This is a genomic window from Bacillus nitratireducens (genome assembly GCF_036320425.1).
GTDB lineage: Bacteria > Bacillota > Bacilli > Bacillales > Bacillaceae_G > Bacillus_A > Bacillus_A nitratireducens.
In genome coordinates this window covers 115,343-173,013 of sequence record NZ_JAUMJO010000007.1, presented here as the reverse complement: position 1 = coordinate 173,013, position 57,671 = coordinate 115,343, and the positions used below count along the sequence as shown (strand labels likewise).

Genomic DNA, 57,671 nt, shown 5'->3' with positions numbered 1-57,671 from the left:
AGTTCTGGTATTGTAAATACTAAAGGCATCCTTTGTGCAAAGAACATAGATAGTAGTACTAATACAGGAGCAACAAACATCGCGATTTGTAATGTAGAACCTACTGCAATTTCTACTGCGATATTCACTTTATTTTTATACGCCATAATAATCGCAGATGCATGTTCTGCTGCATTACCAACAATTGCAACGATAATAACCCCGATAAATAACTCCGACCAGCCAAACGACTTTGCGACCGTTTCAAAAGTATGTACGAGAGCCTCTGACACATAAGCAACTGCAAGTGTTGCTATCGCTAAAATGAGTAACGCTTTACCTTTGGACCACTCTGGCTCTTCCTCATGCGCTACTTCATCACTTTTATGTTGATATACACCACGGTGCGTAACTAACTTAAATAACAATGCAGCAAGGTACATAATAATCATGATAATAGAAACACCAATACTTAATTGATACGTCTTTCCAGCATCCATCTTCATTGAAAAAATCTCTGGAATAACAAAGGCTACAACAACAGCAAATATTAATAAAGCTGAATTATGCCTTGCATCATAAACATTGAAGCTTTGCCTTTTATACTTAAGGCCACCTATAAAGAAAGATAACCCTCCTACCAGTAATAAGTTTCCAAGTACAGAACCAGTTAAGGAAGCTAAAACAACTTCTGTTAATCCTGCCTGAAGTGCAAAAATTGAAATGATAAGTTCAACAGCATTACCGAAAGTTGCATTCAATAAGCCACCTATCCGGGGCCCAGAAACGATTGCTAAACTTTCTGTTGCTCTCCCCATAAACCCCGCTAATGCGATAATCGTAATGCAATATACAGCAAACATAATTGTTTGAGGCCAATGCATTGTTTTTCCGAGTACAGAAAGTGGTACACCTATAAGCGCTACTATAAGAAATATTTTATTAAACATGCTTTCCATCCTTCCATCGTATGTATTTCTCCTCATCATTAATATTATTCTTCTCCTAACTTGTCTGATTTCATCACAATTACGTTTAAAAAATCGGGTTGAAGAAAACAGTATGAAAGATATTTAAATTGTTTTGTTTAGACGAAACAATTACAAATTATGAAAAGAGGTTAAAACCATGCACTTAAAAGAAAAAATCGCAACTATTATTCAAGGACAAAGAACAGGTGTGTTATCTACTGTACGTAATGAGAAGCCGCATAGCGCTTTTATGATGTTTTTCCATGAAGATTTTGTACTATACGTTGCAACAGATCGAAATTCAAAAAAAATAGCAGATATCGAAAAAAATCCAAATGTACATGTATTGCTCGGACGAGAGGGAAAGAAATTAGATGAAGATTACATTGAAGTTGAAGGTATGGCTTCCATCGAAGAAGATCAAACATTAAAAAACAAATTTTGGACTAATAGCTTAAAACGCTGGTTACTCGGTGCGGAAGATCCTAATTATGTACTAATTAAAATCAATCCTGACACAATTTATTACATCGATAGTGCCGGTACGACCGAGCCCGAGTTTTTACGACTTTAAAATGAAAACAAGCCCTTTAAGTGGGCTTGTTTTGTCGAAAAGTTCTTCTAAAAAAAATAATAAAATAGGTGGAACTTTCTAAAGATTCTGTTATATAATAGCAGTAACTTAAATAAACTGTATTAAAACAGATTGAGGGGAGAAATAAAATTGATGAAAAGAGAAGAACGAAAAAACATGATTGAGTTTATCGAAAAGAAAAAAGGGATTGAACGTGACGAATTATTATTTATGACTGATGATGAAGTAGAGCATATTTATAATGTAACGTACTTTTTATATGAGGAAATTGCAGAGTAGTATAATAATCCCCACCTTATTAAAAATATAAGGTGGGGATTATTTCGTTTTTATACATGAGAATGATTTTCATGTATAATAATGTAAGATTGGAGGAATTTTACTATGAGCTCATGGCTATTATTCGCACTATTATCAGCAATTGCTGCTGCCCTCGTATCTATTTTTGGAAAAATCGGCTTAGATGGAATCGATGCCAACGTTGCAACAACGATTCGTTCTATTATTATGGCATTATTTATGGTAGGGGTTATTATTATACAAGGTAAATTTCAAAATATCGGTGATGTCCTCCTAAATAAAAAAGCACTGCTATTTATCACATTAAGTGGAATCGCTGGTGCTTCGTCATGGCTATTTTATTTTCTTGCATTAAAAACAGGCAAAGTCTCACAAGTAGCACCTATCGATAAATTAAGTGTAGTATTTTCCATTATTCTCGCGATGATTATATTAGGTGAAAAGTTAAACTTTATGACTGGTATTGGTGTATTATTTATTACAGCTGGTGTATTATTTATTGCTTTCAGCTAAAAAACCGCTATTATTAGCGGTTTTTTCTTTTCCTTATATAAATCCACACAATCAATGCTACAATTGCCGAAACTAATAAAATCCATATTCCATAATGATGTAAACTATATTCAACAAAGCGCCACTTCTCTCCCAGTTTCCAACCTAAGCCAATAAAAACACTTATCCAAATGAGCGCACCACCGTAGGCATACAAACAAAATCGCCACAATGTTAAATTTGAAACTCCAGCAAAATATGCTGTTAAATGACGTACTCCTGGTATAAAGTATCCAATCATTAAAAGAAATGGACCGTATTTTTCAAATAAAATATGTGTTTTTTCAATATGGTGTTCCTTAATTCTAATTTTCGGGCCATATTTTTTTAAAACAGGGAGCCCAAGTTTTAATCCTAATATGTAACTTAATGTAATTCCAAGCATTGCACCTGCCATTCCACTTAAAAAAGCAGCTGTTCCTGACATAACTCCTTTTGAAATGTTATAGCCTATAAAAGTCAATAAAAACTCATCCGGTATAGGTAACCCAACAATCCCGCCAGCTAAAGCTATAATAATTCCAAAATACCCATAATGTGCGATTAACTCGCCAATATGTTGCTCCATTCGGAAGACACATCCTATGCACGATCGTTATTCCATATTGTGCCCGTTCTATCTTCAAGCCAAACATGGTATACATATTCACTATACATTGTTTTTATAATGAACTCTACTTCTATTCCGTTCCTTTAACAGAGATTGAATCCGTAGTTTTTTTGTCCCTCCCCACCGATTATTAACCTGTACCAATCGGGATTTTACGGGCAGCTGGGTTGCCACTTAACTTCCTTGCATTCGCTAATTTTTGGAGTAGGAGTCTTCCTGCCTATAAATAGCCAGATTAAAAAATAAAAATTCATAGGCTTATTTTTTTGTTACAATAAAGGAAAGTTACTTTTTGCAACGGTTTAACTCTCAGGAAAAATGATATATCTAGCAAAAACATAGTTTGGTCTATATAATGCAACTTCTACCTATTTGAGTAACATGCACCCTTTTACATACACCATCATTTTTCTAAATTATACAGGGGGAACGAACATGACCATTGAAAAACAATTTATCCAAAAGATTTACTATAAAACATTTTTAACAGAAGACTCTTCCATCCCGGTAACGGAAGTACTCGGTGAAGCATATATAAATGAATCAAAAAATGAATTCTCCAATATATCTAATATTCGCTTCGCACAAGGTGAAGTTTATTTTCAAACTAAAGACTTTGAAGCCGCTATATTCAAATGGGAGAAAGTAAATAATGAACTTGCTCTCTGGGCCATGAAGAATATTGCAGATGCTTATTTCGAATTAGATTTCTTACCAAAAGCAGAAGAAATTTATAAATCTATCCAAACAGAAGATACAACTCTTACGATGGAAGTTTCCCTACAACTTCTTTCTCTTTATATCGAGCAAAATCGTTTAGGTCTAGCATTTAAGACGATTAGTGACGCTGTTGCGTTTCAACCGGACTATCCAAATATTACTGCAATCGCTCGATCGTTCTATGAAAAACAAGAAGATTGGAATAATGCTATTGAACTAGCGGTTCAAGAAGGAATTCGAACAAAATCATTACACTGGTTTGATACTTTAATCAATTATGTAAACAGAGGCTTTACTAACAAAATAAAACCTGAGTATTTCTATGAATCTTTAAAAGCCTTATATGCTATCGATCAAGTTCAATTTAAAGAGCTTGTTATTTCACTTTGGAACAGCTATGAAAATGAATCATTCCATCTACCTTGGATTCAAACAATAAATCACTTATTCTTACATATTGAAGTAGATGCTAATGACGATTGGAATGAAATTTCTACTCGCTATCAAGAGACTTACTTCGAATTGATTACTGGACAACATTTCATGCACGAATTACAAGGACTTGTACCAGATTTATTAACAAATTGGTTTAGTTTAACGAAAACGGAAGATTCTTTACTTGTCTCCGCAGCAGTATTAGCATGGAATGAAGTTTCACCGACAACTCTAGAATCATTACTTGTAAAAAGCGCAGGTGCCTTACTTTCAAATACATCAGCTCATTCAAATGTTGATATGGCAGACGTATCAGCATTATTTGAAACGATTGCTGTATGGGCTGAGAAGAATGATGTAGATTTAGGTCATCAATTCACACTACTTGTTCGTGAGTTATACGATTTAAACGTTGCACAACTTCTAGTAGCAGGAGCTAGCGATTATGATAAATCAGCCTTTATTAACTCTATACTAGGCGAAAATATATTAAATGAGACTATAACAACTGCAATTACATTTAAAGATGATAGTCAAACTGCAATAACTGAGCTTACAGAGCTAGATATACGAAATATACCAAACTTTGACGAGCTTCATAACATACTAGCGGTACCTTCTCAGTTAGAACTAGAAAACAAATGTATTGAAGTTAAATTACCAAGTAGATTTTTACGAAAAAATAAGTTTTCATTCCTTGTCACACCTACTATGCATGGACAACTTGACAAAAACAGCTCTCATTTCGAATACTTACAGGCAGCAGATAGTCTCATCTATGTACTAAATTCAGCTTCACCATTACATAATGACGAGCTCGATACATTACTATATATTCGTGAGCAAGTACCAAATTTACAGATTCAATTCATCTTACAAACAATTGATGCAAATACTAGTGAAAACATCACGAACAACATTAAGAAGAAAATACTCGTACATTTCCCAGAAGCACAATTTTTCCCTTACTCTCCTTCCCAAGAGAGTAGTGAACAGCTAGGTAATGTAACTGACTCTATTCTTTCTAACCTTACTCAGCGTAACGTGGAAAAAGAACGCATTGAAAAATTATTATGGTTTATCCAAAAAACAATTGCATTCCTTTTAAATGAACGTGTGGAATTAGAAAATACGTTAGTGAAATCAGTCCGCTGGAATAAGCATATTTTAGTAAAACTTGATGGTTTTATTAATAATCTTACTGCTATCCAAAAAGATAAAATTCGTTCTATTACAGAATCTTATCTTTTAACAAAAGAAGAGATTACGCAGGATATACATTCTCAAATCCCTGAATTGTTGCAGAGTTGCTCTGATCTTGTTCAAGAAGATAGTGATTTCAAATTAGTCCATGAAGAACTAAATGTAGCAATGAATGAAAGAATTCAAAAGCATGTACAGCAAGTGCTTCTTCCTAAGTTTACTGGGTCTATTCAAGAATGGATTGAAACTGCTCATAATGAATTCATCCAAGCTCAGGCTTATTTAGATGAAATGGGCGATACTTTTAATAAACTCTATGAGGAAGAGCGTATTAAACTTCCGTGCGATTTCAAATTACTAGATGACTGGGATAGAGATGTTGCAAGAATGACGAACAGAATTACAGTGGCTAACATCAATATTTTATTACGCTTTACACCAACACAATTTTTCTTGAAAAGTGCAGGGAAATTATTCGGTAATATGCAAAAAAACCAGTCTATGCTATCAAATAAATATAAACAATATATTGAAACAGAAGATTATACAGAAGTTGCTCAGATGATTTCCAAACAATTCTTCCTTCAATTTGAAGTGTTTGAAGGTGCGCTAGAACGTGATATCATGATGTTCTTTAAAGAACCTCTTAGCATATTGAAACAAACTGTAGAAGCGGCTCAACTTGAAATACAAGAAGATGAGCAAACATTAACAAAGCTAAGAACCAACCCAGAAACTTATCATGATCCTTTAACACTATTTAAATTGCAATTATTACAAAAAAAATTCATGTTAAATATTGAAACTATCGCTTCACAAGAAACAATAAAGTGAAACTTTAATCAGTGGGGGTTTTTGTTCATCCCCACTGATTATTAGCCTTCACCAATCGGGCGTTTACGGGCAGTTGATCTCCCACCTAGCTTCTTTGCTCCACCTGAATTTTGAGGTGGGAGTTTTACTGCCCGTTAATGCGGGATAAATACAACACCAACTGTTTAAATAAGAAAAACCAAGCAACTAATTCGCTTGGTTTTTCTTATTTTTAATTTACAATTTTCACATGTTCAAATGGGTAATATATCGCCATAAGCTTTCCTAATACTTCTGTTCTATCAATGAGTCCTAAGCCGTTCCTACTATCCCTACTAACTAAACGATTATCTCCCATCACAAAAATTTTATTTTTAGGAATTGTAATCGGTCCAAAGTCTTCTGTTAAATTGATAAGTAATTTTTCTGCCTGTTTTTTATTATTATTTAAATACTCTTCGTTTTTCACTTGATGATTAACATATAATTGATCATTCTTCATTTCAATTACATCTCCTGGCAATCCAATAACTCTCTTCACGTAGAAATTATCTGTCTTCACGACAATAATATCCTCTCTCTCATAACTTTCAAATCTCTTGGCAAGTTTATTAATGATTACTTTATCTCCATCTTGTAACGTCGGCCTCATCGATGCTCCTTTTACAGTCGTAGGAAAAAACAAAAAGATTTTTGCCAAAAACACTAATAAACATGCTATTGCAATTATTTCAAAGAACTCACGCAAACGTTTTTTCTTTTGCATCATTCCACCATCTCATCATCTTTTTATTTTTATTATAAATACTCCGACTGATTAATTTCCACAAAATTCTGAATTATAAAATTGTAATATTACAAATATAAAAATAATAATCCTCATACATTTACTATTCTTATATATTACTAGATAGGCATTTCTCTATGGAATTCCTGCTTACTAAATATAATACGCTGCATAAATAAAACAAACAAATATAGTAGCATAGCAATAAAAAAAGATACTCTCAAAATAGCCTATCTACTATTTTTGAGAGTATCTTTTTATAATCCTACATATACAATACACATCTGCGCTGCGACATATGTAAACCAAATCCAAAGTGGTTCATACTTCAGTTTGCGCCCCCCGATATCTGTAACACCGATAATAAAATCAGAAATCACGAACAATAAACCACCAAGTGCTGGCACCCACCATATTCCTGTATTCTCGTAATATAAGGCGAATGCAAAACAAGCCATTCCTCCGACCCACAAGCCGTAAATTAGAGCCCCTATCGTAAACAATTTATCCTGTTTTTCATTCCGGATAAAAAAGAACCATCCTATAATTAGAAAGAGTCCGTATACGAGTAAACCAATCCAAAAACCATTCCATGAAATACCTGTTTGTAAAAATGCTTTCACATAGAAACAATGTGCAAGAGCGAAAGTAACCATTCCTCCAATTAATCGATGACCAATTGGAATCAATCCTGCCATAAATAAATCTCCTATAGTTGATAAAGTCATACCAAGTGCAACCCATGTACTATATTCTACCGACGGATCTTGTAACCATATCCAAATTGCACTACCAGTTAAAGAAAAACTCAGAATAAGACGAACCGCTAACGGCAACGGCATATTATTTCTCGTTTTTTTCGTCTGTCCTATCGCATAAATTGCTCCCGTTAAAAAAAGAATAATTTGTCCGACTAACACAATGTAAAGTACATTCATAATATGTTCTCCTCAATAAATGCTTTTTCTATCTTTTTTTCGTTACATATGGCACGTTTTCCTTTTTCTATGTAAAAAAAGAAGAACATTGCTGTTCTTCCATTTTAATCGTTTTTCTGTTCTCTATGCTACCTGTTTTTCTTGCTCAATTTTCTGTTTAGCCGGAGCGCGATTTACTACAATAATTCCCACTGCAACACATGCTAAACCAAATAGTACAAAGGAATGAATTGCTTCCCCTAAAATTAGACTGGATAGTAAAACACCAAACACTGGTATAAAGAACATATACATCGAAACTTTTCCTACTTTGTTATACTTCATAATTGTATTCCATATACAAAATCCCGCTGCCGATAAGAACGATAAATATATAAGCATAAGTATTGCATGTAGGCTAAATGTAAATGGTATTACTCCAACTTGAAATGCACCTATACATAGTAATCCAATTGATCCAAAAATCATTTGGTATGCTGTCATGTACCCAACATCTAATGTTTTACTTCCTTCTTTTGCTAGTATATTTCCATACGAATACATCATTGCTGCCCCAAGAAGTAATAAGCTACCTATTCCAAAGTGGAATGATAAGCTTCCATCACTCGGTACATTCACCAAAATCACACCACAAAAACCGATAGATACTCCAATTATTTTTCTCATATTGAGAGCATCATCTTTATATAAAAAGTGCGCGAGTAAAATTTGAAAGAATGATGATGTTCCTGAAATAATCGCTCCTTCAATTCCTGAACTGTAACTCATTCCAATATAAAAACATATATATTGAAGAAAAGTTTGGAACAAACCAATTTGAACTAACTGCTTCCCTGTTCCTTTTTTGAATTGCATATCTTTTCCTAACGCTTTAAAAAATAATAAGAGCATTGCACCAGATAAGAAAAAGCGATAACCCGCAAATAATATTTGTTCTCCGACTTCTTGTGGCTGAATTCCAAGTTCAACATAGCTTAATTTAATAAAGGGAAATGCGCTTCCCCATAAAAAGGTTGCTACTATTGCAGCAATAAACACGCCAATCGGATTGGTAAAAAATTTCTCTGTCTTCAACTTGATGTCTTCCTTTCCGATCTTTTTATGAACAATATTCATATATACCAAAGGAAATGCAAAAACACAAGTTTTCAGTTTATCCCGCTATTCGCCAGGCAGTAAAACTTCCACCTCCAAATTCGGCTGGGGCAAAGAAGTTAGGTGGGAGCCCTGCTGCCCGTAAAAGCCCGATTGGTAGGGGCTAATAATCAGTGGGTGATGAACAAAACCCCCACTAATTAAAGTTTTACTTTATACTAAAACAAAAACATATCATCTAAGAAAAACATATGCTATACTATAGAATAATTACAACATAATAACTATTAAAATCAGATTCAACAGAAATGCTGCTATCCATTATGGATGGCAGCTTTCGTCGTTTTATAGGGGTTTCGATTTTGATTCTTTTTCTCAATAAGAATTCGAAAGGAGCGAGTAGTAATGAACGCAGAAGTAAAAACATTACAAGCACAAAAAGATATTTCTCATCCCTCTTTATGGGATACATTAAAGAAACATTATGAACTTATATTTGCAATCGCATCTGGTATTTTCATTTTAGCTGGCTGGTTATTCACAAAAAACGAGGCAATAAGCGCAGGTATTACTTTCTATATCCTTGCCTATGTAATTGGAGGATTTGCAAAAGCAAAAGAAGGTATTGAAGACACAATTGAAGAGAAAGAGCTAAATGTTGAAATGCTCATGATTTTTGCAGCTATCGGTGCCGCAGTTATCGGTTACTGGGCAGAAGGTGCTATTTTAATCTTCATCTTTGCATTAAGCGGAGCAATGGAATCTTATACATTAAGTAAAAGCCAAAAAGAAATTTCAGCGCTTCTTGATCTACAACCGGAAGAAGCATTACGTATTTCAAACGGAACTGAGGAACGTATTCCTGTTGGACAATTACAAATTAACGATATTATTTTAATTAAGCCAGGTGAGCGTGTTCCTGCTGATGGCACAATTCATAATGGTGAAACAAATATTGATGAAGCAGCTATTACAGGAGAACCTATTCCGAATGAGAAAAAATTCGGTGATGAAGTATTTGCCGGCACTGTAAATTTACGTGGTGCTATCGAAGTTAAAATTACGAAGCCAAGCGATCAAACATTATTCCAAAAGATTATTCGCCTCGTTCAAAGTGCACAAAGCGAAAAATCACCATCACAACTATTCATCGAAAGGTTTGAAGGAACATACGTAAAAGGTGTACTACTCGTTGTTACGCTTATGATGTTCGTTCCTCATTTCTTACTTGATTGGAGTTGGAATGAAACGTTTTATCGCGCTATGATCTTACTTGTAGTCGCTTCTCCTTGTGCGCTAGTTGCAGCCATTACACCAGCAACTTTATCAGCAATTTCAAACGGAGCGAGAAATGGTATTCTCTTTAAAGGTGGTATTCATTTAGAACGTCTAGCTTCAGTAAAGGCGATTGCCTTTGATAAAACAGGAACATTAACACAAGGAAAACCTACTGTAACAGATGTATATGTTCGAGAAGGCATAGCAGAAAGTGAAGTACTTTCTATTACAGCAGCGATTGAAAGTCACTCTACACATCCTTTAGCAGAAGCGATTGTTAAATATGCAAAACATGCTTACGACATTACGATAAAAAAACCAGAAAACGTTGAAGATGTAACTGGTTTTGGATTAAAAGGAATATTAGAAAACAACGCTTATAAAATTGGTAAAGCTGATTTTATCGGAGAAGAAACAAAAACATTTCATAATGGCATTTCTGCCTCACTTGAAAAAGAGGGAAAAACTGTCGTTTATATAAGTGATGAGGATGGTATTCTTGGACTAATCGCTTTAAAAGATACCCTTCGTCAAGAAACAATAGCTGCTATTCATGATTTACAAAGCATTGGTGTAGAAGCAATCATGATTACTGGTGATAATGAAGAAACAGCAAAAGCAATTGCCCATGAAAGTAATATAAAAGAATATTACGCATCATGTTTACCAGAAACGAAAGTTGAAACGATAAAGCAGTTAAAAGAAAAGTACGGCATAGTCGCCATGGTTGGAGATGGTATAAACGATGCACCTGCACTCGCTACTGCTAGTATTGGTGTTGCAATGGGTGAAGGAACAGACGTGGCATTAGAGACTGCAGACGTTGTTCTCATGAAGAACGAATTATCTCGTCTCTCTCAAGCCATCCGTTTATCAAAACGAATGAACCGTATTGTGAAGCAAAATGTAATCTTTTCGCTAGCTGTAATTGCAATGCTGATTTGTTCTAACTTCTTGCAATTTTTGGCTCTTCCATTCGGTGTTATTGGACATGAAGGAAGTACGATTCTTGTCATTTTAAATGGTTTGCGATTATTAAAAGGAAACAAATAAAACGGGTCCCTCATAAAGGACCCGCTTTTTTTAATGGTAGCTATTGTGACCGTTCGCACTGCTGCTCGTTTTATGCTTTGGATGCGAACTGCTCTTTTGTTTATTGTTACTTTTATTATTGTGGTTCTTTTTATTGTTACTCATGAAATATCCCCCCTGTTCCCTTTTATTATGGAACAAGAGCTCATTTTTCATTACGGGAATTATTGTCACCCGTTCTATAATGATGGAGTAAACCATTAATTTCACCGCCAAGTAAAATTACCCACCCAGTTAAGTAAAACCATAACATTAAAATAATGATACCACCGAGACCACCATATGTATTAGCGTAATTTGCAAATTTATCTACATAATAGGCAAATGAGTACGATACCACAATCCATCCTACAGTAGCAAATAAAGCCCCCGATATGACTTCTCTTCGCTTTAATTTCCGATCAGGAGCAAACGTATATAAAAAGCTAAATAAAGCGAACAAAACGAAGAAACTCGCTACTAAACGCGTAATACTCCAAACGTAAGAAAAACTATCCGATAAACCAATTGCTTTAAACACAGCTGCCCCAATCACTTGTCCAAATACCGGAACGATTAGTGCAAACACAATCATAAAAATTATTGCTAACGTAAACACGATAGATAAAGCTCTTGTTTTAATAAAGGAACGGGTTTCTGTTACATCATAAGCACGGTTAAAAGCATTCATAACCGCATTCACCCCGTTTGAAGCAAACCATAGCATCGATAGTAAACCAAATGATAATAAACCACCATTTTGCTCGTTTACAACTTTATCTACGTTTACTTCAATTAAATTCATCGCATCTTCTGGTACGTACGGTTCTAATAAATTGAGCACACTTTCTGTTTGAAGGTCAATAAAGCCAAGAAGCGTAATTAAGAAAACAAGCCCAGGGAAAATCGCAAGCAAGAAGAAATAAGCGAGCTGTGCTGCCAAGCCCGCTACATCATCGCGCATCGTCCGGTCATATAAATCTTTTCCGAACGAAAAAGTACGATGTCTTCTTACTTTTTCTATAAATTTTCTCATATATTTTTAAACGCTTTTCTTCTCTTCTTTATTTTGCTTTAGCTCAATGTATGCTTCAGTTTTTTTTTCCTCTGCATTTGAGTCTTTCATAAATAATTCACGCGCTTCTTTCATACCACCATCTTCAGCTACCACTGGCTCTTCTTCCGCTTTAAGCTCATCTACTTTCGGAGATACAGCTTGAATTTCGATCGTTTCTGGTTTTTCTACTGGCTCAACTTTTTTCTTACTAAAAATTTCTTTCGTTTCTTTTAACGTCTCTACAACAGACGGCGTTAATTTTTTAATTTCTGCTACTTTCGCTTTCACTACATTAAAATCAGCAAGTTCGCGTCCTTTATCTGTAACAGTTTGCACTTTTTCTTTTATCTTCGCATTTTCACCGATTTCAATCATCTTTGTTTTTGCTTTTCCCGCTGTATTTTTTACTTTTTCACGGTTTTCTTTCTTTAACATAGATACAGCTACACCTGCAGCTACACCAATCGCAATGTTTCGAGCAATATTATTTTTCTTTGCCATATTCCTTCACCCTTTCATTTCTTATGTTAGAAAGTATTACTTTCTAAGCTTCCTCATATTCCTTGTTCATTTCGAATGAAAGCTAATAGCTTTGCACACCCTTCTGTTACAAGGTCATACACTTCTTGGAAGTTCCCTGTAAAGTAAGGGTCAGGAACGTCTGTCCAGCCACCGTCTGGAACAAAATCGGACAGCATACCAATATAGCCTCCAGTTTTACCTAAACTTTTTAAATCTGCTATATTCTTGTTGTCCATGGCAATAATATAATCAAACTTTGTTAAGTCTTCTTTTTCTACTTTCCTTGCTTTAATTCCTTCAAAAGCGACTTCATTTTCTTTTAAAATTTTTTGTGTTCCTTTATGTGGTGGATGACCAATATGCCAATCTCCAGTTCCTGCAGAATCAATGACAATTTTCTCTTCGAGTCCCTCTTTTACGACAAGATCTCGAAAAATCGCTTCTGCCATTGGAGAACGGCAAATGTTCCCAAGACAAACAAACAATACTTGGACCATATTTTTGTTTCTTCCCTTCTTGGTGCATTTCTTAATATATACTTATAGTATAAACAACCAATTATTAATTATAAAGGAAATCCCTACTAATTTAATAGGATTGAAAAGTTTCATTAACGAAAATGATAAAAAATGTTAAGATAGCCTTATGTTATTTTAAAGGGGGACACTTCGGTGGATTTATCCGTAAAATCAGAAGAAAACGTTGAATATATGGTAGAAGCTATTAAAGAAAAACTACGCATGGTTAATGCTGGAGCAATGAGAGCAGCTAGCTTTAACGAAGAAATGTACGAAGACTTACGTGATATTTATGAGCATGTTATGAAACGTGAAACATTTAGCATTAGTGAAATGCAAGCTATTACAGAAGAGTTAGGTACATTAATTAAAAAATAACAAAGAGCCTCCTAAATAGAGGCTCTTTTTAATTTCAACAAATTCATGACAACTCTACGCTTTTCCTCATCACATTTTAAAATACTGTACAATGAAAGTAGAACCTCACCTTAGATTTTTTCTCCATACATACTACTCACAAATAATAGCAACACTACCATTGCTAACTGTTTTTACTGGAGGTGCTTACTTATGAGCAATTGGTACAGTAAGACGAAAAATCAAACATTAATCGACCTAGAAACAAATGAACAACACGGTTTAACAGATGAAATCGTAAATGAACGTTTAAAGCAATATGGTTCTAATGAATTAGCTACAAAACAAAAACGTACTTTATGGCAACGCATTTTCACCCAAATTAACGACGTCCTCGTATATGTCCTTATTATTGCTGCCCTTATTTCCGCCTTTGTAGGTGAATGGGCCGATGCAAGTATTATCGCGCTCGTTGTGATTTTAAATGCAGTTATCGGTGTCATTCAAGAATCAAAGGCCGAGCAAGCTTTAGAAGCACTAAAGAAAATGGCGACACCTAAAGCTATCGTAAAACGAGACGGCGAACTTAAAGAAATCCCATCTGAACACGTCGTTCCAGGTGATATCGTTATGCTTGATGCCGGACGATATATCCCATGTGATTTACGGCTTATCGAGACTGCTAATTTAAAGGTTGAAGAATCTGCTCTAACTGGTGAATCTGTCCCTGTTGATAAAGATGCAATCTACCACCCTTCTATGCAAAGTGATGAACAAGTGCCATTAGGCGATCAAAAAAACATGGCCTTTATGTCGACGCTAGTAACATACGGACGCGGAGTTGGTGTCGCTGTTGAAACTGGAATGAACTCACAGATTGGTAAAATCGCTACCCTTTTACATGAAGCAGACGATGATATGACACCACTTCAAAAAAGCTTAGCACAAGTAGGAAAATATTTAGGTTTTGTCGCTGTAGCTATTTGTGCTACTATGTTTCTCATCGGTTTTTTACAAGGACGAGATACATTAGAAATGTTCATGACTGCGATTAGTTTAGCTGTTGCAGCCATTCCAGAAGGTTTGCCAGCTATCGTTTCCATCGTTCTTGCAATTGGTGTTCAGCGTATGATTAAACAAAATGTTATCATTCATAAACTACCAGCTGTTGAAGCCCTCGGTTCTGTCACAATTATTTGTTCAGATAAAACGGGTACATTAACTCAAAATAAAATGACTGTTACTCACTTTTATAGTGATAACACATACGATCACTTAGAAAATTTAAATGTAAATAATGATGCGCAACGTCTATTGTTAGAAAATATGGTGCTATGTAATGATGCGTCTTACAATAATGACTCACAAACCGGAGACCCTACTGAAATTGCGCTTCTCGTTGCTGGAAACACTTTTAACATGCAAAAGGATCATTTAGAAAAGATACATGAACGCGTTAACGAACTACCTTTCGATTCTGATCGTAAAATGATGTCAACTGTACACACGTACGATGAAAAATACTATAGTATGACGAAAGGTGCTATCGATAAACTTTTACCTCACTGCACCCATATCTTTATAAATAACAAAATCGAGGTCCTAACAGATTCTGATAAAAATCAAATATTAGATGCTGCCCAGTCAATGTCTCAAGAAGCTTTAAGAGTACTTTCATTCGCATTTAAACAATACAATTCAAGCTATGTGGATATAAATCATCTCGAAGAAAATCTCATCTTTATCGGTCTTGTCGGTATGATTGATCCACCACGTACAGAAGTAAAAGATTCCATTACAGAATGTAAAAAAGCCGGTATTCGCACAGTTATGATTACTGGTGACCATAAAGATACCGCCTTTGCAATTGCCAAAGAACTTGGTATTGCCAAAGAAATATCTGAAATTATGATTGGAACTGAATTAGATAACATCCCAGATACAGAACTAGCAAATAAAATTAATCACTTAAATGTATTCGCCAGAGTCTCTCCAGAGCATAAAGTAAAGATCGTAAAAGCATTACGCGCTAAAGGAAATATTGTTTCCATGACTGGAGACGGTGTAAATGATGCTCCATCTTTAAAACAAGCAGATGTTGGAGTAGCAATGGGCATTACCGGAACAGATGTCGCAAAAGGCGCAGCAGATGTCGTTTTAACAGACGATAACTTCTCATCTATCGTTAAAGCCGTTGAAGAAGGTAGAAATATTTATCGTAATATAAAAAAATCGATTCTCTTCCTACTCTCTTGTAACTTCGGAGAAATTATCGCTTTATTTTTAGCTATTTTACTTGGCTGGGCAACACCACTACGACCTATTCACATTTTGTGGGTAAATTTAATTACAGATACACTGCCTGCACTGTCACTCGGTGTTGATCCTGAAGATCCAGATGTGATGAAGGAAAAACCACGACATGCGAAAGAAAGCTTATTTAGCGGTAGCCTTCCTTTTCTTATTTTCAATGGGGTTGTAATTGGACTTCTCACTTTAACAGCCTTTATCGTTGGGGCAAAGCTCTATACAGGAGATACAAATTTATTTCCTCTCTTCCCAGAGCAAATTGATGAAGACGCTCTATTACATGCTCAAACGATGGCATTTGTCGTTCTTAGTTTTTCTCAACTCGTTCATTCATTTAACTTACGTTCAAGAACGAAATCGATTTTTTCAATTGGGATATTTACAAATAAATATTTAGTCTTCTCACTTCTTATCGGTGTTCTTATGCAAGTTTGTATTATCTCCATCCCTCCTCTTGCCAATATATTTGGTGTGCATGCATTAACATTACGCGATTGGGGATTTGTTCTCTTATTAAGTATCATTCCGCTTGTTGTGAATGAAATCATTAAATTAGTTAAGAGAAACTAAAAGGCAATGAGGAATATTCCTCATTGCCTTTTCATTTAGCCTTGTAATTCTTTTTTGATGTTCTCTGTTAATGTAGCCATACGCTTACGGCTTTCTTCACGCTCACGTTTATTTTGTTCTTCAATTTGTTGTGTTTCTTGCATACCTCTTGAAATAATGTTCCAAGTCTCCTCAAGTGTTTCCATCTTAATACTAGAAGAACCTGATAACCTCGCTACTTCCACACTTTGAGTCGCGATATTTTGTGCATTTTTCTTAAGCAATTCATTCGTACGACGATCAAGTTCAGCCATAGAATCTGCAACCAGCTTTTGACGTTTTGCATTTACCGCTTGAATAATACCATTTTTAAAGATAGGAATCGTTGTAATAAATGCTGTATTGATTTTACCGATTAATTTGTTGTTACCACGTTGAACCATACGAATTTGTGGCGCTGTTAATAGAGCAACCATACGTGCTTTTTCTAAGTCATCAATACGTTGTTCTAAAATTTCAACAGAGTTTTTAAGCGATTCTAATTCAATACCTGCTAACTGATCATTATTACGTACGCGCTCTTCGTACATCGGAACTAACTCTGTATTTAAACGCTCTAATAACATTTCCCCTGCTACTACGTATTTTTCTAAATCTAAATAATACTTTAAGTTTTGCTCATACAGGCCATCTAATGTACCAATTGATTTTTTCATTTCATCTTGATACTTCGTAATTTCTACGTATACTTTATCCATTTCGCGACCCATTGTCTGATACTTACTAAAGATTTGTTCAATCATTTTATCTGCTTTTTTGAACATGCGTGAGAAGAAGCCACTTTTCTCTTCCGCAAAATCTTTGCTATCAAATCTGTCCATAATTTTACCAAGCTGTTTTAATAATTCACCAGAGTCTTCTATTTTTGATAAAGACATTGTATGTAAAATTTGATCAGCGAAACGTGAAATTTCCATAGATGGTTCTTTTCCAAGCTCGATTAATTCTAATTGATCTTTAATATCTACCGCATTATAAATACGTTGCACTTCCGCATCTTGTCTAAGTTGTAAACGAACATCTTGTGCCGTTTGCTCATTCAATTCTGTTTTCGAATCTAGTACGACTGGGTTATTCATATGGTATTCTCCCTTTCCTTATAAAAATGGACGAAATAGTCCTTTTATTGTTTGTGATAAATTTTTATAGGCTGATGAACCATGAAACTCAAGATCGAAATTAACTTCTTCAAGCCAATGTGAATCAAATGCTCCTACTTCAATATACGGTTCAATATCGTTTCTCCCCGTTGGATTGAAGTGGAATACATCTACTCCAATTTGATTTAAAAACAATAATAAAACAGCATCAGAACGGCTTAATTCTCCGCTCTTCTCATTATTAAATATAACAATTTTCGGTACTTCTTGCGAATAATCAAATTTCTCAAGTTGCTCTAAAATATTCGGTGGGATTTGAGAAAGCTGTGCGAAAACATACAGTGCTACATCTTGTTTCGTCTCTTTCGCAATTGGTTTACACATTTCACTTTCGCACGTATGAATGATTGCCTCTGCAATACCATGTTGTAAACCTTCTGGTAAACGTTTATGCGGCCACCAATGACTATTCATAATTAAATCCGGATGTAACTTCCCTCCGCGGTCCAATGCATCTCGATAATGATATTGGAAATTCGCTTTTTGTTCTTTCGTAAACGGAAATGTATTAATTAATAAACTGTTATCAAATGATGTAACAGCCTTTAATCGTTGAAAATATTCTTTATCATTCTTTGACACACCTGATATTTTTGCAAATAAAGAAGGGATATAAATATGCTTATTTTCAACAAAGAAGGTTGGGCGTACAAATGCCTTTTCTTTCGTAATTAAAAAGAGTTCATCGTATGTTGTTTTTAATGTACGTGCTACAGGTGTATATGAACGGAATTGCCATGGCTTGTACAGCAGTGAATTATCGTGGTGAAGTACTTGCTCGATTTCTTTTGAAGCTTGATAAGCTACCGTTGCGACGCGTTCACGACGCCGATCAGGAAATGGTTCCAATGAAATACGGCCTGAATGAGATACGACAAAGGTCTTTCCTTCCTCATCTATACTCTCAAATCCATCTTTTCCTTCTGGGTGATAATAAAGCACATCGCAGCCGAGCATAATAAGAAAGTATAAGAAATATATACGACTCTCTGTCGCATCACCGTACCAAACGATACGCGGCATTTGTTTCTTATAATTAATCGTAGAGAACCACTTCGCTACGTAATTTTCACTTAATTTAATCATGTCAATTAAGAAACGACGGAACCCTTCTGTTTTTAAAGATTGATTATGTTGTTTTTCATACAATTTTAATACCGAAATAAACGTCGTATGTATATAATGCTGTAAATCAGGATTGTCTACTTGCGGTAATAGTTGTTTTCCAGACAAATGGGCTACAAGTCTATTTACTGTAAGTCCATTCGGTGCTTCTTGATGTAATGCAAAAACTTCTTGAATATGGCGCAGTTTTTCGGGATCAATCACCTTATTTAAATTTTGTTCATGCAAAACCTCGATCCCTTTTGCTTCACTATAATCAAATAACTCATTAAAATATTCATCTACATCATTGGGAACACCAAGAATACGAGTTGCTATATAACTAAATTTCATCTCATTCTCTGTCAGTTCATATTGTGGGCGTTTTTCTAAAAGCGCTTCAAATTGCTTTAAATCTGATTCTTCTTTTAATGCACATGGTTGAAGTGTAAAACGTGAGAACACAACAGTTCACCTCCAAAAACATTTACGTTTTTTATAAAGTCTCTCTTCTATTATAAACTATTTTTAATTATAAAAAATGGGCGCTCGTATAACGAGCAAACCCATTTCAATTATTTATGTTCATTTTTAGTAGCTGCAACTTCTTCTTTAGCTTGTCCAGAATTCTTCATGTAGTGAAGTATAAATGTTGCTCCAAACGCTACAACTAAAATAATAAAGAACAGCGTATGGCTTACTTCAATATGAATGACAGACAGTAGCATTTTTGCTGCAATAATTAAGATTAAAATATATGCTGTCGTTTCCAGTTCTGGAATACGTTCTAACAATTTTAAGAATACGCCAGCGATACCACGCATCATTAAAATACCGAGCATTCCGCCTAATAGTAAAATCCAAACTTCATTCGATACACCAAATGCAGCAAGTACGCTATCTACAGAGAATGCGATATCCATTAATTCAACCATCGCAACTGTCCCCCAGAAGACACCAAACATTCTGAAGAGAATACTATTTTGGTTCATACCATGAGCTTCCTCTTCTTCTGCATTACCTTTTCGCTTATCAATGAAGTATTTAATTGAAAGCCAAGCTAAGTAAAGTGCACCTAACACTTTTACCCATGCTAATTTAATTAAGAACATTCCGATTCCAATTGCAATAAAACGGAATACATAAGCTCCAATAAGGCCATAGAATAATGCTTTTTTACGCTTTTCTTCTGGAAGGTGTTTTACCATTACCGCTAATACAAGTGCGTTATCAGCAGATAATAACCCTTCAAGTACAACAAGTGTACCGATTAATCCCCAAGATACTGGATCCTGCAACACTTTAATCCACATGTCCAAGTCAAAAAACTGAGCATACGTATCAAGGATTCCTTGCAAAATACTCATCTTACCTTTATCCCCTATTCTTTGCTAGATTTATAGAAAGGTCAAAAAAAGGAAACGAATGTCGTTTCCCTTCTTATGCATCCAAGCCATACGCTCTTACAAGCGCACCTAAGCCACCTTGGAAACCGCTTCCTACTGCATTAAACTTCCACTGTCCATTATGACGGTATAATTCACAAAAGACAACTGCTGTTTCAATGGAGAAATCTTCCCCTAAATCAAAACGAAGAACTTCTTCGTTTGTTTCTTCATTTGCTAAACGAACGAATGCATTTGCAACCTGTCCAAAGTTTTGATTACGGCCTTCACCATCATAAATTGTAACTGTAATAGCAATTTTATGAACATCTGCTGGAACCTTTTTCAAATCTACAACAAGTTGCTCATCATCACCGTCACCTGCACCTGTACGGTTATCTCCTGTATGTAAAACTGACTCACAAGGAGACTGTAAATTATTATAGAAAATAAAATCAGTTTCCTTCGTACATTTCCCGTTCGCATCTAATAAAAAGGCAGATGCATCTAAATCGAAATCAGATCCACCATCATAAGATTTAATATCCCATCCAAGACCAATTACTGCTCTTGATAAACCTGGGCTTGTTTTAGCTAAATCAATTTTCTGTCCTTTTTGTAATTGAATAACCATGCATATTCACCTCTATATTTTAATATCAAGAAATATATCCATCAGTAAATATACATTTCACTGATGGATATATAAATCTATTACTCTACATCTAAACCAAAGTTATTACATAGAGAACCTAATCCACCTTGGAATCCACTTCCGATTGCATTGAATTTCCACTCACCTGCGTGACGGTATAATTCACTTACTACTACTGCAGTTTCAATAGAGAAATCTTCTCCTAAATCGTAACGAATTAATTCTGCATTCTTTTCTTCATCCATAATGCGTACGAAAGAGTTAGAAACTTGTCCGAAGTTTTGGCTACGGCCTTCTCCATCATAAATTGTGATTGTGAAGCAAATACGTTCGATATGTGCAGGAACATTTTTTAAGTCTATTTTAATTGTTTCATCGTCGCCTTCACCTTCACCTGTACGGTTATCTCCTAAATGCTCTACAGCACCATTCGCACCTTTGGGATTATTATAGAAAACGAAATCCTCTGCTCCTGAAACTTTACCGTTAGCACCTACTAAGAAAATACTAACATCTAAATCGAAATCGCTTTGTCCGTCATAACGATTCGTGTCCCAACCAAGTCCTACAAGAACTTTCGAAAGACCTGGATTTGTTTTTGTTAAGTCTACCTTTTGTCCTTTTTTCAATGAAATTGATGCCATATACAATTCCTCCTTGGTTTATTTTATTGGTAACGTGATACAATCTCACTTAAGTTTTTATCTTGTGTTCCTTCTCCAACTGCTGAAAACTTCCATTCGTTTCCGTCTCGATACATTTCCCCTGCAATTAAAGTCATTTTGCCAGCGTAATTATCTGACAAGTTATAACGCGCTAATTCTTCACCTGTTTGTGGGTTTTGAATACGAATATATGCATTGCGAATCATCCCAAAATCTTGACGACGATTTACACAGTCATAGATATTTACAACGAATACTAAACGATTAATACGGCTCGGAACTTTATGTAATTCTACGAAAATTGTTTCGTCATCACCAGCACCTTCACCTGTTAAATTATCTCCTGAATGAATGATACTACCACAAGTAGAAAGTTTGTTGCCAAAATAAACTAGATCATTTTTGTTTAAAAAGCGATCTCCTTCTAACATAACAACAGATGCATCACAATCTACATTCGGTTTACTTCCAAATAAAGAAGACAGAAAACCACCTGATTGCCCAATTGGATCCCAGCCCAAGCCAACCTGCAGTTTTGCTACTCTCGGTTGTCCTTTCGTTAAATCGATCTTTTGTCCTTTTTCTAAAATAATAGGCATGAAGTTTCTTCCTTTCTACAAAGCATTTTCCGAATCGGAAAATATTGTATTCTTCTCTTATATTGTAGCATTATTTATCTAGTGAGAAAAAGGATAAATTCTTAATTATATGAAAACATCCATATAATTTACTTATGATGATGTAAGAAGTGGTAAATAGAACCAATCATTCCTGCACAATTGCCGCTTTGCGCAAGTTTAATCTCACAATTACTATAAATCTCTTGATTTAAGTATGTTCCTATCTCTTCCTTCACTTCATCTAAGAAATCATCTCCTCTTTCAGTAATTCCCCCACCAATTATAATCATTTTCGGATTAAAAATATAAGCAAGGTTACTAATTCCAATCGCCAAATGTTTAAAGAAAATCTTCACGGCTTGAGTAACACCACTATCACCCTTATCATATAATTCAAAAATTGTTTTACCATCCCACTCTTCTTCACCTTTATATCTTCGTACAAGATGAATTAATCCCGAAATTGAGGCAACCTCCTCAAAAGTTTTCCCTTCTATTAACATATTTCCCCATTCTCCAGCACCAAACGAATGTCCACGGTATAACTCCCCATTTATAACAATTGCTCCACCAATCCCCGTTCCAAGTGTGAGCATAATAAAATCACTTTCTCCCCTCCCAATCCCCTTCCATTTCTCGCCAAAGGCTGCACAATTAACATCATTTTCAATAGATACAGGAACTTTTAATATTTCTTGTAATCTCTCAACAATAGGAATATCAGCATAATGCGGAATATGCTCCATACCTCCCGTTATAACTCCTTTATTAATATCAACAATTCCCGCTGTACTAATACCAATTCCGGAAATAGTATGTTCAGTCATTATTTTTTTTGATACATATATAAGCTTTTGAACAATTTGTTCCCCGCCCAAGTGAATTTCTGTTGGGACCTTTTTATGCATTAGTACTACCCCTATTTCTGAAACAATTCCATATTTAATTTGCGTACCACCAATATCAAATGCAATATATTCTTTCATCCGTTGCCACTTCCTCTACTGTTATGAGTGTAAATTCTCCATCAATCTACTATTTGTAGGGAATTTACATTAACTCTTTTCTCCCTTTAGAAATACACCACCTTTTTCTATATATAGTTTTTTTTGCATAAAACTCTTTTTCCTATGAAATATTACAAAGGGATGTGTTTTAGATGGAATAATAATTTTTTCTTCAGGAGGAAAACAATGACAAAAATATTCATTTTAGCATCTACACTTTCTTTATCCTTTTTTAGCGGCTTAAATATTGGTAATGCTGCAACGGAAAACTTCCACCCAATAACAAACGCTATTGTACAAAATAACGATAATTTAGCAGAAGGTAATTCAAAAGATAATAATAAACCTCCAGGAAACAATGGTTCTCAGGACGATAGTGGTTCTGACGGCAACGGTTCTGGCGGCAGTGGTTCTGGTGGCAACGGTTCTGACGGCAACGGTTCTGGTGGCAACGGTTCTGGCGGCAGTGGTTCTGGTGGCAACGGTTCTGGCGGCAGTGGTTCTGACGGCAGTGGTTCTGGTGGCAACGGTTCTGGCGGCAATGGTTCTGGCGGCAGTGGTTCTGACGGCAATGGTTCTGGTGGCAGTGGTTCTGGCGGCAGTGGTTCTGACGGCAATGGTTCTGGTGGCAATGGTTCTGGTGGCAACGGTTCTGGCGGTAACGGCTCTGGCGGCAATGGTTCTGGTGGCAACGGTTCTGATGACAGTGGTTCTGGTGGCAACGGTTCTGGCGGTAACGGCTCTGGCGGCAATGGTTCTGGTGGCAACGGTTCTGATGGCAGTGGTTCTGGCGGTAACGGTTCTGGTGGCAACGGTTCTGGTGGTAACGGTTCTGGTGGCAACGGTTCTGGTGGTAACGGTTCTGGCGGCAGTGGTTCTGATGGCAGTGGCTCTGGTGGTAATGGTTCTGGTGGCAGTGGCTCTGGTGGTAACGGTTCTGGTGGCAGCGGTTCTGGTGGTAATGGTTCTGGTGGCAGCGGTTCTGGTGGTAATGGTTCTGGTGGCAATGGTTCTGGTGGCAGCGGTTCTGGTGGTAATGGTTCTGGCGGCAATGGTTCTGGTGGCAACGGTTCTGGTGGCAGTGGTTCTCAGGGCGGTAACCGTGTTAAAGGCGATAGCAGTTCTCAGGGTGGCAACGGCTCTCAAGGCGGTAACCGTATTAAAGGCGATAGCAGTTCTCAGGGTGGCAACGGCTCTCAAGGCGGTAACCGTATTAAAGGCGATAGCAGTTCTCAGGGCGGCAACGGTTCTCAAGGTGGAAATGTAAAAGATAATGCGAAAAAACAAGGCGATAAGTTACCTAATACTGCAACACATTATCCTGCATCAATTTTAATGGGGATTTCGACATTCCTAATTGGTGTGTTACTATTTATTCGTCGTAAAAACGCAAAATAAAAAACAACATCCTTCCATCTAAAAAATACATGATACAAACAATAAAACGAAAAAGGACTTTGAGTTGCATTTTATCATGCAATCCAAAGTCCTTTTTATCATCTATAAGAAAGAGTATTAATACGCTTTTCCCCAATACACCATTTGCTTCGCCTTTTTACTACAGCAAATACATTCGTCAGCTAAGTGCTCTTGCTCAAAAGGCATACAGCGTGAAGATACACCAACTTCTTCTTTTAGCTTCTCTTCACAAGCTAATTCTCCGCACCACATTGCCTTAATAAACCCTTGCTTTTCATCCGCCACTTTTTTCATCTCTTCAAAATTCGTCGCACTATACGTATTCTCATCGCGAAATACCTTTGCTTTATTAAATAAAGAATGATGAATCTCCTCAAGTAATGATCGGATGCGCTCTTCTAATTGATCCATTGATATAAACTCTTTTTCTTTCGTATCTCGCCTTACAAGTACAACTTGATTCTTTTCAATATCCTTTGGACCAACTTCTAATCTAATTGGAACACCCTTCATTTCATACTCATTAAATTTCCAGCCAGGTGTTTTATTACTAGCATCTATTTTTACTCGCGCAACCTTTTGAATACGCCCTTGTAACTCTGTTGCTTTTTCTAAAACGCCTTCTTTATGCTGAGCAATAGGGACAATAACAACTTGCACTGGTGCAACTTTCGGCGGCATTACAAGTCCATTATTATCGCTATGAACCATAATAAGTCCACCTATCATTCTTGTTGATACACCCCAAGATGTTTGGTGTACATATTGCCATTTACCATTACGATCTAAAAACTTAATATCAAATGCTTCTGAGAAGTTCGTTCCAAAGTTATGAGATGTTCCTGTTTGAAGCGCTTTTCCATCATGCATTAAACTTTCAATCGTATAAGTTGCCTTCGCTCCTGCAAACTTTTCTTTTTCTGTTTTTTGCCCTTTAATTACTGGTATCGCTAAGTAATCTTCACAAAAAGAAGCATATAGATTTAAAATATTTAATGTTTCAGCTTGTGATTCTTCTGCCGTTTCATGAATCGTATGACCTTCTTGCCATAAAAATTCAGTTGTACGAAGGAATGGTCTCGTTGTCTTTTCCCAACGAACTACTGAACACCACTGATTATATAGCTTTGGCAAATCATTATATGATTGCACAATCTTTGAAAAATGCTCACAGAATAAAGTTTCAGATGTAGGGCGTATACAAAGTCTTTCCGCTAACTTTTCATCTCCCCCATGCGTAACCCATGCTACTTCAGGAGCAAACCCTTCCACATGATCTTTCTCTTTTTGCAATAAACTCTCCGGAATAAACATTGGCATATACACATTTTCATGACCAGATTCTTTTAACTTTTCATCCATCACTTTCTGCATATTTTCCCATAAGGCATAACCGTACGGACGTAGAATCATACATCCTTTTACACTTGAATAGTCCACGAGTTCCGCTTTTTTTACAATATCGGTATACCACTGCGCAAAGTCCTCTTCCATCTTTGTAATGGCTTGCACTTGTTCTTTTGCCATAGTCAGTCTTCCTCCTTTAGAAAATACAAAAAAGCCCGCGTCCCTAAATAGGGACCGAGCTTTGCCGGCGTTACCACCCTGATTCATACACAAAAATTGTATATGCTCTCTTCTTGATAACGGGAAATTCCCGCTGCATATGCAGAACTCAAAGGCAGGTTCCATATTGCCTTTTTAAGAATCTTTCAGCCTGGCGGATTCTCTCTCTGCTAAAAAGGTTGAATATGTACTAGTCCTTTTTCATCGTTATAACAAAATAAATTTGTTGATTATCATAATACAAATCCTTTTTTAAAACAATAGCTAATTTTCTCATTATTATATATTCTTTTCATTTTTTGCAGTTTTATACGTAGCTTTTTCGAGAGATTTTTACAAGTTGATGTGCAATCATACCGATAAGTGTACCTAGTAGAACGAAGAAACCAATAAATCCATATCCCATTCCTTCCCATCCACCAATAACCATCATTGTAGCGGGAAAGGATGCTAAGCAAAGAAGTATTAAACTAAGTGCAAATATAATATCGAACTGTTTGTCTGGAAACCGTTTCTTTAGTACATAAGAAATAGCAAATACGAGGATAATCGTGATTCCGCCAATGATGTAAAAGATACCAAATCCATCTAGCCAATCCATAGTATTCCCTCCTTCCATTCATTCCCTTATACTTAATTATATGTTTAATTTTTCTGAAAATAAACAATAAATTTTCGCTCAAAAATATATTTTTATTACTAGGTATTAATAGTAATATATAAGAATAGGTTTTATATAATCAGGAGGGAAACTTTATGGATAAAGCATTAACAAACCACGTCATTATTTTATCTTTCGATTGCTTATCAGCTTTAGATTTTCCTATATTACAAAAACTACCTAACTTCCAATGTTTAATAAAAAATGGCGCTGTTGTGGAAAAAGTGGAGCCAATTTATCCTTCTGTAACGTATCCAAGCCACTCAACAATCGTAACCGGTAATTATCCTAATAAGCATGGCGTTGTCAGCAATACATTATTTCAACCAGGACGTGAGTCACCAGATTGGCATTGGTATCGAAAGTCCATTAAAGGAACAACTTTATATGATGAGGCACGCAAAGCAAATTTAACGACAGCAGCCCTTCTATGGCCTGTTACTGGAAGAGCAAATATTGATTACAATTTACCAGAAATTTTTCCAAATAGACCGTGGCAAAATCAAATTTTAGTTTCATTATTTAGCGGTAGTCCGCTATATCAATTAGATTTAAATCGTCGTTTCGGCCATATACGAAATGGACTGTCACAGCCTGAACTTGATGATTTCGTCCTCGCTTCTACTGTACATACAATCCATACGAAAAAGCCAAATGTTATATTCGTACATTTTACTGATTTAGACACTCAAAGACACTATCATGGCTTTGAGTCTAAAGAAACAATGACTGCAATCCACAGACACGACGAACGCCTTGGAAAAATTATTGATGCATTAAAAGAAAGCGGGATATACGAAGAAAGTACAATTATTGCACTTGGCGATCATAGCGCTTTAAGTGAAAACAAAGCCGTTCAATTAAATGTACTATTTCATGAAAAAGGGCTTATATCTATAAATTCAAAAGGAAAATTAGTAGATTGGAAGGCCTATTGCCAAAGTTGCGACGGGTCTGCCTATGTATATGTGAGAGACAAAAACGATACGGATACAATTCGAGAAGTACAACTACTCCTTGAAGACCTGCTTCAAAATAAACAAAACGGAATTGAATTTATACTTCATGATGAAGATGCGAAGGAATGCGGTGCAGACGGTAATTGTTTATTTATGTTAGAAGCACAAGAAGGGTATTATTTCACTGAAAACTATACAGGAGATTTTATAAAAGAAATTACTGCAAAAGATGTTACGCCTAGTAAAAAATATACATTTGGAACCCATGGTTACTCACCAACAAAACCTAACTATGAAACAATTTTTATGGCTGCTGGGAAAGGTATTCAAAGCGGCGTTACAATTCCGTATATGAGACTGATTGATGAAGGTCCGACTATCGCTAGGTTACTCGGTTTGCACTTAGGTGAAACAGACGGCGCAATTGTAGAGGATTTACTTCAATTGTAAAGAACTGTGTATATATGTAAAAGTTATGTAAAAATCATCACTGTTTCTCTTTTTATAATTTTTATTTTTGTACACTGTTAGTAGAACAAATTTAAGGGGGAACATTATATGAAAAAAATGTCCAGACAAGAAAAAAGCTGGATATTATACGATTGGGCGAACTCGGTATATTCGCTCGTCATTACAACTGCATTATTTCCAATTTACTTTAAAGCAGCTGCAAAAGAAGCTGGACTATCTGGTGCAACTTCAACAGCCTATTGGGGATATGCAAACTCGTTCGCTACACTTTTAATTTCTATACTCGCTCCCATTCTCGGCACAGTTGCTGATTATAAGGGATTTAAAAAACGATTTTTCACATTCTTCTTTGGACTCGGTATCGTATTTACAAGTATGCTAGCAATTGTTCCAACATCTCAGTGGTACTTATTACTAGGATGCTATATGCTCGCATTAGTCGGCTTTGCTGGAGCAAATATTTTTTATGATGCATTTTTAGTAGATGTTACCTCTGGAGATAGAATGGACCGAATTTCTACGCGAGGTTTTGCATTAGGTTACATTGGGAGCACAATTCCTTTTATCGGTTGTATTGCTCTTATCATTCTTGCTCAAAAAGGAACTATCCCCTTATCAGTCGGAATTGCTAGTCAAATTTCCTTTGCAATAACAGCTCTTTGGTGGGGACTATTTACGATACCAATGCTAAAAAATGTAGAGCAAACACACTATATTGAACGTCATCCAAGACCAATTGCAATGAGTTTCAAGCGCCTTGCTAATACTTTTAAAAATATTAAAGAATATAAAACTGTATTTATGTTCCTAATAGCTTACTTTTTCTACATTGATGGGGTCGATACAATTATCACTATGTCTACCGCTTACGGAACAGATCTCGGTATTAGTGCAACTAACCTATTAATCATCTTATTTGTAACACAAATTGTCGCTTGTCCATTCGCTTTATTATATGGAAAACTATCGGAAACATTTACCGGTAAAAAAATGCTATATGTCGGTATTATTATTTATATCATTATCTGCACATATGCTTATTTCTTAAAAACGACACTTGATTTCTGGATTTTAGCAATGTTAGTTGCCACTTCTCAAGGCGGTATTCAAGCACTTAGCCGTTCATATTTCGCAAAACTAGTACCGAAAGAATCTGCAAATGAATTCTTTGGATTTTATAATATCTTTGGTAAATTCGCAGCAATTATGGGTCCGGTATTAGTAGGTGTCACAACACAATTAACAGGAAAAACAAACGCTGGTGTACTTAGTATTATTGTTCTGTTTATTATCGGTGGATTCCTATTAACTAGAGTTCCTGAAAATGATACATCTATTACACCACCTACCCCTAAAACTAAAACGATATAAGAAAAAGATCCTCTTCATATGAGAAGGGGATCTTTTCTTTACTTTTATCGATAACGCCCCACAATTAAAGACGCTACATCTTATACAAAAATAGTTTATCAACAGTTGTTCCTAATACTTCCGCTAAACGGAATGCTAGCGCTAAACTTGGATCATATTTATTATTCTCAATTGCATTTATCGTCTGTCTTGAAACTTTACACTTATCAGCTAATGCACCTTGTGAAATATTATTTTCAGTGCGTAATTCATAAATTTGATTTTTCACATCTTTTCTCCTAACATGTAAAATCGTTTTTACAACATTAGTATATAATCGGTACATTTCATTGTCAAAAGACTACCACAAGAAAAGGGAGCCATTCTGCTCCCTTACAATGGTTATTTCGAGGCTAACGAATTTGTTAGTTCCTCTTTATTAGCGACATCATCTTTATTTATTTGCATGCGTAGAATTGGGCCTATTGCCAATAAAATAAGTGACGTCGCTATACAAAATACAATAACTAGTGAAGTCATTTCCTTCAATCCTCCAGCTAGCGATGTTCCGATTAACATAGCACCCATAAATAATGGTAAAATTGTTCCATTTACTCTTCCAATCATGTTTTCTGGTACAAGTTGAATCATAAGCGTACCGACAACGATATTAACACAAGCTAAACAAATACCTGTTCCAAATCTCATGAAACTAGTAATCCAAAACGATGTAGATAGCCCTTCTACTAAAAATGACATCGCTAATATGCTCATACCGAATACAAACATCTTTTTCGGATTCACTTTTGAAGCGAAAACTACAGCAACAATACCACCGATCAACATACCGATTCCATCAGCTGCGGCTAAATATTGAACTGCTTCTTTTTCCATTCCAAGCCGTTCTATTACAAGAAACACCTCTAATGGATTCGTTAGTCCAACAGCTAAGCCCATAATGGTGAAAGTGATCGTAATCATACGTAAATTTTTCGTATGAAGAACGTATTTCCAACCCTCTTTTATATCATTTTTTAATGAATCCCTCGTCACTTGCTCTTGTTCAACCCATTTTGGTAAAAATGAAAGAGCGATAGCAGATAACAAAAATAAAATGATTAAGCTATATAGTGACGTAAATAAACCAAGTTGTGTATACACAAGCGATCCTACCACCGGTCCAAAAATCATAAATAATGACTGTAATGTTTGGTTAAATGCAATCGCATTTGCTACCTGTTCTTCCTTTACATAGCGCTTAAATATACGCGAAGATGATGGCTGAGAAAACTGACCTACAATCGCGGAAATGAGTGTTGCAAAAAATATAGCCTGCCAATAATCCAGCTTTAACAACAAGACAATTCCTATAATAGACAGTACACTTAACACATCCCCAGCAACCATTGTTCTTTTCGGATTCCAGCGATCAGCTAGCGCACCACCGATAAACGAGAAAATAAAGATAGGTGCATATTCCATAACTGATAATAAAGAAACAGAAACCGGATCATTATTCGTTCGCTCCATTATGAAATATAAAAGAGCCATATTTCTGATCCAAATTGCAAATTGTTGTAAAATATCAGATGCCATAACGAGCATAAATGCTCGGTTTTTAAATAAAGCGTTCATTTTCATTCCTCCTTTATAAACCGACCGTTCGGTCTAATTTATTCTGTAAGAAAAGCAGCTGACTTATTATTCAGCTGCCATTCCTTTTAACAATACATCTATTGCCTTCTTATAAATACGTTTCAGCTCTTTATGATCTAACTCGTAGTAAAGTACTCCAAGCCCTGATAATAATCCATTCACAATATACATAAGGTCGCGCGTATTATCTTCACGAAACTCTCCAGACCGTACGCCTGCTTCAATTAGTTCCTCAAACATAACATATGATTCTCTAGTTAAAGCTAACAGTTCATCCAGAATCTCTTTACTTACAACTTGGCTCATAGAGAATTCCTCTATTGCATTTGAAATTGGTTGCTGTATGTCCTCTACATAATATTCCGCGAGACCATATAGTTTTTCAGTACTAGTACTATACAACTTCTCTTTTTCATTCCATTTTTCAAGCCAATCATACGTATGCTGTTTTACTACAAATAAAAATAATTCTTCTTTACTTTTAAAGTGATAATAAATGCTTCCTTTACTTCGCTCTGTAATTTCACAAATCTCTTCCATAGATGTGGCTGCATAGCCCTTCTGTGAAAACAGACTTTCTGCTTTATATGCAATTTCTTTCTTTATCTCTTCTGCGCTTCTTCTCATATTCACACCTCTTTAAACCGACCGTTCAGTCTAATAATAACAAATAAAAAACCTCTATCGCAAGAGGCTATATTCCTTATTTAAGAAAACGTACGTTCAAACCATGTTCGAATCATATGTATTATTCCAATTTTAAATCCTAATTTAACAAGAAATACGCCTCCCGCAGCTAATAAAAATAACACTACTTTCCCCTTATTTTTCACTTTCGGCTCCCTTTTCATTTCCATTCCCCTTAGTATGTTAAAAGTATTTAAACAAACGTTTGTTTAACTGTTTTTATGCATATGTAAGCCAACTAATCAAACGTTTGTTTAAAAAGAAATACGCCCCCTATAGGGCGTATTCTCATCAATCACCGCTACCTCCACCACCGCAGCTACCTCCTCCACTATCTCCGCCAAAAGACCCTCCACAATCATGTGAACCTCCATCGTGCGAGCTATCATTATCAGATCCAGCAAAGAAAAATAATGGTGATGAGCTGTTAGATGAATTATGAATGTTATTTTGTTTCGTAAGATTTACCTTCTTTTTGTTTGATCGAACTGCTGTTACGATTGTTCCAACTACAACAAATAATAGTATGATAATAATAAATTCCATATAAAAGCCTCCCTTAATCCTCGAATAATTGAATGGTTCTCTCTAGATTTTCAAGTGAAATGAAGCGCGATTCACGAAGGATCTCTTTTCCATTATAAAATAATAAAACTGTTGGCCCTGTAAATACTGCATACCGCCCCGCAATCTCTTGCATGTCTTGTAGTAATATTTCTACTTTCTCTACGTAATCATAATTCTCTAATACATAGTTTACTTTTCGTAGCATAACATCACAAACGCCACAATTTTCCGTTTTAATAAATAGAAGTACCAATTGTTGTTTCTCAATATATATTGCTAATTCTTCTATCGTTTCAAATTTATTCATCTTATCCCTCTTAACGTAATTTACGAAATACTTTATCCTGATACATACGAAATGCTGAACTATCTTTAATCTTTCTCTTTTCCATTACCTGCTGAAAACGTAGTGTTTTTGCTGTTAACTCTTCTTGTAATTTTTTTCTCTCTGCTTCATCATAACAACAAGCGATTAAATCCTCTATTTTCAATATATCTTTTTGCAATTCCATTTCTGGTGGAATCATGCCTGCATTTTTCAAGATTTTATAACTCATTCTTAATTCTGGAGGTACCATTGAAAGATCTTCTAATTGTAGTGGTTTTCCTTGTCCCGGAATATTATCAAGATCACCATTCCGTATCGCTTGACGAATTTTTTCCTCAGCAATGTTCAAAAACACATCCACACTATCCCCTCCCTTACATATTTTTACTATTATTTTACATGAAATTTCATCATCCTGCTACGTCATTCAAAATTGACTCCATAAATTCACCAAAAGTTCTTTCAAAAGATATATAGAATTAATAATGTATAAAAAGACGGTAATATTCCTTCTTATAAAGTGAAACTTTAATCAGTGGGGGGTTCATCCCCCCCACTGATTATTAGCCCTCACCAATCGGGCGTTTACTGCCCACAAATAGCGGGATAAATGGATGAAGACAGCACAGAAACCCCAGCTAAACCTTTAATTTTGCAAAAAAATCGAAAGTTTTAATTATAATAACCTATTATAATTATATTCAGTTTATAACATGAAATTTGTGTGAAGTTCATCTGAATTTTACATGAATTCCCTTTAAGTTCTATTGTCTTCCCATACTACTCACATTATCCTTTACATATAGGAATTATTTTCATTCCATTTCAAACCATCTATATATACAAAGAAAAATAGTAGCCTATTAGGGAAAGGCATTAGCTCATAAAAGCTAATGCCTTTTCTTTATGATTATTGTTAAACGTTCCATTCTTCGATATTCCATATTTTCGTTATCCACGCTTCGTAGAAAGATGGCTCATGTGAAACAATTAAAACCGTACCTTTATATTGTTTTAACGCTTCCTGTAAAGCCCTCTTAGTCTCTGTATCCAAATGGTTAGTTGGTTCATCTAAAATTAAAACATTGCTTTTAGTTACAATAAGTTCGCATAATCGTACTTTTGTTTGTTCTCCTCCACTTAATAATTGAATAGGTTTTAATACATGTTCTTCTTTTAATCCGCACTTTGCTAATACTTGTCGGATTTCTTTTCTTGTCATGTCTGGCCTTCCTGCCCATACTCTCTCTAGTGCAGTTATTTCTGTGGAAAATTCCTCTTGTGCAAAATAAGCGGGTTTTACTTGTTCCCCAATAGAAACTGAACCGCCTAACGGTTTTATTTGTCCTAGTAATGTTTTTAGCATTGTTGTTTTTCCAATCCCATTATGACCAATAATCGCAATCTTTTCCCCTTTTTTCACTTGAAGATCCAATTCTGGAAACAACGGTTCACCATAACCAATTTTCAGTTTCTCTACCTGTAATATACGACTCACTGGCTCAGTATAAACATTAAAGTCAAAACGAGCGCGAGGTACATCGTTAACCTTTTCAACCTTTTGCATTTTCTCTAATACTTTTTCACGACTTTTTGCTTGTTTCGCTTTACGGATTTTATTTTTTTGAATAAAGCTCTCTAAATGTGCAATTTCCTTTTGCTGTTTCGTATATGCTGCTTGTAATTGTTTCTTTTGCAGTTCATAATTACGCACAAAACTATTATAATCACCTACATAGCGCTTAATTGTGCGCTCATCTAGATGATAAATAACTTTCGTAATATTGTTCAAAAATACTTCATCGTGCGAAATGATAATATAAGCTTTTTCATACATTTGTAAATATGATTGCAACCATTCTATATGAGCTGTGTCTAAATAGTTAGTTGGCTCATCTAATAATAAAACATCAGCTTTTTCTAAAAGGAGTTTACCAAGTAATAACTTTGTCCGTTGACCACCGCTTAACGTTGAAACATCCTTTTCCATTCCTACTTCAAACAAACCTAAGCCAGTTGCTACTTCTTCAATTTCTGTATGAATTTGATAAAAATTAGAATTCTCCAATATAGTTTGTAACTCTCCATACCTTACTAACAATTTCCCTACTTCTCCTGCTCCAACCATCTCTTCTGTAAGTTTTAACATTTCACGTTCAAACTCATACAGATTAGAAAACGCACTTTGCAAGTATTCTTCAATTGTTATACCTTCTTGCAAATCTATATGTTGTTGTAAAAAGCCAATCTTAACATGGGGAAACCATTCAATTTTCCCATCATCATGTATAAGTTCTCCTGTTAACAAGCGTAATAATGTTGATTTTCCAATTCCATTTTTCCCTACTAGCCCAACATGTTCACCCTTTAATAATCGAAAGCACGTATTATATAAAATGGTTTTCTCACCATATGAATGACTTACATTTTCTACTGTTAATATACTCATTTTTTCTCTCTCCTTTTCTTATGATCCATAAGCTAAATAGAGAGAACAACAGTATAAAGCCTTATTTAGTTATACATATAAAAAATGGGTAAGGTGAATACACCTTACCCATTACATATTATCGTAAGAAAGGATTAAGGTTCTTTACCTGCTGTCTTCAATTTAGCTTATTTGTTAAAAATGGGCAGACTTCTCCCATATCAAGCTAAAACCATTTGAAGAACAGTTGATAAAGTCATTTTATCCTTTCACTCCTTTAACATTTGTTATATTAAGAGTATAAACTACTCTGTTATATTCTATTCTCTATTTTTTCTTTTGTTCCTTCTCCGTTTTCTCATTTTCTGCGTAAATTTCTTTATACATCTTTTCTAATGCATATGGATTTGTAAAAATGAGCGTTAACGATTTCCACATATAAATTCTTCTTTGTAATTCTATCCCATACTCTTTACTAACCATATTTTTCACTTCTGAAATATGCTCTTCGTTTTGAAATTGTTGTACAGATTTCAATTCCTTCGTCTTAAAATCCGTTAAAAAGCCTATTACAGTTCGTCCATGTTCCTGTGATCTTTCTTCTAAATCAAACTGAATTGAATGCACAAAACCTAAAACGTGAAAGATTTGAGCATGTAATCCGACAGCAGCACGCTGTTCCATTAAGTTGTAGCACTCTCGCTTTAATACTTCTACCATTTCTAAAGAATTTCTATTAACTGTCATTTTGCCGACAAACATAATTTTTACAATATGAGCGACTGCCCCCATACTTTTTAATACACTCTCTAAAATTTCTACTGCGTCTTCTACATATCCATTTGAAATTATAGAATGAATAAATTCATCTAATACCGCTTGAAACTTTTTAACTAAATGTAAATCACGTAATTCTGGAACATCTTCTCTCAATTGATCTCGACCTTGAACCCACTTTAAAATTTTTGTCATTTCTTCTTCTTTTAATTCATGATGTTCCATACCATATTTCATTAATAATATATGATTTTTTAATAAAGCTTTTCCTTCTTCAAGATTATCTGCAGTTAATGAATCCACTATTTTCTCGATAGATGTCATCTTTCTCCCCCTATATAAAAAAGCCTCTTAACAGTAATTATACCAAAAACTGTTAAAAGGCTTTTTCTATTTTTTCATGTAAGGAGCTAATACTCTTAAAATTTCTTCCTTATCCTTCTTTAACTCAAGTGATGTTAACATATCCATCGTTCGTGGCCTAAGTAATTTCACTTGTACCTCTCCAACAATTGATGCTGGTCTTTGAGATAAAATAAATATGCGATCAGAAAGTAAAATTGCCTCATCTAAGTCATGTGTAACCATAACAATTGTCTGCTTTTCTTGATGCCAAGAATTTAAAAGCCAACTGTGTACTTCCATTTTTGTAAATGCATCTAATTTTCCAAAAGGCTCATCCAGCAGCATAATTGGCTTTTCACATAAATATGTGCGAAGGAAACTAATTCTTTGACGCATGCCACCTGATAACTCATCTGGATAATGATCCGCATATTCATCTAGCTCAAACTGCTTTAATGCTTCCATTCCTTCTGCTAGCCTTTGCTTTTTAGGCTTCCCTTCGATTTCCAATGGAAGTACTATATTTTGCAAAGCCGATCGCCACGGTAGTAATAAATCTTGTTGCGGCATATAACTTACAACATCTTGTTTTTTCACATGTTCCTCGTTATAAAATACCTCTCCACTCGTTGGCTCTTCAACACTCGCGATCATATTTAACAAAGTGCTTTTTCCACAACCACTTGGACCTACAAAAGAGACGAATTCCCCCTCCTGTATAGAAGCACTAATCTTTGCTAATACATTCTTTCCATCGAAAGCTTTTACAATATCTTTTATTTGTAATCCACTCATTTTTCACTTGGAAGGAATTCATTTGTAAAGGCATCTTTTACATCGATTTTCTTTTTAATAACTTTGTTGTCATATAAGAAATTCATGTAATTCGTCCAAACTTCTTCCTTCTGTACTCCCCACGCTTTTGCATCATCTTGATACTTTGTACTTAACCACTTTTGACTTTCTTGCACTAATTCTTTATTCACATCTGGAACAGCTTTAATTAAAATATCCGCAGCTTCTTTCGGTTCTTTAATTGCAAAATCATAACCTTCTGTCGTTGCAGTCATAAACTTTTTCACAAAGTCTTTATCTTGCTTTGTATGTTTTTCACTTGTAATAATAACAGGACTATAGAAATCAAGCGCTGGATCTAAGTCTTTCACCATAATCGTATTTAACTCTTTTCCTTGACGCTTCGCTTCAATTCCATCCCATCCGTAATAAATCCATTCGAAATCTGCATCACGACCGATCGATTTGAAGAAGTCTGTTTGTCCAAGAATAATTTTTTCGACTTTATTAAAATCAGCTTGATGTTTCTCCATAATCGTTTTTAACGTCGCTTCTTCTGCCGGTCCTCCCCAGCCGCCATAACGTTTACCTTCAAAATCCTTCGGTAACGTCATATTATCTTTTTTTAGCGATGCAAAAGCAGAGGTATTATGCTGAATAATTGCACCAACAGAAACAACTGGGATTCCTTCAACACGAGCTAATGTTACATTTTCTTGTGCACTTATCGCAAAGTCTGCTTTCCCAGAAGCAATCATCTGCTCTGCCGTCACATTATCACCAGGCTGGATAATTTCTACATCAAGCCCTTGCTTTTTGTAATAATCTTTCGTTTGCGCTACATATAAGCCAGTATGATTCGTATTTGGAAACCAATCTAAAACGACTTTTACTTTTTTATCTTTACTTGAACTTTCTTCTTTCTTCGCCGGATTACATCCTGCAACACCAACTGCTAATAATGCAGCTAATATAATTTTTAAACCTTTTTTCATTTTCTGCCGCCCTTTCTGTATATCCATGGTGCTGTTATTCTTGCCATAAATTCAACAATAAAGTACAGGCATAATGTCACCATGACGATAATCGCTGCAACACCAAATACTCGAGCCGTTAAAAAGGATTTTGTTGCTCTTGTAAGCATAACCCCTAATCCTTCACTGGCACCAAGCCATTCCCCAATAATCGCTCCCATCACACTATATGTAACAGCTATTTTTAAACCTGAGAAAAAGTACGGGAGCACTGCTGGAAATTTTACTTTCTGATAAATTTGCCACTTTGTCGCCTTCATCGTTTGTAACAACTTCAGCATATTTTTATCTACCGTTTGGAAACCTTCTAAAATGCTAAGCGCAATTGGGAAGAAACAAACAAGAATAACAACCATTACTTTTGGCAACATTCCATACCCAAACCAAATAATAAATAATGGAGCGAGCACAACGATGGGAATTGTTTGCGAAATAACAAGCAACGGATTCATTAAAATCCGAAATAAAGGGATAACATCCATAATGATAGCAATACTTGTCCCAAGTATAATTGCAAAAAACAACCCAATTATTACTTCCTGTAACGTTTGCACTGTATTCGGTAATAGTAAATCTTTCATTCCAATTAACTCTTGCACAATTGCAGACGGCTTCGGTAAAATCCACGGCTCAATTTTAAATAATGAAACAGATCCTTCCCATATAGCAATGAGAAGGATAAGCCAAATTGTTGTAATTATTTTAGATCGCTTCTGGTTTTGCATATTCATCACGGTACTTCCAAACTTTTTCGTCAATCGTTACGCCCGTACTTGGACGATAGTGAATTTTAATAGAAGTGATTACTTCTTCTGCTCCAGCATCGACGCAAGCTTGTTGCGCGCGTTTAATGACGTTAAGAAGTACATCTAATTCTCCTTCCAGCGTTGTTTCCATTGCTCCTACTTCATAACGAACTCCCGACTGTTGTACAACTTCAATTGCTTTATCAACAACGGAATACACATCTTTGTTCTTCGCTTGTGGTACTACTGAAAATGAAATTGTAACTTGTTGTGACATAATAAAATCCCCCTTACAAAATATGTTTTCAAAAAAAGAAAAGGCTTTCCTATCATGTAGGAAAGCCTTGTATACAAGTTATTCTATAATAACTTATGCTACATCACTTTAAAGTAACTCCCTACGCTGGCATTATCCAGATCAGGTTGAGGGTCGATGTATACTTACATCCTCTCAGCCAATTGGCTCCCCGGTTCTTAATTCGTTTTCATTGTAGCATGATTCATTTTATTGAACAAATAAAAGCACGTATAATCATTTCATTTAACTTTTGAATTCCCCTATTAACTCTTGTAACTCCTGTGAAAGCCAGCTTAAAGAACTGGCTAATTCAGCAATATCTTGTACAGACATTTCCTGTTCTTTCATACTTTCTTCAATATTATTACTACTATTTGCATACGTATTTGCAATAAGTGATAGTTCATTTACAACACGAACAATATTTTGGCTATTTTGCAATATATCACTTGAATTGCTAGAAACAACTCTAACTTGATTTGTAACAGATTGTGCTGATTTTGAAATTTTTTCAAAGAAAGCACCACTACTTTGAAAAAGTTTAATTCCGGATTCTACTTCTTTTGAAGCTTTTTGTATTGAAACAACAGCTTCTTCCGTTTCAACTTGCGTTTCCCCTATTAATTTAGCTATGTCTTTTGCTGATGCTTCCGTTTTCTCTGCTAATTTACGAACTTCATCGGCAACAACTGCAAATCCTCGCCCAGCTGCCCCAGCACGTGATGCTTCAATGGAAGCATTTAAAGCTAGTAAGTTCGTTTGATTTGAAATACCTGTAATTACAGTTACAATGTCACTTATTTCTTTTGACCTTGTTTCTAACGAGTAAATGATAGAAGATAAATCTTGTACTGCATTTTGGATTAAACTCATTTGATTAATGATTTGTTCAATAACACCATTTTCTTTTATTGAATGATGCTTCGTACCTTCAGACTCTTTCGCCATTTGTTTTGCAGTATTAGTTATCTCTTCCATCCTATCTTCCATTTCATATACAATACCTAAATACTTTGGTACTGAAGTTTCTTGTGATTGAACGCCAGCCCTTAACTCAACTATAGAACTTACGATTCCTTGGACTGCCATGCTATTCTCTTTCGTACTCACTGACAATTCTTGCGAAGATAAGGAAACCTGTTCTGCTGTCTGCTTCACTTTATCTATAATTCCTTTAAACTTCTCAATGGTATTATTAAAATACGCATTAATAATACCAATATCATCTGGTCTTTCCTCTAATTTAATACTTAAATCACCTTCACCGACTCTGCGCAATCCTTCACGCAAATCCCGTAATGGAGCAAGTGCGTTACGCACAATTAAGAATTGAATAACAGTTGCAATTAAAACAGAAATACAAATAAACATTAAGCCTTGTATAATGAACTTTTCTTTTGTACTAGGAACAATAGAAGCATCTACATCAGCTGCAACAAGTGCCACAATGTTACCTTCTCCATCTTTAATCGGCTCTAATATCGTTACCCATGTTCCTAATGCGTCTTCATATACTTCTGTCATGTTTGCTTTTTTTGTGCTCATTACTTTATCATATGCTTCCATCCAAAGATCTGGTTGTTTATAATATTCTCCCGGCCTTACTTCAACAACATTTGCTAAACCTGTAGACAAATCAATGATTTGTAGCTCACCTTTTTCATTTTTTTTCGCTCCAACAATATACGTTTGTCCAACACTGTTCAATTCTTCCGTTGATTCATCTAATTTCTCTGTTAACTTCTCTCTCTTTTCTCTTTCTGCCGTTGGGTCTTTTGCAACATCTCTCAATATTTCCGCGTCTAATTTATGTAATATCGTATCTCCTGTTTCAAAAGAATGCCTTTCAAATATAGACATCATACTATTTTGAAACATGTTAAAACTTAACGCTCCCATAGTACCAACAAGCGTCAAAATAACTAACACAGTTAACAATACATTTTTTTGAAGAAATGATAGCTTGTGCCAATTTTTTTTCATTAACATCACCTTTCTTAATTAACTTAATTTAAAGTAAAACTATTAAAATATAAACCTTATTAATAAATGACAACAATTCTTATTTGTCTACAAATAAAAAAAAGACCAATGAAAAGAGCATTGGTCAAGACCAACCCTATCCGTCCGGTAACTGGCTAGCATAGTCGTTTGACCTTAGCCCCTGTAGTTTTGCGTCCTCATGTTTCCATCAGTTTGCCTTTCTCGCTGAACGAGTTGAACGATATGGGAGTTCTATGAGAATTAAAATATTCTCTTTCAAAGATTACAACATAAAAATTAAAATGTCCACTTATTTAGAGATGCAAATATAAAGTTTTAATGTATTATTTTTTCGAAATAATTTAACAAAGTTCGTGAATGTTACATTTCTTGTGTTATATAATAAAAAACGTATACAACACAAGGATTATTCCGGATATTCATTTAATTTTCATTCAAATTAAACTATTCGAATATATCTTAACTTACGAATTTCGGAGGTAGTTTATTATGTTTTGGCTACAATTTCTTACGTTACTACTCTGCATTTTTATTGGCGCACGCTTAGGTGGAGTTGGTCTAGGAGTAATGGGTGGCGTTGGTATGGCAATACTTGTTTTCGTCTTCCACTTACAACCTACAGCTCCTCCTATTGATGTAATGCTTATGATTTTAGCAGTAATTACAGCTGCCGGTGCTTTGCAAGCTGCTGGAGGAATGGATTATCTTGTCCATCTCGCTGAGAAAGCATTACGAAAAAACCCAAAGCGCATTACATTCTTTGCTCCTATTGTTACTTATTTATTCACACTATGCGCAGGAACAGGTCATGTCGCTTATTCTGTACTTCCTGTTATCGCCGAAGTATCTCGTGAATCAGGAATTAGACCTGAACGACCTATGTCAATTGCCGTTATCGCTTCACAGCAGGCAATTACAGCTAGTCCAATATCGGCTGCAACAGTTGCACTGTTAGCAATGTTAGCCGACTATAAAATCACCTTGTTAGATATTTTAAAAGTCAGTATCCCTTCTACTTTCATCGCTTGTATGGTAGCTGCATTCGTTGCTAGTAAAATGGGAAAAGAATTAAATGAAGATCCTGAATACTTGAAGCGATTAAAAGAGGGAATGATCCCTAAACTTGAAGAGAAAAAAGAATTTGTGGGTGCAAAAGGCGCTAAATTATCAGTTATCCTTTTCCTAGTAGGAACTTTCCTTGTCGTACTTCTTGGTTCATTTGAAGCACTTCGTCCGGGATGGATGGTTGACGGGAAGTTAGCTCGTCTTTCCATGCCAAACACAATTGAAATGGTTATGTTAACTATCGCAGCTCTTATTATTATTTTCTGTAAACCAAATGTAGAAAGCATTGTGTCTGGTAACGTCTTTAAAGCGGGGGCAACAGCAGTTGTTGCTATTTTTGGTATCGCTTGGATGGGAGATACGTTCTTCAACGGAAACTTAAATATGATTCAAGGATCAATTCAACACTTAGTGACTAGTGCACCATGGCTGTTTGCTATCGCATTATTCATTCTATCTATTTTACTGTATAGCCAAGCAGCAACAGTTCGTGCTTTAATGCCACTTGGACTATCACTTGGTATTCCACCAGCTTTACTAATTGCAATGTTCCCTGCAGTAAATGGATACTTCTTCATTCCAAACTACGGGACAATTGTTGCTGCAATTAATTTTGATCGCACTGGTACAACAGGAATTGGTAAGTATGTTTTAAATCATAGCTTTATGATTCCTGGCCTAATCGCAACCTTTACTTCTATCGGAATTGGAATGCTCTTAATTTCAATTATGTTTTAAATTAAAGCACAAACCTACAATTTTAAAAGGTTTGTGCTTTTTTAATCAAACGTTTGTTTAAATAAACGAAACAACTTTTTTACAAATCTACAAACTCTTACTTACTTCCTCTACTAGCTTCTTCGTACTCTCATACGCAGATTCCACTAAACTAATCGCAGAAATAACAGAGACACCATCCGCACCGGCTTCTATAACCGAAGCAGTATTTTCAATCGTAATCCCACCGATACCAACAATCGGTATCATAATTCCTTGTTCTCTAAAGTGGGCTAAACCTTTCGTTCCTTGAACTGCTTTCGTATCTTTTTTCGTACTCGTTGGGAAAATAGGGCCAACACCTAAATAATCAGCTCCGTTTTCAATTGCCCAGCGTGCTTCTTCAATTGTATGGGTAGATACACCCACAATTTTATCTCCCATTTTTTCACGAACAGAAGTAATTCCTTCATCATCTTGTCCAACATGCACGCCATCTGCATCTAACTCAAGAGCTAGTTCCACATCATCATTTACGATGAATGGTACACCGTACTCCTTACAAATTGCTTGTAGTTCTTTTGCGAAACAAATACGTTTCTCTCCCGTTAAAGCGCCTTCCCCCTTTTCACGAAATTGAAAAATTGTTATACCGCCTTCTAGTGCATCTCTCAATACTTGTAGTGGCTCCTTCGTACAATTGTTACTTCCCATAATAAAATATACCGATAATAATCTAGACATTTCAGCCTTTGTAATACGCGGCATCTCGTTCCCCTCCTTACTATATAAGCTCAATCTTCCCATATTTCTTAATATCATCTGAAGTTGTATTCGCTAACTGATTTAAAAATTCAATTTGGAAACTACCAGGTCCCTTTTCCACTGTCTTAGCAGCTGCCAGTTCCGCAGCTACACCATAAAACGTTAATGCCGCTACTGCTGCCTTTACATAATCCTTTTCTACTGCTACAAATGCTCCTATTACAGAAGTTAGTAAACAACCTGTTCCAGTCACTTTCGTTAAAATAGGATGGCCATTTCGAATAAGAATAGTTCGCTCTCCGTCTGTAACAACGTCTTCTTCTCCAGTAATTACCGCAACTGTATTTAATTCATCCGCTGCCTGTTTTGCAATATTTACAACATTACCATTTCCAGTACCAGCGTCTACACCTTTAATTTCCCATTTTTCATTAATAACATTAGCAATTTCAGCTGCATTCCCGCGGATAACTGCTAAATCGATTTCAGCTGGAATATGTCTCGCAACTTCTGTTCGATAAGAAGTTGCTCCTGCCCCAACTGGATCAAATAATACTGGTACACCATTTGTATTTGCCGATTTACCAGCAAGTAACATCGCTTCTACCTCTTCAGGACGAAGTGTGCCCATATTTAAAACAAGAGCTCCCGCAATGCTAGCCATTTCTGCTACTTCTTCTTTTGCATACGCCATTACAGGCGATGCCCCTAATGCTAATAAACCGTTTGCTGTAAAATTTATTACAACAACATTTGTAATATTATGAACGAGCGGATTAGACTCTCTTACCAAATCCACTACTTTACTAATTTCTTTCATATTCATCCTTTTCATCTCCTAACTATAGTGGTGGGAGATACACAAAAAGGCACTTTGCGCGTACGCAAAGTGCCTGAACATGTGCTTTTACACTCTCCCTACGCTGGCATTATCCAACAGGTTCAAATGGTCAATGACGGACTAGTAGTCATACTCTCAGTTTGCATCCACAAACTCCCATGTGTTTATTATTCATCTACTTCAAAGTCTACTCTTATTCTAGTAAAATAACAAGTTCTTTCCTTCTATAGAATGATAGAGATCATAACTCTCCTGGTCTAACCATTCTTCGCCTTTATATAATAAAAATGAAATTCATTTACAATGTCAATGGATACCCCTTAAAATCTGACATTTATATAAGTAAAACCCTCCTCGGTATATTTCATCACAAATAACTCAAACCGTCAGCAAGACTGAATAGAATAAAGATGTATGCTATATTTAACGTATGGAAATTTGAAAGGATGTTTTTAAATATGGCAAAAAGTATTGTAATTGCTGAAAAACCTTCTGTTGCACGTGATATCGCACGTGTACTGAAATGTGATAAAAAAGGGAACGGCTATCTTGAAGGTAGTAAATATATTGTTACTTGGGCTTTAGGTCATCTCGTTACATTAGCTGATCCAGAAAGCTATGATGTGAAATATAAACAGTGGAATTTAGAAGATTTACCAATGCTACCGGAGCGTTTAAAACTAACCGTTATTAAACAAACAGGGAAACAGTTTAACGCTGTAAAAAGTCAGCTTCTTAGAAAAGATGTAAATGAAATCATTATAGCTACTGACGCTGATTTATCTCTATAAAATATAATTGCACATAAATCCTAAAACACCTTTCATCCTTGATTTAACAATGATATCTAATACTTTTTACAATTGCACATAAAAAGAAGCACATAATTTATCTTTAAATTATGTGCTTTTTATTTATTAAATGAAGTATTTTATATTTAAATATTATAAAATTAAACTGGATATAATAGGAATTAAGAGGAGGATTTTATGTACATTTCGGAGTTAACAATAAACAATTTTAGATCGTTTAACAAAAAAACAACGCTAAATTTTAATGATGGGATTAATGTAATTATTGGGCAAAATAATGCTGGTAAAACAACTGTAATAAAAGCATTAGATATACTCTTTAACAATTCTTCTAGTAAGAGGTTGAACATTAACGATTTTAATCGTAGTGCCTCGATTGAAGAACTAAAAGTGTGCCCACCTAAAATATATATATCTGCCAAACTACAAGAATCTGAAAATGAAGGTGAATACTCAGATGAATTAGTGACAGTAGCTACCTGGTTAACAACCCTTAATACACCGTATGAAGCTACAATTACTTATGAGTATTTCTTACCTGAAAAAGAAGCAGCTGAATATACAAATTTGATGAAAAAAATATCGACTGAAGATATTAATCAATATTGGAAAGCTATTGAACATAATTTCTTAAAAAAGTATGTTCATAGAGTATACGTTGGAAATCCTGAATTCAAAAATTCTGTACAGAATGATGAAATAAATCGTTTTGATTTTCAATTTTTAACTGCAATTCGTGATGTCGAAAGAGATTTATTCAAAGGAAATAACAGCCTTTTAAGAGAAGTAATAGACTTTTTTATGGACTACGATATTAAAAGTAACAGTGAGTTAGAAAAAAAGGAAAAAATAGAACAAATTCAAAAGAAAAAAAGAGACTTTTCAGTTGAATCAAAGAAGATAATTGAATCACTTCAGCAACGTATGAGAAACGGTGAAGAACAAATTTTAAAGTATGTCAATAATACTGGGGCTGGAATTGATGAATCTAAACCCTCATTTGATGGAGAAATTTTGGACACCGAATTATATTCAGCATTAAGACTCATTGTCGAAAAAGAATCTGGAATTAAGCTACCTGCCATTAGCAATGGGCTAGGCTATAATAATTTAATTTACATCTCCCTTTTACTATCAAAAATGCAAAAAGATGCTTCTGGAGAATATTTAGGGTCAAATGCTAAAGTGTTCTCCATATTAGCTATTGAGGAACCGGAAGCACATTTACATCCAAGTATGCAATATAAGTTTTTACAATTTCTAAAAGAAAATAAAGATTCAGATGTTAACCAAATATTTATTACTTCACATTCCCCAAATATAACTGCTGCAGTTGATTTAGAAGATATTTTAGTTATTCAAAAAATTAATGAAGAAATTAAAATAGCATATCCAAGTAAAGTATTCAATGATTCAAATGAGGAAGATGTCATATCCCGAAATTACGTAAAAAGATTTTTAGATGTAACAAAAGCAGATTTATTTTTTGCGCAAAATGTAATTCTAGTTGAGGGTATCGCTGAACAACTTGTACTTCCTGAATTCGCAGCCTCAATGGATTTGAATTTAGCGGACAGCCATACCACAATATTGAATATTGGTGGAAGATATTTTAATCATTTCTTAAAATTATTTGATACTAACCGCTGCGAATTTGCCTTAACAAAAAAAGTAGCGTGCATAACTGATCTAGATCCAGTTAGAAAACTAAAAGATGCTGCAGATGAGGATAGCAATTGGAAAAAGTGTCTTCCCATATTTTTGGACATACAACCAGAAGACTATGAATATAAACAAACTTCTAATTCACTCGTGGCGACATATAGCCATAGTGATTCGAAAATTAAAGTTTTTACCCAGACACATGGACAAAGCTCTACATTTGAATATGATTTGATTTTAAAAAATCCGAATTGTACAAAATTAATAACCCCTTCAGTTTCTAATGCCCAAGAGCTTAAAGATTTAATGGACCTTGTTGCAAAAGATAAACCTATAAAGGAAATAGTTGAAAGAATAAGAAAAAATGCCTTTAAAGACGAGCTTTTAAACTTGCTTACTCTTGGATTGTTAAAAGATGCGTTAAGCGTAAAGAAAGGCATAATTGCTAGTCGATACCTATTATCTATCTCTAAAGGAGAAGCGGCTCAGGAGATTGCTTATGTCATAAGTACAGCTGACCAGGGCTTAATTGAACCACCAGATTATATAAGCGAGGCGATAAAATGGATTTGTCAGTAGCCACGGAATTAAAAAATAGTAACAGTATAATACCAATTAATGAGCATTTTAAATTATATGCTGGACCCGGTGCAGGAAAAACCACTTTTTTAACCAATCATATTAAAAGAATTCTACATCAATCAACTAAACTTGGAAAAGCAAAAAAAATTGCTTGTATTACTTATACAAATACTGCCGTTAATACTCTTGTCAATAAACTCGAAGATTCTATTGAATCATTAGAAATATGCACAATACATAGCTTCTGCTATAAGCACATTGTCAAACCATACATTTGGATTTTAGAAGATTCACCTTTACCTATTGATAAAATAGATGGGCATGAACAAATTAAGCTACGGCACAGTCAAATTAATCAATTAAAAGTTGAAATTGGACAAAGTTATTTAAATGATGTGAAATTATGTGAGGCGCTAAATAAACTTCAATGGGTTTTAGACGATGAAATACCAACATTAAAATTTTTAAATGCTTATGATGGTAAGACAGAAAATTATTTTCTAAAAAAAAGTGCTTATTATAAATATAAACAATTATATTGGTCTGAAGGAAAATTAAGTCATGATGATGTCCTTTATTTTGCGTATAAAATTTTACAAGAAAACATACGAATAATAGATATTATTAGAGCTAAATTCCCCTATATTTTAATTGATGAGTTTCAAGACACTAGTCCATTACAAACAGCAATTATTGAATTAATTGGGCAAAAAGAAGTTAATATAGGAGTAATAGGTGACTTATGCCAATCAATTTATTCTTTTCAAGGGGCAAACGTAGAATTATTTGAGATGTTTTCAATTGAAAATATGAAATTATATATTTTAAAGGATAATCATCGATCAAGTAACGAGATTATAAATGTACTTAATCATATGCGTAAAAATAAAGACTTTGAGCAATCCTCTCCCACTCATAAATCTGGTGATCTTCCTACTATACTGGTAGGAGCTAAGAAAAGTGCTTATCATTACTTGAATAATAAATCAAAAAATCCAGTTGTACTATCATATAAAAGTGAAAACTCAAAGTCCGTTGAATATGAAACAGATTTAATTGAAGATATGGATTTCAATATTATTCTTCAAGATTCAAATAATGAAAGAGGCTGGAGAATTTTTCATATAATTCAATCTATCGAATTAGCTAAGCAGTTTCAATTAAAAGAGGCTTTAAGACTCATGAAAATTGCTTATCGAAAAGATGGGTCTTTTACTGATAAAGAGGCTTTTGTTAACTTAAAAAGATTTTTAAATATGTACAATAAATTTGAAACCAAAAGCATTACTTACTTCCACAACGAGTTAATTGTAGGGGAATACAATGTTAAGGGACGTATTTCGAGAGGAGCAGCAAAAACATTATATGATGGTTTAACTTATAGAAAAGTTGCCCTCCAAATGAAGGTTTTAGATGACTTAAGTGATTTTAAAACAATCCACCAATCTAAAGGAGATGAATTTGAAAATATTTTAGTAATAGTTCCTCCCCAAAAACAAGGAACAGAGCTAAACTTTCTGCTTTCACCTAACATGGATATAGAAGTGCATAGAGTTTATTATGTTGCACTAAGTAGGGCAATGTCTGGACTCTATATTAATGTTGAGAAATTAGAAGAAAAAGAAAAAGAAGCACTCATAAAAATTGGTTTTGAAATAATACAGGTAGATAAATCAGCTGAAATAAATATTACTACTAAGGAACTAGTTAATTCCCTATAATAGCCTAGATATTTCAACTAAGAAGAGAGCGTCAAAGACATATTTATTAAATATCAGCTGTCCCTGGATTTGTTTATAAAATAAAAAAATCCAGGGACTTTAATAATATAAAATCAATTCAGTGAATATTTTTACATATTTATCCATAATGGCAACCCCTATATAATATAACTATAGAAACTCTTTAAATTGAAATTCTAGATTAATATGATATAAGGTAATTTTTAAATCTTTATTTGATAACAATATCAATTTGATTCACTGATATAATTTGTCATGCCGTCCTCAGATACAATTACAATTAAAGTTTTAAATTTTTCATGCTTATAAATATTATTCTTTAAAGTTTTAAGATATCTATGTGCTGAATTGTATCTTGCACCTCTAGCTATATCGGTTTCAGTATCTATGTATGATAAGCCATCTAGAATTACGCCCATTGAAAAGCAGTAACATTCTGGATTTATTAATACCGCTCCATCTATATTACTTATTGAATACATAATAGGTTTTTCTAAGTATTTAGGTTCAATATTAAAACTTTCATTTTCTAACCTTTTCGATTCTTTTTCTGCAATATCAGAAATAACTAACATTGTACCATGTTTTTGTCCCATTGCACTTTCAACAATTTTCCACAGCTCATCTTTATGTGTATTAAAATCAGAGAATATAGATCCCACTTTAAAAAAACTTTCGAACTCCGCTTTTTGTTTTGCACGTCCATAATCTCCAAATAAAATATTATATGAAGAGCTACTTATTAACTTTTCACCAGAAAAGAACAATTCCCACTGCTGATATTTTATGAAATTTATTCTAAGCAAATCCTTGTTGTCCTTGATATTTCCCAAGCCCTTAATTTCGCCTGTATCCTTGTTAACTATTAAATGTAAATCATTTGAGGTAGTCTCTAACAGTTTTCTTACCTTTCTCGTTTGATTAAGTGGTATGGGATTTTTAAACTTTAGAATGATATTTGTTTTTTTCATATCCTCTCTAGTCACTAAGTACATGGACCCATTAGCCTCACTTCCTTCATACTTTAGATTTGCATATTCTTCTAAGGCACTTAAATTTAATTTATAATTCGTAATATCCATTAAAAAACGATTAACAGATTCATTTATAATAACTTTAGAATTTGAGTAAGTATCATCAAAATCAAATTCGTAGTATTTATCTCCGTCTAAATCAAAATTGATACTATATTGTTGACTAAACCAAGTATTTACATCTTCCAATAGTTTTATGGTGTTTATCCTAAAGAGTAAATCCTCTTCATACAGTCTAGAGCCTTTGGTGTTAATTTTAATTTTCACTTCTATAAAACAATTTTTAAAAACATTAAACATTTCAGTCTTTAACTTAAGATAATAATGTTCTTCATTCCCAATTGTTTTAACCTTAATATTCTTGTGAGCATCGTATGTAAGATCGCGAAGTAATTCAATAACTTCTTTTTCTATTAACCTTGATGAAAAGGCATCAAATATGCCATATTCTATATTACCGTAAATAATATTAACTTCGAAAGGCAATGCTAATTCTTCTAAATTATTATAAAATCTGCTAATAATCTTCCGAATTACCTCCCTAATTACAGCAATTATCTCTTTTTCATTATCAATATTACTTTCCGTTGGTATTAATTTAAATGTTGGTGTAATTCTCATGCCATTCACCCTTTATTGAGTATTTTAGATGCTTTTGAAATAAATTTATCATTTGTATCTTTAAAATAAATTTTGATTAAAAATATCATATAAACCTTCATTTTACGGAAAAAATAAAGGAATCCATTTTGTGATGAACTTTCCTTTTTATAAAAAGGTTTGCTCATTCTTTATGATTGTTATTAAAGAAAAGCACCCATTAGCTTAAAATTGAGAAACTAAGCCTTAAAATTTGCATTAATCCAAATTCCAAAATGGGATATTTACAGAACTAGTTGCTGTTGACCTTGCTCCTTTTGATGTATTGCAAGTTTCACAAAGTAATTGAAAATTTGAAGCATCATTGCTGCCGAAAAGCTGCAATGGAACAATATGATCAATATGTATTGTGTTTTGTGGTCTAATTAATTTTGTAAGATCGCAACGACATTCTGGGTTTGAGCAAGTTCCTTTCTAAAGTTTTCAAAAGCATTTCGTCCAGCCTCATAAAAATATCCAATAGCTAATCCAGCCAAACCGATACCAGAACTTAATGCCAAATGTTCATCTTTTAATACTGCCATTTATTTCTCCCCTTTTTCTTCTAACTATAAAGCTTTAGATTTTTTAAACTGTTGATCTTTTTTCAAAACGTTACGATTTTTTTCAAATCCACAACAATCCTTATTTTGTCGTAAATAAAAAGAATCTATTTGAAAAATAATCAGAATAGATTCCTTACATAATAACATCACAAACTATTATTATCCTCTAAATAAAAAATCAGAAAGACGTGGTAAATCATGTTCACGACTATTATATTTAATTAATTCAAACTCTATATCTTCTAGATCAAAACCGTCTTGCAAGAGATCCACTACTACTGTGGTAAAATCAATTACCTCGCTATACCTTTTACCATTAAAACTTTTTTCTCCATATATTTCTTCAATCTCATAAATTACTTTTCTTAATCTCTTACTAAAATCAGAATCTTTCCTTACTCGTTCAATCTTAGATTCCCCTTCTTTATTATAGGAAGGATCATAGTGTTTAATTAAAATACGTTCAACAGCCTTACGGTCTACTTCATCCTCTATTTCATAAAAAATAACGATAAATTCATCTTCTTCCTTACCAAACCGTTCATAATATTTATGAGAATAAAGTCGATCCCTTAGATTACCTTGACCAACGTATATACACCCTTTTCCAATTGTATTAAAGTCCGTTACATCAGGTGAAAAAATAACATATACCCCTTTTTTAGAAAGATGCTTCTCTCTATCTAGGAATCTAATTTTGACGGGTTCTTTTACATTACTAATAGTAAATTTGGCATTAGATGATTCTTTAGTAGGATAAACAAAATCATTTAACTCGATTAAAAAATTAGGTTCTAGCATGTGATTAGGTGTTAACATATGATCCCCCCTCGTTTTTGTAAAATTCTATCATAACTATTATTTTATATTATAATTAACACATTTAACATGCTATATCAGTTCAGTTATATGTAAAATTCCATTTTAAATAATTCAGTTTGGATTTTCTTGAACTACATTTTCCACAACTAGAGGGAAAGAACAATCCGCAATACTCTTTAAATTTTCTTTTCTATACTTTATCAATAATTGGAATTTCACTCTAGGAATCCCTTGTTTTTTCAAATAATACCTCTTTATAGAAAGGGATAAAGCGATGCAGCTTTTTTATAAACGCTACATTCCATATTGGTTAATTTAAATTGTACATAACAAAAAAGAATTGCCCATCAAAACTTTAGATAGACAATTCCTTTTTATTAATTTAATCAAATTTTAATTTCTTTAGTGCCTCTGCGAACGGGTTGTTTAATGGTTCTTCTTCTTTGTTCTGTTGTTTCATATATTTTTGAACGTCACGCTTATCAGCTTTGTTTCCAGATTCTTTTTTACGTCTCTCCTGGAATGTCGATAATTTTTCGCGATAGCCACATTTACATGCAAAGATTTGGCCTTCACCTTCACCACGTAGTTCTAGTTTCTTCTTACATTGTGGACAACGAGCGTTTGTTGTGCGAGATACATTTTTACGATGACCACATTCACGGTCTTGGCAAACGAGCATTTTTCCTTTTTTGCCGTTTACTTCTAGCATCGGTTTACCACAGTCTGGACAAGACTTTGTTGAAATGTTGTCATGTTTATATTTTTTATCACTTGATTTAATTTCAGAAACAATTTCTTTCGTATAGTTTTTCATTTCTGAAATGAATACTTCTTTTTTCAGTTTACCCTTTGCGATAGCCTCAAGTTTTTGTTCCCATTCACCAGTTAGTGTAGGCGATTTTAACTCTTCTGGTACTAAATCAAGTAACTGACGACCTTTTGATGTAATGTGAATATCTTTACCACGCTTTTCAAGTAAGAAAGAATTGAAGAGTTTGTCGATAATATCTGCACGTGTCGCTACAGTGCCTAATCCACCAGTCGATTTTAACGTATCAGCAAGTCGTTTATTTTGCGTATCCATATATTTTGTAGGATTCTCCATTGCTGAAAGTAAAGTCGCTTCATTAAATCGTGCAGGTGGCTTTGTTTGACCTGATGTTTGCATAATTAACTTTACAGCTAATGTATCACCTTTTTCAATGTGAGGTAGAAGCTGCTCTTTTACGTCATCAGTTACATCATCATCTTCAAAGCGATTTTCGTATACTTCTTTCCAACCAGCGTGTAAAACCGTTTTTCCGCGTGCAATGAACGTTTCATTACCAACTTTTGTGCGTAACGTTAGTTGCTCGTATTCGAATGCAGGGAATAAAACAGCTAAGAAACGTTTCACAACTAAATCATAAATTTTACGCTCTTTATCTGTAAAGGATGAGAAGTTAACGTATCCTTCTGTTGGAATAATTGCGTGATGATCGCTTACTTTACTATCATCAACAAATGATTTATTAGGCTTAATTGACTTTTGTAGTACTTTATGTGCTAAAGGACGATATTCCCCGACACCGCACGCTTTTAGACGTTCTGGAAGTGTTCCAACGATATCAGATGAAATGTAGCGTGAATCTGTACGAGGATACGTTAACACTTTATGTTGTTCATATAATTTCTGCATAATGTTTAATGTTTCTTTCGCAGAGTAACCAAACTTTTTATTTGCATCACGTTGCAATTCAGTTAAATCGTAAAGACCAGGAGAGAATGACTTCTTCTGCTTTTTATCAATTTCCACAACAGTGGCATTTTGTTTATCTAAACTTTTTACAATACCATCAATTTTTTCTTTATTAAAACTGCGGCTATTACCGTTTGCATCTTGCCAAGTTAGCTTTAACCTATCGGTTGTTTGAGCTTCAATACCGTAGTATGTTTGAGCTTTAAAGTTTTTAATTTCATCCTCACGACTAGCAATCATAGCGACAGTTGGAGTTTGTACACGCCCACAGTTTAATTGAGCATTGAATTTTGTTGTTAATGCACGAGTAGCATTTAAGCCAATATACCAATCTGCTTCAGAGCGGGCAACGGCTGAGGCATATAAATTGTCATAAGCTTTACCTGGTTTTAAATTATTAAAACCATCTTTAATTGCTTTGTCTGTTACAGAAGAAATCCATAAACGCTTAATTGGTTTATTTACTTTTGCTTTTTCAATTATCCAACGTGCGACTAATTCGCCCTCTCTTCCTGCATCGGTAGCCACAATCAGCTCATTAACATCATTTCGAGTAAGTTGATGTTTCACAGCATTAAACTGTTTTCCCGTTTGTTTTATAACAACTAATTTCATACGTTCTGGAAGCATTGGAAGATCTTCAAGATTCCATGTTTTATACTTATTATCATAAGCCTCAGGATCTGCAAGCGTCACTAAATGCCCAAGAGCCCAAGTCACGATGTATTTGTCACCTTCTAAAAATCCATTACCTTTTTTTGTACACTTTAATACTTTTGCTATATCACGTGCAACTGATGGTTTCTCAGCAATTACTACACTCTTTGCCATTTATTCAAACTCCTTTACTAACTATATAACGTTTAATATACCACAGTTTTCAAGAAGAGCAGTAAGGGGGGACCTTCTATTTGGCAGTCATAATTGACATAGCTTGTTTAAGAATCTCTACTTCTTGTCTTAATTTCTTATTCTCTCTATAAACCTCATTAAATTGCTTTGGAGTCACTATCACTTGCTGCTTTGAATAAAACTTAATCCATTTATAAATAGAGGTAGGAGATATTTTATATTCAATGCTTAAATCCGTAACAGATTTCCCTTCAACATGTTGCTTTACAATTTCTTTTTTAAGACTTTCATCATATTTTTTATTTGTCATTACCTAATAACCCTTTCAAGTAAAAATTTTATCACCTAGATAGTTTATTATTGTATCACTACCTCCTTTTGATGACTATAGTCGGTCGATTGAAATGCTATTTTTCTTAGTTAATTAACTAAGAGGTGATGGCATGGAAATCCCAAAAGCTTTCGGTGAAGTATTAAGAAGACATAGAAAAAAAGCTAATTTTTCACAAGAACAATTAGCTCTCCAATGTAATTTAGATAGAACTTATATTGGGTTGCTTGAGCGTGCTCAAAGGCAACCAAGTATATCTACTATATTTGCTATATGTAAGGTGTTAAATATTGCTCCACATGAATTAATCAAAGAAGTAGAAAAGCTGATAAATTCTCAATAATAAATTTAGTTAAGAAGTTACCATAAAACATCCTTTTCAATGCTTTTTACAGAATAGGAAATGGTTAGTAAAATGTAGATATAATAAAAGCCCCTCTTTTTTTAAGGGCTTACACATTAAAAGATTATCAACATTTAATATATTTATTTGATGCTGATTTGAAATAAAATTTGATAATGAATTATTAATAAAGATAGAGATATTTAGGATTTTATTCCAGATTCTCTTTTTTATCCTGTATAATGAAACAAGAATAGCGCTATATTCAAATTATCAAGAGCTGATGAATATTAACTCACCTAATTCCCAACCTTATAGCAAATTCTACTACATAAAAAAATAAACAAAATATCTAAAAAGATTTAAACTGAAAGGAATTTGATTTTAAAATTATCATACAAAATATAAAGAGGGGTCAGATTAATGGGAACTGTTTTTTTATCACATAGTAGTAAAGATAAGTCTATTTACATAAGACATTTAGCTGAGAAGCTCATAAATCATTTGGGCAAGCACCGAGTTGTTTATGATGAAAGAACCTTTGAAAAAGGTATGAAGTCAATTGAAGAAATTGATAAAGGTTTAATGAAATCGGAGTTATTTGTAATTTTTCTTTCAAGATCATCATTAGAAGATTCAGATTGGGTGAAATATGAGCTAAACACCGCCTATGAGATGCTAAAAGACGGAGACATCAAAAGAATATACCCTATTATCATTGATGAGGAAATCACTTATAAACACCCAAATATTCCACAATGGATGAAAGATGATTACAACGTTCAATATGTGGGTCGACCAAGTAAAGCTTTTAGTTTAATTAAGCAAAGATTAATTGAAATATCTTGGGATCTATACCCTAAGTTAAAAGAAAAAAGAAATATTTTTGTTGGCAGAAATAATTTAACTCAGACTTTCGAAGAAAGAAAATATTCGTTCGAACCTTTAACATGTATTATCGCTTCTGGCATAGAAAAAATCGGTAGAAAATCTTTTATTGAATATTGTGCAAAAAAAACAAAAATAATAACAGATGTATATGAACCACCAATTATTAGTATTGATTCTCATCAAACTATTGAAGACTTTATATATAGTTTATACGGGTTGGGCTTTTCAAAAGAAATGGATATAACAAACTTAATGTCCACTTTGTTAGAAGAAAAAATTGAACTAGCAATAGAATTAATTAAAGATATTAAAGAAAATGATGAGATTATTTTTATAAGAGATGATGGCGGACTAATTATGTTTGATGGGAAATTTTAAAAATGGTTTTCTGAAATTTTAGATCGATTATCAAATGCAGAATCTGTTATATTTATGATTGCATCAAATTTCAGATTAAATCATAGAGAGCTACTCAAACATCCAGGTGTATTCCACACACATGTAGAGGAATTAAGCACCGCTGAACGAAGTGGATTATTTCAACAATATCTAGCTTTTAATGATATAAAATTAACAAGAGAACAAACTAGCAATTTCATATATTTATTAAAGGGATATCCAGAACAAGTATTCTTTGCAGTAGACATGATTAAAAACGAGGGTGTTAATCATGCTTGGAAAAATTCTGCAGACATAATTGAATTTAACAGTGAGAAAACAACTTTGCTATTAAAGAAATTTGAAAATAATGAGAAAATATTAGACTTTTTATTCTTATTAGCTCAGTTTGATACAGTTAGTTTTTCCTTAGTATTAGAAACAGTACATGAAAATGAAAAGGATTACTACGAAAATTTAT

The 57,671-nt window shown here is 34.4% G+C and carries 56 protein-coding genes, 1 pseudogene, 3 riboswitches and 1 other annotated feature (2 of these 61 running past the window's edge); of the genes and pseudogenes, 17 read left to right on the top strand and 40 right to left on the bottom strand.

Translation table 11 applies throughout. The annotated features are described in order from the left end of the window. A protein-coding gene (gene cax, locus Q3V31_RS24165; protein WP_002094747.1) for a calcium/proton exchanger crosses the window boundary here: on the bottom strand, window positions 1–929 show its 5' portion. 127 nt of this gene lie to the left of the window's left edge; the window shows 929 of its 1,056 coding nt (coding positions 1–929); it begins with the start codon at window positions 927–929; its stop codon lies off the left edge, out of view. Window positions 930–1,107: 178 nt separating this feature from the next. On the opposite strand from cax, the gene Q3V31_RS24160 reads away from it, so the two are divergent. From Q3V31_RS24160 to Q3V31_RS24150, 3 genes are all read left to right on the top strand, one after another. After that, a complete protein-coding gene (locus Q3V31_RS24160; RefSeq protein WP_000550216.1) occupies window positions 1,108–1,524 on the top strand; it encodes a pyridoxamine 5'-phosphate oxidase family protein in 417 nt (138 codons plus the stop codon). 153 nt (window positions 1,525–1,677) lie between these two features. Continuing rightward, window positions 1,678–1,824 carry a BH0509 family protein gene (locus tag Q3V31_RS24155; RefSeq protein WP_000817786.1) on the top strand — a complete coding sequence of 49 codons (147 nt, stop codon included), beginning with the start codon at window positions 1,678–1,680 and terminating at the stop codon, window positions 1,822–1,824. A 105-nt stretch (window positions 1,825–1,929) separates the two neighbouring features. Further along, window positions 1,930–2,358 carry an EamA family transporter gene (locus Q3V31_RS24150; protein ID WP_000100300.1) on the top strand — a complete coding sequence of 143 codons (429 nt, stop codon included), beginning with the start codon at window positions 1,930–1,932 and terminating at the stop codon, window positions 2,356–2,358. A 13-nt stretch (window positions 2,359–2,371) separates the two neighbouring features. Here the strand turns inward: Q3V31_RS24150 and Q3V31_RS24145 are convergent, their stop codons facing one another. Then, complete coding sequence (locus Q3V31_RS24145; protein ID WP_000434851.1) at window positions 2,372–2,965, bottom strand: DedA family protein; 594 nt, start codon at window positions 2,963–2,965, stop codon at window positions 2,372–2,374. A 477-nt stretch (window positions 2,966–3,442) separates the two neighbouring features. Between Q3V31_RS24145 and Q3V31_RS24140 the strand changes: the two genes are divergently transcribed. Further along, window positions 3,443–6,199 carry a hypothetical protein gene (locus Q3V31_RS24140; protein WP_016128281.1) on the top strand — a complete coding sequence of 919 codons (2,757 nt, stop codon included), beginning with the start codon at window positions 3,443–3,445 and terminating at the stop codon, window positions 6,197–6,199. A 211-nt stretch (window positions 6,200–6,410) separates the two neighbouring features. Here Q3V31_RS24140 and lepB read toward each other — a convergent pair whose 3' ends face one another. From lepB to Q3V31_RS24125, 3 genes are all read right to left on the bottom strand, one after another. Then, window positions 6,411–6,947 carry a signal peptidase I gene (lepB, locus tag Q3V31_RS24135; RefSeq protein ID WP_000983287.1) on the bottom strand — a complete coding sequence of 179 codons (537 nt, stop codon included), beginning with the start codon at window positions 6,945–6,947 and terminating at the stop codon, window positions 6,411–6,413. Between the two features lie 275 nt (window positions 6,948–7,222). Beyond that, a complete protein-coding gene (locus Q3V31_RS24130) occupies window positions 7,223–7,903 on the bottom strand; it encodes a lysoplasmalogenase (RefSeq protein ID WP_001102003.1) in 681 nt (226 codons plus the stop codon). A gap of 123 nt (window positions 7,904–8,026) precedes the next feature. Continuing rightward, window positions 8,027–8,977 (bottom strand): DMT family transporter, encoded by a 951-nt coding sequence (locus Q3V31_RS24125; RefSeq protein WP_329767396.1) that lies wholly within the window; start codon window positions 8,975–8,977, stop codon window positions 8,027–8,029. Window positions 8,978–9,403: 426 nt separating this feature from the next. On the opposite strand from Q3V31_RS24125, the gene Q3V31_RS24120 reads away from it, so the two are divergent. Continuing rightward, on the top strand, window positions 9,404–11,329 hold the full coding sequence (locus Q3V31_RS24120) for a heavy metal translocating P-type ATPase (RefSeq protein ID WP_000990897.1): 1,926 nt from the start codon (window positions 9,404–9,406) through the stop codon (window positions 11,327–11,329). Window positions 11,330–11,513: 184 nt separating this feature from the next. Here the strand turns inward: Q3V31_RS24120 and Q3V31_RS24115 are convergent, their stop codons facing one another. The 3 genes from Q3V31_RS24115 to Q3V31_RS24105 are packed head-to-tail and all read right to left on the bottom strand — an operon-like array spanning window position 11,514 to window position 13,423. Then, a complete protein-coding gene (locus Q3V31_RS24115) occupies window positions 11,514–12,383 on the bottom strand; it encodes a YihY/virulence factor BrkB family protein (RefSeq protein WP_001224543.1) in 870 nt (289 codons plus the stop codon). 6 nt (window positions 12,384–12,389) lie between these two features. Further along, window positions 12,390–12,905 (bottom strand): DUF4075 domain-containing protein, encoded by a 516-nt coding sequence (locus Q3V31_RS24110; protein ID WP_001085400.1) that lies wholly within the window; start codon window positions 12,903–12,905, stop codon window positions 12,390–12,392. Window positions 12,906–12,958: 53 nt separating this feature from the next. Further along, entirely contained in the window at window positions 12,959–13,423 is a 465-nt protein-coding gene (locus Q3V31_RS24105) for a low molecular weight protein-tyrosine-phosphatase (RefSeq protein WP_000250903.1), read from the bottom strand. Between the two features lie 174 nt (window positions 13,424–13,597). Between Q3V31_RS24105 and Q3V31_RS24100 the strand changes: the two genes are divergently transcribed. Beyond that, window positions 13,598–13,822 carry a DUF1128 domain-containing protein gene (locus Q3V31_RS24100; protein WP_000366197.1) on the top strand — a complete coding sequence of 75 codons (225 nt, stop codon included), beginning with the start codon at window positions 13,598–13,600 and terminating at the stop codon, window positions 13,820–13,822. A gap of 192 nt (window positions 13,823–14,014) precedes the next feature. Beyond that, the gene (locus Q3V31_RS24095) at window positions 14,015–16,681 is read left to right on the top strand and encodes a cation-translocating P-type ATPase (RefSeq protein WP_329767393.1); all 2,667 of its coding nucleotides are present in this window, start codon (window positions 14,015–14,017) and stop codon (window positions 16,679–16,681) included. A gap of 35 nt (window positions 16,682–16,716) precedes the next feature. On the opposite strand, the gene Q3V31_RS24090 is transcribed toward Q3V31_RS24095, so the two are convergent. From Q3V31_RS24090 to Q3V31_RS24060, 7 genes are all read right to left on the bottom strand, one after another. Further along, window positions 16,717–17,799: a toxic anion resistance protein gene (locus tag Q3V31_RS24090; RefSeq protein WP_001064419.1), complete on the bottom strand. Its 1,083-nt coding sequence runs from the start codon at window positions 17,797–17,799 to the stop codon at window positions 16,717–16,719. 18 nt (window positions 17,800–17,817) lie between these two features. Next, window positions 17,818–19,449: a YceG family protein gene (locus Q3V31_RS24085; RefSeq protein ID WP_000492837.1), complete on the bottom strand. Its 1,632-nt coding sequence runs from the start codon at window positions 19,447–19,449 to the stop codon at window positions 17,818–17,820. Between the two features lie 110 nt (window positions 19,450–19,559). Next, entirely contained in the window at window positions 19,560–20,351 is a 792-nt protein-coding gene (locus Q3V31_RS24080; protein ID WP_000025693.1) for a TerC family protein, read from the bottom strand. A 73-nt stretch (window positions 20,352–20,424) separates the two neighbouring features. Then, a complete protein-coding gene (locus Q3V31_RS24075; protein WP_000236636.1) occupies window positions 20,425–21,003 on the bottom strand; it encodes a TerD family protein in 579 nt (192 codons plus the stop codon). 80 nt (window positions 21,004–21,083) lie between these two features. Beyond that, window positions 21,084–21,668, bottom strand: coding sequence for a TerD family protein (locus Q3V31_RS24070; protein WP_000146733.1), 585 nt, complete (start codon window positions 21,666–21,668; stop codon window positions 21,084–21,086). A 23-nt stretch (window positions 21,669–21,691) separates the two neighbouring features. Then, on the bottom strand, window positions 21,692–22,288 hold the full coding sequence (locus tag Q3V31_RS24065) for a TerD family protein (RefSeq protein WP_001121596.1): 597 nt from the start codon (window positions 22,286–22,288) through the stop codon (window positions 21,692–21,694). Between the two features lie 128 nt (window positions 22,289–22,416). Beyond that, complete coding sequence (locus Q3V31_RS24060) at window positions 22,417–23,295, bottom strand: ROK family protein (protein ID WP_329767392.1); 879 nt, start codon at window positions 23,293–23,295, stop codon at window positions 22,417–22,419. A gap of 207 nt (window positions 23,296–23,502) precedes the next feature. Here Q3V31_RS24060 and Q3V31_RS24055 point away from each other — a divergent pair, with 207 nt between their 5' ends. Next, a complete protein-coding gene (locus Q3V31_RS24055) occupies window positions 23,503–24,714 on the top strand; it encodes a cell wall anchor protein (protein ID WP_329767391.1) in 1,212 nt (403 codons plus the stop codon). Window positions 24,715–24,831: 117 nt separating this feature from the next. Here Q3V31_RS24055 and proS read toward each other — a convergent pair whose 3' ends face one another. Together proS and Q3V31_RS24045 are read right to left on the bottom strand one after the other, a co-directional pair. Continuing rightward, complete coding sequence (gene proS / locus Q3V31_RS24050; protein ID WP_001040967.1) at window positions 24,832–26,262, bottom strand: proline--tRNA ligase; 1,431 nt, start codon at window positions 26,260–26,262, stop codon at window positions 24,832–24,834. A 46-nt stretch (window positions 26,263–26,308) separates the two neighbouring features. Then, window positions 26,309–26,515 (bottom strand) — a binding site (T-box leader). A gap of 93 nt (window positions 26,516–26,608) precedes the next feature. Further along, window positions 26,609–26,902: a YesK-like family protein gene (locus tag Q3V31_RS24045; protein ID WP_000383857.1), complete on the bottom strand. Its 294-nt coding sequence runs from the start codon at window positions 26,900–26,902 to the stop codon at window positions 26,609–26,611. Window positions 26,903–27,057: 155 nt separating this feature from the next. Here Q3V31_RS24045 and Q3V31_RS24040 point away from each other — a divergent pair, with 155 nt between their 5' ends. Together Q3V31_RS24040 and Q3V31_RS24035 are read left to right on the top strand one after the other, a co-directional pair. After that, the gene (locus tag Q3V31_RS24040) at window positions 27,058–28,371 is read left to right on the top strand and encodes an alkaline phosphatase family protein (RefSeq protein ID WP_329767390.1); all 1,314 of its coding nucleotides are present in this window, start codon (window positions 27,058–27,060) and stop codon (window positions 28,369–28,371) included. Window positions 28,372–28,479: 108 nt separating this feature from the next. Then, window positions 28,480–29,763 (top strand): MFS transporter, encoded by a 1,284-nt coding sequence (locus Q3V31_RS24035; RefSeq protein ID WP_000738807.1) that lies wholly within the window; start codon window positions 28,480–28,482, stop codon window positions 29,761–29,763. Window positions 29,764–29,836: 73 nt separating this feature from the next. Here the strand turns inward: Q3V31_RS24035 and Q3V31_RS24030 are convergent, their stop codons facing one another. From Q3V31_RS24030 to Q3V31_RS23965, 14 genes are all read right to left on the bottom strand, one after another. After that, window positions 29,837–30,088 (bottom strand): helix-turn-helix transcriptional regulator, encoded by a 252-nt coding sequence (locus tag Q3V31_RS24030; RefSeq protein WP_002078892.1) that lies wholly within the window; start codon window positions 30,086–30,088, stop codon window positions 29,837–29,839. A gap of 56 nt (window positions 30,089–30,144) precedes the next feature. Continuing rightward, window positions 30,145–31,377 carry an MFS transporter gene (locus tag Q3V31_RS24025; protein WP_000992564.1) on the bottom strand — a complete coding sequence of 411 codons (1,233 nt, stop codon included), beginning with the start codon at window positions 31,375–31,377 and terminating at the stop codon, window positions 30,145–30,147. 66 nt (window positions 31,378–31,443) lie between these two features. After that, complete coding sequence (locus Q3V31_RS24020; RefSeq protein WP_001254441.1) at window positions 31,444–32,025, bottom strand: TetR/AcrR family transcriptional regulator; 582 nt, start codon at window positions 32,023–32,025, stop codon at window positions 31,444–31,446. 80 nt (window positions 32,026–32,105) lie between these two features. Beyond that, window positions 32,106–32,249 (bottom strand): hypothetical protein, encoded by a 144-nt coding sequence (locus Q3V31_RS24015; protein WP_000817983.1) that lies wholly within the window; start codon window positions 32,247–32,249, stop codon window positions 32,106–32,108. A 127-nt stretch (window positions 32,250–32,376) separates the two neighbouring features. Next, window positions 32,377–32,631: a hypothetical protein gene (locus tag Q3V31_RS24010; protein WP_000394358.1), complete on the bottom strand. Its 255-nt coding sequence runs from the start codon at window positions 32,629–32,631 to the stop codon at window positions 32,377–32,379. 13 nt (window positions 32,632–32,644) lie between these two features. After that, the gene (locus tag Q3V31_RS24005; protein WP_001031763.1) at window positions 32,645–32,959 is read right to left on the bottom strand and encodes a thioredoxin family protein; all 315 of its coding nucleotides are present in this window, start codon (window positions 32,957–32,959) and stop codon (window positions 32,645–32,647) included. A gap of 10 nt (window positions 32,960–32,969) precedes the next feature. Further along, window positions 32,970–33,341: a DnaJ family domain-containing protein gene (locus tag Q3V31_RS24000; RefSeq protein WP_000382366.1), complete on the bottom strand. Its 372-nt coding sequence runs from the start codon at window positions 33,339–33,341 to the stop codon at window positions 32,970–32,972. A 555-nt stretch (window positions 33,342–33,896) separates the two neighbouring features. Continuing rightward, window positions 33,897–35,429, bottom strand: a complete 1,533-nt coding sequence (locus Q3V31_RS23995; RefSeq protein WP_090814099.1) for an ABC-F family ATP-binding cassette domain-containing protein — start codon at window positions 35,427–35,429, stop codon at window positions 33,897–33,899. 306 nt (window positions 35,430–35,735) lie between these two features. Further along, on the bottom strand, window positions 35,736–36,509 hold the full coding sequence (locus Q3V31_RS23990) for a hypothetical protein (RefSeq protein ID WP_000200610.1): 774 nt from the start codon (window positions 36,507–36,509) through the stop codon (window positions 35,736–35,738). A 66-nt stretch (window positions 36,510–36,575) separates the two neighbouring features. Beyond that, window positions 36,576–37,325 carry an ABC transporter ATP-binding protein gene (locus tag Q3V31_RS23985; protein ID WP_000016053.1) on the bottom strand — a complete coding sequence of 250 codons (750 nt, stop codon included), beginning with the start codon at window positions 37,323–37,325 and terminating at the stop codon, window positions 36,576–36,578. Continuing rightward, window positions 37,322–38,320 carry an ABC transporter substrate-binding protein gene (locus tag Q3V31_RS23980; protein ID WP_000715539.1) on the bottom strand — a complete coding sequence of 333 codons (999 nt, stop codon included), beginning with the start codon at window positions 38,318–38,320 and terminating at the stop codon, window positions 37,322–37,324. Before Q3V31_RS23980 ends, Q3V31_RS23985 begins: the two co-directional genes overlap by 4 nt. Then, the gene (locus Q3V31_RS23975; protein WP_001057173.1) at window positions 38,317–39,090 is read right to left on the bottom strand and encodes an ABC transporter permease; all 774 of its coding nucleotides are present in this window, start codon (window positions 39,088–39,090) and stop codon (window positions 38,317–38,319) included. The genes Q3V31_RS23980 and Q3V31_RS23975 overlap by 4 nt, the downstream gene beginning before the upstream one ends. Next, entirely contained in the window at window positions 39,062–39,382 is a 321-nt protein-coding gene (locus Q3V31_RS23970; protein ID WP_090814098.1) for an MTH1187 family thiamine-binding protein, read from the bottom strand. The genes Q3V31_RS23975 and Q3V31_RS23970 overlap by 29 nt, the downstream gene beginning before the upstream one ends. 101 nt (window positions 39,383–39,483) lie before the next feature. After that, window positions 39,484–39,585: riboswitch (TPP riboswitch) on the bottom strand. A 61-nt stretch (window positions 39,586–39,646) separates the two neighbouring features. Next, complete coding sequence (locus Q3V31_RS23965) at window positions 39,647–41,386, bottom strand: methyl-accepting chemotaxis protein (RefSeq protein ID WP_329767388.1); 1,740 nt, start codon at window positions 41,384–41,386, stop codon at window positions 39,647–39,649. 143 nt (window positions 41,387–41,529) lie between these two features. After that, window positions 41,530–41,614: riboswitch (cyclic di-GMP riboswitch) on the bottom strand. A gap of 282 nt (window positions 41,615–41,896) precedes the next feature. Here Q3V31_RS23965 and Q3V31_RS23960 point away from each other — a divergent pair. Then, window positions 41,897–43,210, top strand: coding sequence for an anaerobic C4-dicarboxylate transporter family protein (locus tag Q3V31_RS23960; RefSeq protein WP_000498716.1), 1,314 nt, complete (start codon window positions 41,897–41,899; stop codon window positions 43,208–43,210). A gap of 87 nt (window positions 43,211–43,297) precedes the next feature. Here the strand turns inward: Q3V31_RS23960 and thiE are convergent, their stop codons facing one another. Both thiE and thiM read right to left on the bottom strand, forming a co-directional pair. Next, window positions 43,298–43,957, bottom strand: coding sequence for a thiamine phosphate synthase (thiE, locus tag Q3V31_RS23955; RefSeq protein ID WP_329767387.1), 660 nt, complete (start codon window positions 43,955–43,957; stop codon window positions 43,298–43,300). 16 nt (window positions 43,958–43,973) lie between these two features. Further along, window positions 43,974–44,780 (bottom strand): hydroxyethylthiazole kinase, encoded by an 807-nt coding sequence (gene thiM, locus Q3V31_RS23950; RefSeq protein ID WP_329767386.1) that lies wholly within the window; start codon window positions 44,778–44,780, stop codon window positions 43,974–43,976. Between the two features lie 72 nt (window positions 44,781–44,852). Next, window positions 44,853–44,965, bottom strand: a riboswitch (TPP riboswitch). Between the two features lie 288 nt (window positions 44,966–45,253). Between thiM and Q3V31_RS23945 the strand changes: the two are divergent. From Q3V31_RS23945 to Q3V31_RS23935, 3 genes and pseudogenes are all read left to right on the top strand, one after another. Then, window positions 45,254–45,571: pseudogene (locus tag Q3V31_RS23945) on the top strand (toprim domain-containing protein); the annotation flags it as partial. Between the two features lie 213 nt (window positions 45,572–45,784). Continuing rightward, window positions 45,785–47,848, top strand: a complete 2,064-nt coding sequence (locus Q3V31_RS23940) for an ATP-dependent nuclease (protein ID WP_329767385.1) — start codon at window positions 45,785–45,787, stop codon at window positions 47,846–47,848. Next, window positions 47,833–49,572, top strand: coding sequence for an ATP-dependent helicase (locus Q3V31_RS23935; RefSeq protein ID WP_329767384.1), 1,740 nt, complete (start codon window positions 47,833–47,835; stop codon window positions 49,570–49,572). The genes Q3V31_RS23940 and Q3V31_RS23935 overlap by 16 nt, the downstream gene beginning before the upstream one ends. Window positions 49,573–49,820: 248 nt before the next feature. Here the strand turns inward: Q3V31_RS23935 and Q3V31_RS23930 are convergent, their stop codons facing one another. From Q3V31_RS23930 to Q3V31_RS23900, 7 genes are all read right to left on the bottom strand, one after another. Then, window positions 49,821–51,248 carry a diadenylate cyclase gene (locus tag Q3V31_RS23930; protein ID WP_329767383.1) on the bottom strand — a complete coding sequence of 476 codons (1,428 nt, stop codon included), beginning with the start codon at window positions 51,246–51,248 and terminating at the stop codon, window positions 49,821–49,823. 237 nt (window positions 51,249–51,485) lie between these two features. Beyond that, on the bottom strand, window positions 51,486–51,635 hold the full coding sequence (locus tag Q3V31_RS23925; RefSeq protein ID WP_329767411.1) for an HNH endonuclease: 150 nt from the start codon (window positions 51,633–51,635) through the stop codon (window positions 51,486–51,488). A gap of 17 nt (window positions 51,636–51,652) precedes the next feature. Further along, complete coding sequence (locus Q3V31_RS23920) at window positions 51,653–51,811, bottom strand: hypothetical protein (protein WP_329767382.1); 159 nt, start codon at window positions 51,809–51,811, stop codon at window positions 51,653–51,655. A gap of 180 nt (window positions 51,812–51,991) precedes the next feature. After that, a complete protein-coding gene (locus Q3V31_RS23915) occupies window positions 51,992–52,651 on the bottom strand; it encodes a GIY-YIG nuclease family protein (protein ID WP_329767381.1) in 660 nt (219 codons plus the stop codon). A 114-nt stretch (window positions 52,652–52,765) separates the two neighbouring features. Next, window positions 52,766–52,897 (bottom strand): hypothetical protein, encoded by a 132-nt coding sequence (locus tag Q3V31_RS23910; protein ID WP_329767380.1) that lies wholly within the window; start codon window positions 52,895–52,897, stop codon window positions 52,766–52,768. Between the two features lie 139 nt (window positions 52,898–53,036). Next, window positions 53,037–55,226 carry a DNA topoisomerase III gene (gene topB / locus Q3V31_RS23905; protein WP_329767379.1) on the bottom strand — a complete coding sequence of 730 codons (2,190 nt, stop codon included), beginning with the start codon at window positions 55,224–55,226 and terminating at the stop codon, window positions 53,037–53,039. A gap of 76 nt (window positions 55,227–55,302) precedes the next feature. Then, window positions 55,303–55,557: a transposase gene (locus tag Q3V31_RS23900; protein ID WP_061530759.1), complete on the bottom strand. Its 255-nt coding sequence runs from the start codon at window positions 55,555–55,557 to the stop codon at window positions 55,303–55,305. A 133-nt stretch (window positions 55,558–55,690) separates the two neighbouring features. Between Q3V31_RS23900 and Q3V31_RS23895 the strand changes: the two genes are divergently transcribed. The 3 genes from Q3V31_RS23895 to Q3V31_RS23885 all read left to right on the top strand — a co-directional run. Further along, window positions 55,691–55,921, top strand: a complete 231-nt coding sequence (locus tag Q3V31_RS23895) for a helix-turn-helix domain-containing protein (RefSeq protein ID WP_329767378.1) — start codon at window positions 55,691–55,693, stop codon at window positions 55,919–55,921. 423 nt (window positions 55,922–56,344) lie between these two features. Then, window positions 56,345–57,190 (top strand): toll/interleukin-1 receptor domain-containing protein, encoded by an 846-nt coding sequence (locus tag Q3V31_RS23890; protein WP_329767377.1) that lies wholly within the window; start codon window positions 56,345–56,347, stop codon window positions 57,188–57,190. Window positions 57,191–57,244: 54 nt separating this feature from the next. Then, window positions 57,245–57,671: the start of a tetratricopeptide repeat protein gene (locus Q3V31_RS23885; protein ID WP_329767376.1), read on the top strand. Its footprint extends 1,139 nt past the window's final position; only the first 427 of its 1,566 coding nucleotides appear in the window; its start codon is at window positions 57,245–57,247; its stop codon lies beyond the right edge, outside the window.

Excerpts from the sequence above, each read along its gene's own strand:
- Q3V31_RS24160 (WP_000550216.1), top strand. The coding sequence starts at position 1,108 with ATGCACTTAAAAGAAAAAATCGCAACTATTATTCAAGGACAAAGAACA.
- Q3V31_RS24155 (WP_000817786.1), top strand. The coding sequence starts at position 1,678 with ATGAAAAGAGAAGAACGAAAAAACATGATTGAGTTTATCGAAAAGAAA.
- Q3V31_RS24150 (WP_000100300.1), top strand. The coding sequence starts at position 1,930 with ATGAGCTCATGGCTATTATTCGCACTATTATCAGCAATTGCTGCTGCC.
- Q3V31_RS24145 (WP_000434851.1), bottom strand. The coding sequence starts at position 2,965 with ATGGAGCAACATATTGGCGAGTTAATCGCACATTATGGGTATTTTGGA.
- Q3V31_RS24140 (WP_016128281.1), top strand. The coding sequence starts at position 3,443 with ATGACCATTGAAAAACAATTTATCCAAAAGATTTACTATAAAACATTT.
- lepB (WP_000983287.1), bottom strand. The coding sequence starts at position 6,947 with ATGATGCAAAAGAAAAAACGTTTGCGTGAGTTCTTTGAAATAATTGCA.
- Q3V31_RS24130 (WP_001102003.1), bottom strand. The coding sequence starts at position 7,903 with ATGAATGTACTTTACATTGTGTTAGTCGGACAAATTATTCTTTTTTTA.
- Q3V31_RS24120 (WP_000990897.1), top strand. The coding sequence starts at position 9,404 with ATGAACGCAGAAGTAAAAACATTACAAGCACAAAAAGATATTTCTCAT.
- Q3V31_RS24115 (WP_001224543.1), bottom strand. The coding sequence starts at position 12,383 with ATGAGAAAATTTATAGAAAAAGTAAGAAGACATCGTACTTTTTCGTTC.
- Q3V31_RS24110 (WP_001085400.1), bottom strand. The coding sequence starts at position 12,905 with ATGGCAAAGAAAAATAATATTGCTCGAAACATTGCGATTGGTGTAGCT.
- Q3V31_RS24105 (WP_000250903.1), bottom strand. The coding sequence starts at position 13,423 with ATGGTCCAAGTATTGTTTGTTTGTCTTGGGAACATTTGCCGTTCTCCA.
- Q3V31_RS24095 (WP_329767393.1), top strand. The coding sequence starts at position 14,015 with ATGAGCAATTGGTACAGTAAGACGAAAAATCAAACATTAATCGACCTA.
- Q3V31_RS24090 (WP_001064419.1), bottom strand. The coding sequence starts at position 17,799 with ATGAATAACCCAGTCGTACTAGATTCGAAAACAGAATTGAATGAGCAA.
- Q3V31_RS24080 (WP_000025693.1), bottom strand. The coding sequence starts at position 20,351 with ATGAGTATTTTGCAAGGAATCCTTGATACGTATGCTCAGTTTTTTGAC.
- Q3V31_RS24075 (WP_000236636.1), bottom strand. The coding sequence starts at position 21,003 with ATGGTTATTCAATTACAAAAAGGACAGAAAATTGATTTAGCTAAAACA.
- Q3V31_RS24070 (WP_000146733.1), bottom strand. The coding sequence starts at position 21,668 with ATGGCATCAATTTCATTGAAAAAAGGACAAAAGGTAGACTTAACAAAA.
- Q3V31_RS24065 (WP_001121596.1), bottom strand. The coding sequence starts at position 22,288 with ATGCCTATTATTTTAGAAAAAGGACAAAAGATCGATTTAACGAAAGGA.
- Q3V31_RS24060 (WP_329767392.1), bottom strand. The coding sequence starts at position 23,295 with ATGAAAGAATATATTGCATTTGATATTGGTGGTACGCAAATTAAATAT.
- Q3V31_RS24055 (WP_329767391.1), top strand. The coding sequence starts at position 23,503 with ATGACAAAAATATTCATTTTAGCATCTACACTTTCTTTATCCTTTTTT.
- proS (WP_001040967.1), bottom strand. The coding sequence starts at position 26,262 with ATGGCAAAAGAACAAGTGCAAGCCATTACAAAGATGGAAGAGGACTTT.
- Q3V31_RS24045 (WP_000383857.1), bottom strand. The coding sequence starts at position 26,902 with ATGGATTGGCTAGATGGATTTGGTATCTTTTACATCATTGGCGGAATC.
- Q3V31_RS24040 (WP_329767390.1), top strand. The coding sequence starts at position 27,058 with ATGGATAAAGCATTAACAAACCACGTCATTATTTTATCTTTCGATTGC.
- Q3V31_RS24035 (WP_000738807.1), top strand. The coding sequence starts at position 28,480 with ATGAAAAAAATGTCCAGACAAGAAAAAAGCTGGATATTATACGATTGG.
- Q3V31_RS24030 (WP_002078892.1), bottom strand. The coding sequence starts at position 30,088 with ATGTACCGATTATATACTAATGTTGTAAAAACGATTTTACATGTTAGG.
- Q3V31_RS24025 (WP_000992564.1), bottom strand. The coding sequence starts at position 31,377 with ATGAACGCTTTATTTAAAAACCGAGCATTTATGCTCGTTATGGCATCT.
- Q3V31_RS24020 (WP_001254441.1), bottom strand. The coding sequence starts at position 32,025 with ATGAGAAGAAGCGCAGAAGAGATAAAGAAAGAAATTGCATATAAAGCA.
- Q3V31_RS24015 (WP_000817983.1), bottom strand. The coding sequence starts at position 32,249 with ATGAAAAGGGAGCCGAAAGTGAAAAATAAGGGGAAAGTAGTGTTATTT.
- Q3V31_RS24010 (WP_000394358.1), bottom strand. The coding sequence starts at position 32,631 with ATGGAATTTATTATTATCATACTATTATTTGTTGTAGTTGGAACAATC.
- Q3V31_RS24005 (WP_001031763.1), bottom strand. The coding sequence starts at position 32,959 with ATGAATAAATTTGAAACGATAGAAGAATTAGCAATATATATTGAGAAA.
- Q3V31_RS23995 (WP_090814099.1), bottom strand. The coding sequence starts at position 35,429 with ATGAGTATATTAACAGTAGAAAATGTAAGTCATTCATATGGTGAGAAA.
- Q3V31_RS23990 (WP_000200610.1), bottom strand. The coding sequence starts at position 36,509 with ATGACATCTATCGAGAAAATAGTGGATTCATTAACTGCAGATAATCTT.
- Q3V31_RS23985 (WP_000016053.1), bottom strand. The coding sequence starts at position 37,325 with ATGAGTGGATTACAAATAAAAGATATTGTAAAAGCTTTCGATGGAAAG.
- Q3V31_RS23980 (WP_000715539.1), bottom strand. The coding sequence starts at position 38,320 with ATGAAAAAAGGTTTAAAAATTATATTAGCTGCATTATTAGCAGTTGGT.
- Q3V31_RS23975 (WP_001057173.1), bottom strand. The coding sequence starts at position 39,090 with ATGAATATGCAAAACCAGAAGCGATCTAAAATAATTACAACAATTTGG.
- Q3V31_RS23970 (WP_090814098.1), bottom strand. The coding sequence starts at position 39,382 with ATGTCACAACAAGTTACAATTTCATTTTCAGTAGTACCACAAGCGAAG.
- Q3V31_RS23965 (WP_329767388.1), bottom strand. The coding sequence starts at position 41,386 with ATGAAAAAAAATTGGCACAAGCTATCATTTCTTCAAAAAAATGTATTG.
- Q3V31_RS23960 (WP_000498716.1), top strand. The coding sequence starts at position 41,897 with ATGTTTTGGCTACAATTTCTTACGTTACTACTCTGCATTTTTATTGGC.
- thiE (WP_329767387.1), bottom strand. The coding sequence starts at position 43,957 with ATGCCGCGTATTACAAAGGCTGAAATGTCTAGATTATTATCGGTATAT.
- thiM (WP_329767386.1), bottom strand. The coding sequence starts at position 44,780 with ATGAATATGAAAGAAATTAGTAAAGTAGTGGATTTGGTAAGAGAGTCT.
- Q3V31_RS23940 (WP_329767385.1), top strand. The coding sequence starts at position 45,785 with ATGTACATTTCGGAGTTAACAATAAACAATTTTAGATCGTTTAACAAA.
- Q3V31_RS23935 (WP_329767384.1), top strand. The coding sequence starts at position 47,833 with ATGGATTTGTCAGTAGCCACGGAATTAAAAAATAGTAACAGTATAATA.
- Q3V31_RS23930 (WP_329767383.1), bottom strand. The coding sequence starts at position 51,248 with ATGAGAATTACACCAACATTTAAATTAATACCAACGGAAAGTAATATT.
- Q3V31_RS23920 (WP_329767382.1), bottom strand. The coding sequence starts at position 51,811 with ATGGCAGTATTAAAAGATGAACATTTGGCATTAAGTTCTGGTATCGGT.
- Q3V31_RS23915 (WP_329767381.1), bottom strand. The coding sequence starts at position 52,651 with ATGTTAACACCTAATCACATGCTAGAACCTAATTTTTTAATCGAGTTA.
- topB (WP_329767379.1), bottom strand. The coding sequence starts at position 55,226 with ATGGCAAAGAGTGTAGTAATTGCTGAGAAACCATCAGTTGCACGTGAT.
- Q3V31_RS23900 (WP_061530759.1), bottom strand. The coding sequence starts at position 55,557 with ATGACAAATAAAAAATATGATGAAAGTCTTAAAAAAGAAATTGTAAAG.
- Q3V31_RS23895 (WP_329767378.1), top strand. The coding sequence starts at position 55,691 with ATGGAAATCCCAAAAGCTTTCGGTGAAGTATTAAGAAGACATAGAAAA.
- Q3V31_RS23890 (WP_329767377.1), top strand. The coding sequence starts at position 56,345 with ATGGGAACTGTTTTTTTATCACATAGTAGTAAAGATAAGTCTATTTAC.